This window comes from Vibrio sp. vnigr-6D03, from assembly GCF_002835515.1.
In the GTDB taxonomy this organism is placed as follows: Bacteria; Pseudomonadota; Gammaproteobacteria; order Enterobacterales; family Vibrionaceae; genus Vibrio; species Vibrio penaeicida.
Genome location: NZ_PIZL01000007.1, coordinates 1 through 57,671 on the forward strand (window position 1 = coordinate 1; position 57,671 = coordinate 57,671).

56 protein-coding genes and 1 riboswitch (1 of these 57 running past the window's edge) are annotated in these 57,671 nt (G+C 44.0%); of the genes, 24 read left to right on the forward strand and 32 right to left on the reverse strand.

What is annotated here, in order from left to right:
- Positions 1-351: 351 nt before the first annotated feature.
- The 9 genes from CW749_RS05600 to CW749_RS05640 all read right to left on the reverse strand — a co-directional run bounded on the left by CW749_RS05600 (position 352) and on the right by CW749_RS05640 (position 9,129).
- Positions 352-1,152 carry a helix-turn-helix domain-containing protein gene (locus tag CW749_RS05600; RefSeq protein ID WP_101111068.1) on the reverse strand — a complete coding sequence of 267 codons (801 nt, stop codon included), beginning with the start codon at positions 1,150-1,152 and terminating at the stop codon, positions 352-354.
- Positions 1,153-1,342: 190 nt separating this feature from the next.
- Positions 1,343-2,593, reverse strand: coding sequence for an HD-GYP domain-containing protein (locus CW749_RS05605; protein WP_101111069.1), 1,251 nt, complete (start codon positions 2,591-2,593; stop codon positions 1,343-1,345).
- Positions 2,594-2,858: 265 nt separating this feature from the next.
- Positions 2,859-3,683 (reverse strand): HDOD domain-containing protein, encoded by an 825-nt coding sequence (locus CW749_RS05610; protein ID WP_101111070.1) that lies wholly within the window; start codon positions 3,681-3,683, stop codon positions 2,859-2,861.
- A gap of 115 nt (positions 3,684-3,798) precedes the next feature.
- Positions 3,799-4,800: a LacI family DNA-binding transcriptional regulator gene (locus CW749_RS05615; RefSeq protein ID WP_101111071.1), complete on the reverse strand. Its 1,002-nt coding sequence runs from the start codon at positions 4,798-4,800 to the stop codon at positions 3,799-3,801.
- A gap of 134 nt (positions 4,801-4,934) precedes the next feature.
- Positions 4,935-5,675, reverse strand: a complete 741-nt coding sequence (gene chbG, locus CW749_RS05620; RefSeq protein WP_101111072.1) for a chitin disaccharide deacetylase — start codon at positions 5,673-5,675, stop codon at positions 4,935-4,937.
- A gap of 30 nt (positions 5,676-5,705) precedes the next feature.
- Positions 5,706-7,025, reverse strand: coding sequence for a 6-phospho-beta-glucosidase (locus tag CW749_RS05625; protein WP_101111073.1), 1,320 nt, complete (start codon positions 7,023-7,025; stop codon positions 5,706-5,708).
- A 9-nt stretch (positions 7,026-7,034) separates the two neighbouring features.
- The gene (locus CW749_RS05630) at positions 7,035-7,346 is read right to left on the reverse strand and encodes a PTS lactose/cellobiose transporter subunit IIA (RefSeq protein WP_101111074.1); all 312 of its coding nucleotides are present in this window, start codon (positions 7,344-7,346) and stop codon (positions 7,035-7,037) included.
- Positions 7,347-7,403: 57 nt separating this feature from the next.
- Entirely contained in the window at positions 7,404-8,738 is a 1,335-nt protein-coding gene (locus tag CW749_RS05635; RefSeq protein WP_101111075.1) for a PTS sugar transporter subunit IIC, read from the reverse strand.
- Positions 8,739-8,823: 85 nt separating this feature from the next.
- A complete protein-coding gene (locus CW749_RS05640) occupies positions 8,824-9,129 on the reverse strand; it encodes a PTS sugar transporter subunit IIB (RefSeq protein ID WP_101111076.1) in 306 nt (101 codons plus the stop codon).
- Positions 9,130-9,694: 565 nt separating this feature from the next.
- Between CW749_RS05640 and CW749_RS05645 the strand changes: the two genes are divergently transcribed.
- Positions 9,695-10,093 carry a DUF2170 family protein gene (locus CW749_RS05645; RefSeq protein ID WP_101111077.1) on the forward strand — a complete coding sequence of 133 codons (399 nt, stop codon included), beginning with the start codon at positions 9,695-9,697 and terminating at the stop codon, positions 10,091-10,093.
- A 1-nt stretch (position 10,094) separates the two neighbouring features.
- On the opposite strand, the gene thiQ is transcribed toward CW749_RS05645, so the two are convergent.
- The 5 genes from thiQ to mpl all read right to left on the reverse strand — a co-directional run bounded on the left by thiQ (position 10,095) and on the right by mpl (position 15,711).
- Positions 10,095-10,799 carry a thiamine ABC transporter ATP-binding protein gene (gene thiQ / locus CW749_RS05650; RefSeq protein WP_101111258.1) on the reverse strand — a complete coding sequence of 235 codons (705 nt, stop codon included), beginning with the start codon at positions 10,797-10,799 and terminating at the stop codon, positions 10,095-10,097.
- Positions 10,792-12,387 carry a thiamine/thiamine pyrophosphate ABC transporter permease ThiP gene (gene thiP, locus CW749_RS05655; RefSeq protein ID WP_180958333.1) on the reverse strand — a complete coding sequence of 532 codons (1,596 nt, stop codon included), beginning with the start codon at positions 12,385-12,387 and terminating at the stop codon, positions 10,792-10,794. Before thiP ends, thiQ begins: the two co-directional genes overlap by 8 nt.
- A 67-nt stretch (positions 12,388-12,454) precedes the next feature.
- A complete protein-coding gene (thiB, locus tag CW749_RS05660) occupies positions 12,455-13,447 on the reverse strand; it encodes a thiamine ABC transporter substrate binding subunit (RefSeq protein ID WP_101111078.1) in 993 nt (330 codons plus the stop codon).
- A 45-nt stretch (positions 13,448-13,492) separates the two neighbouring features.
- Positions 13,493-13,624: riboswitch (TPP riboswitch) on the reverse strand.
- A gap of 65 nt (positions 13,625-13,689) precedes the next feature.
- Complete coding sequence (locus CW749_RS05665; protein WP_101111079.1) at positions 13,690-14,313, reverse strand: flavin prenyltransferase UbiX; 624 nt, start codon at positions 14,311-14,313, stop codon at positions 13,690-13,692.
- A gap of 33 nt (positions 14,314-14,346) precedes the next feature.
- Complete coding sequence (gene mpl, locus CW749_RS05670) at positions 14,347-15,711, reverse strand: UDP-N-acetylmuramate:L-alanyl-gamma-D-glutamyl-meso-diaminopimelate ligase (protein WP_101111080.1); 1,365 nt, start codon at positions 15,709-15,711, stop codon at positions 14,347-14,349.
- Positions 15,712-16,060: 349 nt separating this feature from the next.
- Between mpl and fbp the strand changes: the two genes are divergently transcribed.
- Positions 16,061-17,071 (forward strand): class 1 fructose-bisphosphatase, encoded by a 1,011-nt coding sequence (fbp, locus tag CW749_RS05675; protein ID WP_101111081.1) that lies wholly within the window; start codon positions 16,061-16,063, stop codon positions 17,069-17,071.
- A gap of 225 nt (positions 17,072-17,296) precedes the next feature.
- On the forward strand, positions 17,297-17,827 hold the full coding sequence (gene ppa, locus CW749_RS05680) for an inorganic diphosphatase (RefSeq protein WP_101111082.1): 531 nt from the start codon (positions 17,297-17,299) through the stop codon (positions 17,825-17,827).
- Positions 17,828-17,995: 168 nt separating this feature from the next.
- On the opposite strand, the gene CW749_RS05685 is transcribed toward ppa, so the two are convergent.
- The 4 genes from CW749_RS05685 to CW749_RS05700 all read right to left on the reverse strand — a co-directional run bounded on the left by CW749_RS05685 (position 17,996) and on the right by CW749_RS05700 (position 27,668).
- On the reverse strand, positions 17,996-18,343 hold the full coding sequence (locus CW749_RS05685) for a gamma-glutamylcyclotransferase (protein WP_101111083.1): 348 nt from the start codon (positions 18,341-18,343) through the stop codon (positions 17,996-17,998).
- Positions 18,344-18,367: 24 nt separating this feature from the next.
- Positions 18,368-22,135, reverse strand: a complete 3,768-nt coding sequence (locus tag CW749_RS05690) for a translocation/assembly module TamB domain-containing protein (RefSeq protein WP_101111084.1) — start codon at positions 22,133-22,135, stop codon at positions 18,368-18,370.
- Positions 22,132-23,847, reverse strand: coding sequence for an autotransporter assembly complex family protein (locus tag CW749_RS05695; RefSeq protein ID WP_101111085.1), 1,716 nt, complete (start codon positions 23,845-23,847; stop codon positions 22,132-22,134). Before CW749_RS05695 ends, CW749_RS05690 begins: the two co-directional genes overlap by 4 nt.
- A 203-nt stretch (positions 23,848-24,050) precedes the next feature.
- Positions 24,051-27,668: a VCBS repeat-containing protein gene (locus CW749_RS05700; RefSeq protein ID WP_101111086.1), complete on the reverse strand. Its 3,618-nt coding sequence runs from the start codon at positions 27,666-27,668 to the stop codon at positions 24,051-24,053.
- A gap of 268 nt (positions 27,669-27,936) precedes the next feature.
- On the opposite strand from CW749_RS05700, the gene CW749_RS05705 reads away from it, so the two are divergent.
- The 3 genes from CW749_RS05705 to CW749_RS05715 are packed head-to-tail and all read left to right on the forward strand — an operon-like array spanning position 27,937 to position 30,646.
- On the forward strand, positions 27,937-28,827 hold the full coding sequence (locus CW749_RS05705; protein ID WP_101111087.1) for an N-acetylmuramidase family protein: 891 nt from the start codon (positions 27,937-27,939) through the stop codon (positions 28,825-28,827).
- Between the two features lie 59 nt (positions 28,828-28,886).
- Entirely contained in the window at positions 28,887-29,660 is a 774-nt protein-coding gene (locus tag CW749_RS05710) for a lamin tail domain-containing protein (protein ID WP_101111088.1), read from the forward strand.
- A gap of 41 nt (positions 29,661-29,701) precedes the next feature.
- Positions 29,702-30,646 carry a hypothetical protein gene (locus CW749_RS05715; protein WP_101111089.1) on the forward strand — a complete coding sequence of 315 codons (945 nt, stop codon included), beginning with the start codon at positions 29,702-29,704 and terminating at the stop codon, positions 30,644-30,646.
- Here the strand turns inward: CW749_RS05715 and CW749_RS05720 are convergent.
- On the reverse strand, positions 30,612-30,872 hold the full coding sequence (locus CW749_RS05720; protein ID WP_101111090.1) for a hypothetical protein: 261 nt from the start codon (positions 30,870-30,872) through the stop codon (positions 30,612-30,614). The two genes, CW749_RS05715 and CW749_RS05720, sit on opposite strands and share 35 nt — an antisense overlap.
- On the opposite strand from CW749_RS05720, the gene CW749_RS05725 reads away from it, so the two are divergent.
- The 11 genes from CW749_RS05725 to CW749_RS05775 all read left to right on the forward strand — a co-directional run bounded on the left by CW749_RS05725 (position 30,871) and on the right by CW749_RS05775 (position 41,487).
- On the forward strand, positions 30,871-31,440 hold the full coding sequence (locus CW749_RS05725; RefSeq protein ID WP_101111091.1) for a PhoU domain-containing protein: 570 nt from the start codon (positions 30,871-30,873) through the stop codon (positions 31,438-31,440). The genes CW749_RS05720 and CW749_RS05725 overlap by 2 nt on opposite strands.
- A gap of 15 nt (positions 31,441-31,455) precedes the next feature.
- Complete coding sequence (locus CW749_RS05730) at positions 31,456-31,755, forward strand: hypothetical protein (protein WP_101111092.1); 300 nt, start codon at positions 31,456-31,458, stop codon at positions 31,753-31,755.
- A 30-nt stretch (positions 31,756-31,785) separates the two neighbouring features.
- Positions 31,786-32,598: a hypothetical protein gene (locus CW749_RS05735; protein ID WP_101111093.1), complete on the forward strand. Its 813-nt coding sequence runs from the start codon at positions 31,786-31,788 to the stop codon at positions 32,596-32,598.
- Positions 32,599-32,692: 94 nt separating this feature from the next.
- Complete coding sequence (locus CW749_RS05740) at positions 32,693-33,415, forward strand: hypothetical protein (protein ID WP_101111094.1); 723 nt, start codon at positions 32,693-32,695, stop codon at positions 33,413-33,415.
- 4 nt (positions 33,416-33,419) lie between these two features.
- Positions 33,420-34,376: a hypothetical protein gene (locus CW749_RS05745; RefSeq protein ID WP_101111095.1), complete on the forward strand. Its 957-nt coding sequence runs from the start codon at positions 33,420-33,422 to the stop codon at positions 34,374-34,376.
- Positions 34,377-34,580: 204 nt separating this feature from the next.
- Entirely contained in the window at positions 34,581-36,077 is a 1,497-nt protein-coding gene (locus tag CW749_RS05750) for a pyridoxal-dependent decarboxylase (RefSeq protein WP_180958334.1), read from the forward strand.
- Positions 36,074-37,069 carry a gamma-aminobutyric-acid receptor subunit beta gene (locus tag CW749_RS05755; RefSeq protein WP_101111097.1) on the forward strand — a complete coding sequence of 332 codons (996 nt, stop codon included), beginning with the start codon at positions 36,074-36,076 and terminating at the stop codon, positions 37,067-37,069. The genes CW749_RS05750 and CW749_RS05755 overlap by 4 nt, the downstream gene beginning before the upstream one ends.
- Complete coding sequence (locus CW749_RS05760) at positions 37,066-38,403, forward strand: cache domain-containing protein (RefSeq protein WP_101111098.1); 1,338 nt, start codon at positions 37,066-37,068, stop codon at positions 38,401-38,403. The genes CW749_RS05755 and CW749_RS05760 overlap by 4 nt, the downstream gene beginning before the upstream one ends.
- Entirely contained in the window at positions 38,400-39,545 is a 1,146-nt protein-coding gene (locus CW749_RS05765; protein ID WP_101111099.1) for an MFS transporter, read from the forward strand. Before CW749_RS05760 ends, CW749_RS05765 begins: the two co-directional genes overlap by 4 nt.
- Before the next feature lie 206 nt (positions 39,546-39,751).
- A complete protein-coding gene (locus CW749_RS05770) occupies positions 39,752-40,303 on the forward strand; it encodes a GNAT family N-acetyltransferase (RefSeq protein ID WP_101111100.1) in 552 nt (183 codons plus the stop codon).
- Positions 40,304-40,524: 221 nt separating this feature from the next.
- Positions 40,525-41,487: a transposase gene (locus CW749_RS05775; protein ID WP_101111101.1), complete on the forward strand. Its 963-nt coding sequence runs from the start codon at positions 40,525-40,527 to the stop codon at positions 41,485-41,487.
- Between the two features lie 300 nt (positions 41,488-41,787).
- Here the strand turns inward: CW749_RS05775 and CW749_RS05780 are convergent, their stop codons facing one another.
- From CW749_RS05780 to CW749_RS05810, 6 genes are all read right to left on the reverse strand, one after another.
- A complete protein-coding gene (locus CW749_RS05780) occupies positions 41,788-43,038 on the reverse strand; it encodes a hypothetical protein (RefSeq protein ID WP_101111102.1) in 1,251 nt (416 codons plus the stop codon).
- Positions 43,039-43,125: 87 nt separating this feature from the next.
- A complete protein-coding gene (locus tag CW749_RS05785; protein ID WP_101111103.1) occupies positions 43,126-43,488 on the reverse strand; it encodes a hypothetical protein in 363 nt (120 codons plus the stop codon).
- A gap of 458 nt (positions 43,489-43,946) precedes the next feature.
- A complete protein-coding gene (locus CW749_RS05790) occupies positions 43,947-44,762 on the reverse strand; it encodes a cobalamin-binding protein (RefSeq protein WP_101111104.1) in 816 nt (271 codons plus the stop codon).
- A gap of 141 nt (positions 44,763-44,903) precedes the next feature.
- Positions 44,904-45,512: a hypothetical protein gene (locus CW749_RS05795; protein WP_101111105.1), complete on the reverse strand. Its 609-nt coding sequence runs from the start codon at positions 45,510-45,512 to the stop codon at positions 44,904-44,906.
- Positions 45,513-45,951: 439 nt separating this feature from the next.
- Entirely contained in the window at positions 45,952-46,446 is a 495-nt protein-coding gene (locus tag CW749_RS05805) for an outer membrane beta-barrel protein (protein WP_101111106.1), read from the reverse strand.
- 416 nt (positions 46,447-46,862) lie between these two features.
- Positions 46,863-47,930: an L-dopachrome tautomerase-related protein gene (locus CW749_RS05810; protein WP_101111107.1), complete on the reverse strand. Its 1,068-nt coding sequence runs from the start codon at positions 47,928-47,930 to the stop codon at positions 46,863-46,865.
- Between the two features lie 128 nt (positions 47,931-48,058).
- On the opposite strand from CW749_RS05810, the gene CW749_RS05815 reads away from it, so the two are divergent.
- The 4 genes from CW749_RS05815 (at position 48,059) to CW749_RS05830 (ending at position 51,822) form a co-directional block, all read left to right on the forward strand.
- A complete protein-coding gene (locus CW749_RS05815) occupies positions 48,059-48,634 on the forward strand; it encodes a TetR/AcrR family transcriptional regulator (protein WP_101111108.1) in 576 nt (191 codons plus the stop codon).
- Positions 48,635-49,041: 407 nt separating this feature from the next.
- Complete coding sequence (locus tag CW749_RS05820; protein ID WP_101111109.1) at positions 49,042-49,452, forward strand: PAS domain-containing protein; 411 nt, start codon at positions 49,042-49,044, stop codon at positions 49,450-49,452.
- The gene (locus CW749_RS05825; protein WP_101111110.1) at positions 49,452-49,994 is read left to right on the forward strand and encodes a cupin domain-containing protein; all 543 of its coding nucleotides are present in this window, start codon (positions 49,452-49,454) and stop codon (positions 49,992-49,994) included. The genes CW749_RS05820 and CW749_RS05825 overlap by 1 nt, the downstream gene beginning before the upstream one ends.
- A 58-nt stretch (positions 49,995-50,052) precedes the next feature.
- Entirely contained in the window at positions 50,053-51,822 is a 1,770-nt protein-coding gene (locus CW749_RS05830; protein WP_201796994.1) for a GMC oxidoreductase, read from the forward strand.
- Positions 51,823-51,966: 144 nt separating this feature from the next.
- On the opposite strand, the gene CW749_RS05835 is transcribed toward CW749_RS05830, so the two are convergent.
- Positions 51,967-52,521: a hypothetical protein gene (locus tag CW749_RS05835; RefSeq protein ID WP_101111111.1), complete on the reverse strand. Its 555-nt coding sequence runs from the start codon at positions 52,519-52,521 to the stop codon at positions 51,967-51,969.
- 175 nt (positions 52,522-52,696) lie between these two features.
- Here CW749_RS05835 and CW749_RS05840 point away from each other — a divergent pair, with 175 nt between their 5' ends.
- The 3 genes from CW749_RS05840 to CW749_RS05850 all read left to right on the forward strand — a co-directional run bounded on the left by CW749_RS05840 (position 52,697) and on the right by CW749_RS05850 (position 55,464).
- Positions 52,697-53,491 carry a transporter substrate-binding domain-containing protein gene (locus CW749_RS05840; protein ID WP_101111112.1) on the forward strand — a complete coding sequence of 265 codons (795 nt, stop codon included), beginning with the start codon at positions 52,697-52,699 and terminating at the stop codon, positions 53,489-53,491.
- A 212-nt stretch (positions 53,492-53,703) separates the two neighbouring features.
- Entirely contained in the window at positions 53,704-54,273 is a 570-nt protein-coding gene (locus CW749_RS05845; protein ID WP_101111113.1) for a cysteine dioxygenase family protein, read from the forward strand.
- A 294-nt stretch (positions 54,274-54,567) separates the two neighbouring features.
- Positions 54,568-55,464 (forward strand): hypothetical protein, encoded by an 897-nt coding sequence (locus tag CW749_RS05850; RefSeq protein ID WP_101111114.1) that lies wholly within the window; start codon positions 54,568-54,570, stop codon positions 55,462-55,464.
- A 390-nt stretch (positions 55,465-55,854) separates the two neighbouring features.
- Here CW749_RS05850 and CW749_RS05855 read toward each other — a convergent pair whose 3' ends face one another.
- The 6 genes from CW749_RS05855 to CW749_RS05880 form a co-directional block, all read right to left on the reverse strand.
- Positions 55,855-56,121 carry a hypothetical protein gene (locus CW749_RS05855; RefSeq protein ID WP_101111115.1) on the reverse strand — a complete coding sequence of 89 codons (267 nt, stop codon included), beginning with the start codon at positions 56,119-56,121 and terminating at the stop codon, positions 55,855-55,857.
- Between the two features lie 55 nt (positions 56,122-56,176).
- Positions 56,177-56,365, reverse strand: a complete 189-nt coding sequence (locus tag CW749_RS05860; RefSeq protein ID WP_101111116.1) for a RebB family R body protein — start codon at positions 56,363-56,365, stop codon at positions 56,177-56,179.
- A 128-nt stretch (positions 56,366-56,493) separates the two neighbouring features.
- A complete protein-coding gene (locus CW749_RS05865; RefSeq protein WP_101111117.1) occupies positions 56,494-56,772 on the reverse strand; it encodes a RebB family R body protein in 279 nt (92 codons plus the stop codon).
- A gap of 16 nt (positions 56,773-56,788) precedes the next feature.
- Positions 56,789-57,046 (reverse strand): hypothetical protein, encoded by a 258-nt coding sequence (locus tag CW749_RS05870; protein WP_101111118.1) that lies wholly within the window; start codon positions 57,044-57,046, stop codon positions 56,789-56,791.
- Positions 57,036-57,479 carry a RebB family R body protein gene (locus CW749_RS05875; protein ID WP_101111119.1) on the reverse strand — a complete coding sequence of 148 codons (444 nt, stop codon included), beginning with the start codon at positions 57,477-57,479 and terminating at the stop codon, positions 57,036-57,038. The genes CW749_RS05870 and CW749_RS05875 overlap by 11 nt, the downstream gene beginning before the upstream one ends.
- Before the next feature lie 113 nt (positions 57,480-57,592).
- Positions 57,593-57,671 carry the end of a hypothetical protein gene (locus CW749_RS05880; protein ID WP_101111120.1) on the reverse strand. It continues 215 nt past the right edge of the window, so the window shows 79 of its 294 coding nt (coding positions 216-294); its start codon lies off the right edge, out of view; its stop codon occupies positions 57,593-57,595.

The window sequence follows — 57,671 nt, forward strand, 5'->3', positions numbered from 1 at the left end:
AGGTCTATATTGTTAAAGAGCTTTCTTCGTAAGTCGCTAAGCTTCCTTGCGAAGAGGCGGTCATTCTAGCGAGATAATTATCAGTGTCAAACACTTTTTCTTTTTTAATTTCCCTTTTTTCAAAGGAGAAACAAATTATCTATTTTTTAGCTAGAAGCCTAACTGACATTTAACGCTGAAGCCTTGTGGCGTCTGCCGTGTCAGTGAGGCGGCATTATAGGGAGTTATTTGAGGTTGGCAATACTAAAAAGACATTTTTTTGGAAATAAAGAGCCGTATGAACAACTTTTATACGAATCCAATTTTACCCCCTTTATTCACACAATTTACCCACACTTACCTGTGGATAAATCAAAGATTTCCGTCTTCACTGATCATATTTTTGACCCGATTGAGCACGTCATTAGGTAAAGGACCAATTCCATCAGAAAAAAGTACCTTCTTATACTTCGTTTCGAAGAACATCATATTACGTAAATGTTGGGGCTCGGTTCTTCCATGCTCCATGTTTTCATTATGCGTCCGAAGAATCTCTTCATTTAACTTAGTTTCGATGGCTTCAAGCTGCTCATCTGATAAATACATTCGCCCACATATCACTTTCGCAGCGTCTTTGGCTTCCAACGCCTGCTGTTTCAAGCTTTTTAGATATTGCAGACCCAGCTTTGAAGTACTGGACATTTGATAATGATAAGGACCAATAAAAGAGAAACGGTTACTTTCACCTAACTGAATCAGACCTAGGATTTCTAACGCTCTCAAATAAAGATAGGTACACGCGTCATCCAGCCCGTATTCTTCCTGCATAAGATGCAGCTCATTTTCTCTATGACGAAGTTCACGGTAGAAGTCGTATAGCTGAGGAAATTCAAAAAATACGTCATCTTGAATCTCATTGAAGAAGTTCTCGTTCTTGAATTGAAGTTTAAGCGCGACTTGGTGAAGTTCCGAAAGGTTGATACCAGCGCCCACACAGTAGGTCAGTAACTTTTCTAGAGGAATAGAAGAATTGTGAAGATGTCTTTTTAAAGATGAAAGTGGCACACCAAGCTGCTGCGCCAAAGTATTGTAGGTAATGCCTTCATCTTTTATTGTTTGTCGCAAAGCCATGAGCAGGTATTCTGGCTTTGCTGTTTGTGTCGTTGACTGCATAGTTACACTCCAATGTACAAAGGATTCCACAACGTCTCGTTGCTATGAACCCAAGCATCTGTATAGATGGTTATAAAATCAGAGCATCTTTCGTTTGCCAAGTGTCTGCATTTAAAACTAAGGTTGAAGTCAAACACATGACAAACTAGTGACTACAATACATCCATTTTGTAGCCATTTTGAGAAGACATCACGCGTCACTCTCAAAGTAATAAGATATCCGAGTCCTTGGATTTAAGTATTCCCTAACCTTGTCTGGAAGCTTGTTCGGTAAGATAGCCGAAACAATTTTCAGATCGCTGTCTGCAAGATCAAGGATAGGCGCCTGATTTCGAGGCACGTTAGAATCATAAAGTAATACGTTCGGGTAGAGAATATTCTGGGCGTTAACAGAAATGACCAACCCTACCATTTCATTAGACAACTGGACGACGGTTCCTGGTGGATACACTCCCATAAACTTTATGAGAATATTCAGGTTTTCATTATTATATAGATGTTTGCATTTCTTATAGAGATGAGACAGCGCGCTGAATGGAATCTTCTGATCTGCCTCTATTCTTGGGTGACATAAATTATCATAGGCATTAGCAAGTGCTACTATCTGCGCATACGCATCAATTTGGTCGCCCTTTAATCCGTCCGGATAGCCACTACCATCGGTACACTCATGGTGTTGTGTAATGATGCGTTTGGCACTCGAAGGAAAATCTTCAATTTTTTCTGCTATTTCCAGACCATACTTAGTGTGGAGCTTCAGGTAATTCACTTCCGGAGCCAACAATTTGGTTTTCTTGTTGATTATTGCAGATGGCACTCGCACTTTACCCATATCGTGGAACAGGGCGCCAAATGCAATTTCTTTGATTTGCTCGGCTTTGAATCCTTTGCTTTTACTGATCATCATTGCAATAACTGCAACGTTCAGAGAATGAAAGTAAATATCTTGGAACTTACTCTTCCCACTCATTAGATGCAGTGTAACGTTGTTATCCGCCAAGAGTTTGTCGACAATTTCGTCCACCATAATGGTGGCTTCATTAACGGCATCAGCTGGTCGATTGCGGATTTTACTCATCACAGATCGAAGTTGTGATAAAGAACGTTCGAATTCTTTCTCGCATTTACTTACACGCCTACGGTAGGCGTTTAGCTTTTCAATTCGAGCTTGTTTTTCTTCCCACATTTTTTTCTTAGCTAGCTCAAGTTCGCTTTCTTGCTCTACGTTGTCTGAGCTTTCATTTGCAGGTAATGGTTCAGCGTCACTTTGAAGTGGATTGATATAGACGTGCTTAATCCCCAAGTGACGAATGATGTCCACTTGGTCTTGGGATTTGATCTTAAAGCTATTGAGAAGAAACGGGTGATCTTTCCAATTCACAGGCAGTCTGACATGAAGACCTGGCTGAATGCGATCGACCGTAATTTTTATACTGGCCACACTGAATCGATTTATTCCTAAGTTACGTTTTTTTCGCTGCGAATTGAGCAGAATGACAAATCTAACATTATTAGGAACAAAAGCTCTAATGGCGCTTTACATTACGTTCGCTTAGTTTGATTTTGGTAACATTATGAATAATATTCAGTATGTTATTACACATTCAACACTCTTGGTTTAGTTGGAGGGTTTGCGAATACTCTCCAATTGAGCGTTGACATTATAAAGAAAAAAAGGGGTATCCAAACCCCTTTAATACATTTCGTTACACCATTTGAGCGGCAAGATCCCTTCCTTGCCCTCTAACATTTTCTAAAGTGGGTACAAAAGTGGTTGATAAACCCAGTACTTTTGCGTCTTGGTTTGACTCAATATATTCGAGCCGTTCATCTTCCTCTTCAATATCATCCCAATCGAAATTTATTTGCCTCGCCAAATGCAGAGACCACGCAATTTTAGGTTCTTCTTCCGCTTTTTCTGGATTGAGGCAGTGAGCGATAGAGTCCACCAATTGAGGGGCGAACTTCCACGCCGTCGCCAGTTTAGCACCTAGCTCACAGGCTGAAGTTCCAAGAACATCACGCTGCACTATTTCTGCATCTTCACCTTCATTCACCCGCTCTTGAATTTTTTTTGCTTCTTCTGGCGCTAACGCATGAATCATTAGTTCACCTATATTGTGAAGGATACCGGCGGTGAATACTTGGTTAGGTTCTAGACCAATTTCTTTCGCAATGTTACTCGCGATAGTGGCGACCTCAAATGTATTGTTCCAATATTCAGTCACATCCATTGTTTCAAATTTAGGGAAGGCGCTCGTCAATACTGATACCACGACTAATGTTCTGATCGGTTCGGTCCCTAGACGTATAACAGCTTCATCGATTGAAGCAACCGTTCTGCTTCGTCCAAAGTGAACGGAGTTAGCTAACCTTAAAATACGTGCAGAGACTACCTGTTCCATGGCAATTTTTTGTGAAAGCTCCATCAGGTCGACTTCGTCTCGATTCACCATCTCGACAAGTTCCTGTAAGACTTTTCGAATTTTAGGCAATTCATTTATTCTTGATAATAAGTTCGCTTGATCCATTGAATTCTCCCCAAATTAATGAATGTGCAGTTTTAACTATAGTCTAAGAATGGGGTGTTATTGCTTTACCTACTTTTATCGTTTCTTTCTAGAATCAAGCGTCTATTCACAGCCTTTATGCTTGGAGGGAGGAAACACTTTTTCTTCGGATCAATTCAGGCTCAAACTCTTGTGCAGCACTGGTTTCTTTCCCCTGAATTTTGGCTGTTAGAATTTCTACGGCAGAGCGCGCCATTTTACTAATTGGGAATTGAACAGATGAAACGGTTGGGTAAAAGCTTTCGCAAACGTAAACGCTATCAAAGCTGACTATAGAAATGTCTTGAGGTACTCGAATTTCATTTTCATGAAAATACTGCATTGCACCACTTGTCATTTCCTCACTCGTACAAAATACAGCCGTCAGATCTGGGTTTTGAGATACGAGTTTTTTCGCAGCTAAGTAGCCGCTTTCACGCCCGTAATCTCCTTCTGCTATCAAACTATCGCTCCACGGAATAGTTCGAGAATCCATCGCCTTTATAAATCCAGATAATCGTTTCTTAGCACTGACCCGTTCACTTGGTCCAGCAATACAACCTATGCATGTGTGCCCATTTTCGATTAAATGTGATGTGGCAATAAATGCCGCGTTTTCATGATCAAAGGTGATGCACCTGTCTTCTAGCCCTTCAACAAAACGATCAAGCAACACAAATGGTGTGGGTAGGGAAGCGAGCTCTCGCAACTCTTCATCACTCATATAGCGACTGTGAAGCACATATCCTTCACATCTTAAGTCATGAAAGCGTTGTATCGCTTCTCGCTCGCCTTCTGCGCTGTGGTGCCCTTGAGCGGTGATTAAAAACTTCTTGTGCTTATCCAGTTCATTTTGCACTTGGTCCATCATCTCTCCGAAGAAGCCACCAGTGTAAAATGTGACAAGTAGCCCTGTCATGTTGCTTGAGGCGGTCGCCAAAGAGCGTGCTATCGCACTAGGACGATAGTTAAGCTCTGCCATCGCTTGCTCGACTTTCCTTTTTGTTTCTTCTCTGAACTTCCCTTCACCGTTAATAATCCTAGAGACGGTAGAACGGTTTACGCCAGCCAACAAAGCAACGTCTTTGATTCTCGCCATGCTTTCTCGATTTCCTTTTAATACTGGGGTCTGCTGACCTAATGTGACTCAATCTAACTGAGAAAAAAGCAAGCTGCCAGATTCAAACATTGGAATTAAGGTTTAGGGGGTTCCAAAGTGGCAGCTACTTTATTTTACTGGGTGGACTCCACCAACAACGTAAGGGTAGAGTAATCAGAAACCGTTACTCCCATACCTTTTAGTGAAGATATGAGTTGCGGATCGGTCAGAACCGTTCGTTCTTTTTCTCTTGGAATCACATAGCTGGATATCTGTTCGAGATGTTCATCTATCCTTGCTGGGTGACACATCACTTCAAGGACATCACATCGATCTTTATAGGTCGCAATTAAGGAAAGTAATGCATCCATTGAAACGGTGTCATCAAAAAACTTGTCAGTAAATTGATACCGAACTCCATCAATAGACTGTTCCCTCAATGGAACACCTCGTTCAGCAGCGATTCGTTCAACAATAGGCAATATTTGAGGATGTCTATGCGCATGATGATGGCTATCAATATGGCTTAATGTCAGCCCTAATTCATCGAAATATCGAAGCTGAGCCCGCACTTCTGATTCCACCGCATCTGCGCAAAAGTCCCTGCGCGACCAAAAGTCGGGTTGAACCGGAAAGCACTCATCTTCACCTAACAGATTTGGCAAATTTGTTAATGGCTTTCCTGCAGTAAAACGTAGATGAATCCCTACTTTTAAATTCGGTAACGCTTTTGCCAATTCTACCGCTTCTTTGTCGGCACTCATTCCGACCATAAGTGTTGTTGAATTCACGACACCTTTTAAATGAGCGTCTTTGATTCCTTGGTTTACTCCATGAGTTAAACCAAAATCATCTGCATTGAATATTACGTGCATGCTGTCCTCCTACTTCTGCCATCATACGGGCTAAAGTGCCTCCTTAAATTGAGGCAGATACGGTTTGTTAGTTTGTAATATTTCATCCAATATCGCTTTTGCTTTCGCAATATCAGGAACCAGTGGGTTGTTTGCTAATGCCATTAGACTTTTCTCATAACTGCCTGACACAGCCGCTTCGACGGTAAGTTCTTCATACGCTTTTACTTGATGTATCAAACCGCGAATTTCAGCTGGAAACGGACCGACAGTTAGAGGTTTCGCACCAAAGCTTCCCACAACCGCACTGCATTCAATCACCGCATCGTCCGGCAATGTGTGAATCGTCCCATTATTTCGAACATTGACAACATGTACTGCGTTCAAGTTATTGTGAATCGCATCAACAAGATTGAGAGAAGCATCAGAATAATACGCGCCCCCTCGTTGTTCCAATTGCTCTGGTTTATGAGCGAGATTGACATCACGATAAAGTTCAAACAGCTCTTTTTCAGTTTGCATAACTTGTTCTGCACGAGTGCCAATTTCTTGAGCGGATTGCTTTTCTTCTTCTAACATCGCTTCTGTTTGATAAAAATAGCGATGATACGGACAAGGGATTACACCTAGGGCATATAAGAAATCGGGATCCCACGGTTCTTCAAAAATATTTTTCATACTGAAGTTGGCACCATCCCCTACTTTCTCCAATACGGTTTCGGTAATGTCTTCGCCATGTAGCCAAACTTGGTGAACCCAAACAAGGTGGTTTAACCCTGCGAATTCCAATTGAAGATCGTCTGGCTGACAATCCATCATTTCTGCGACCATCATTTTCATGGAGACAGGTACATTGCACAGCCCGATGCTTTTTACGTTGGTATGTCGCTGCACAGCTTCAGTGACCAACCCAGCAGGGTTTGTAAAATTCAACATCCAAGCGTTGGGCGCCAGCTCTTCAATGTCTCGACATATATCCAGTATCACAGGGATAGTTCTTAACGCCTTAGCAAATCCCCCTGGTCCAGTGGTTTCCTGCCCTATAACATCGTATTTCAGTGGAATTCTTTCATCATTCGCCCGAGCTTGAAGCCCACCTACTCGAAATTGAGTCATGACAAAGTCAGCATCTTTAATTGCGCTTCTTCGATCTAATGATGCTTTTATCTCAATGTCTGCACCTACTTTTTCAACCATACGCTTTGAAAGTGCAGCGATGATTTCCAGTTTCTCTTGCCCTTCTTCAACATCAACAAAATGGATTTCTCTCACAGGCAAACGATCGATTCGAGTGAGAACGCCTTCTACCAATTCCGGGGTATAGCTACTCCCCCCACCAATAATCGCAAGTTTCAGAGCCTTTCTAGCCATTATCATTACCTACCTTTTTGCCAACTGTTCGTGAAGTACAACCATTTCTGTTGCCATTTCATGTGCCAATATTGTCGTCATTAAATGGTCTTGGGCATGTACCATGACTAATGTCATCGGCACTTTCCCCTCACCTTGATCCGCTTCGATAAGCTGAGTTTGAGTAAGGTGTGCTTGGTTCAAGCATTCTTTTGCCTGACTTAGGGAAGATTTGGCGTGGCTCAATTCACCCGCTCTCGCTTTTGCAAGCGCTTCAAAACATAAACTTCTGGCTTCACCTGCATTACAGATAATGTCCATTACAACTGCTTCTTGTTCCATTTTTCTCTCCAAATTCTAGAGCCTGACGAGCCGTCGCCAGGCTCCAAATACAATTAGTTAAGCGGTGACACCTTCTCCACGAGCAGGTGTTGCTGATTCTTCTGTTGTTTCAGACTGCTCTTCTTGGGCAAGAAGCTCGCGCTCAAATATTTTGAAGAACGGGTAATAAAGAACGATATCGATAACAAACAACACGGCAACGAGAAGTACAGGTGTTAATGTCCAGCCCGCTCCCCAAGATGCGCCTATGATGGCTGGCGTCGTCCATGGCATTGTCGCCACCCCCATTCCAACAAAACCGGTATGGACAGCAATATACGCAATCGTTGCATTAATGATTGGCACAACAACAAACGGTAAGAACAGTGTTGGGTTCATAACTATTGGGCTACCAAAAATAACCGGCTCGTTGATTTGGAATAGACCCGGAACCGCACTCATTCTTCCCAAACTTTTCAGGTGAGCGGAGCGGCTGAATGACATCAACGCAACTAACGCCAACGTTGCGCCAGAGCCGCCAATAAAGATATAGAAATCCCAGAATGGCTGAGTAAAGACGTTAGGTACTTCTTCACCTGCAACAAATGCTTCAATGTTAACGGTAAGGTTCGTGAGGAAAATAGGGCCAAGTAAACCAACAACTATGGCCGCACCGTGAATACCAGCAAACCACAATAGCTGGCACAACAGCAAAGCGCCGATAATCGCTGGTAGCGTATTTGAGGCACTCACCAATGGTTTGAACGCTTCCATAATCGCTTGAGGAAGCAACATGTCGTGCTGTGTTTGCAACCAAATACTAAGCGGGTACAACGTTAGGAATACAACCAATACTGGCAGTAGCACTTCAAAAGATCGTTGAATAGCAGGCGGAACCTGTTCTGGCATCCGGATCGTAATGTTGTATTTCTTCATTACACGGTAAAGCTCTACAGCAAAGAACCCAGAAAGTACGGCAGTAAACACCCCCGTACCACCAAGGTATTGCATGGATAACATGCCTTCTTTTGCAGGAGCCGCTACCAGTAAAAAACTCATTAATGCGAGAGCGGCACTGGTAATGCCATCCATTCCGTACGATTTCGCTAAGCTGTAAGCTACCCCCATGGATACAAATAATCCCATCAGGGCCATCGACATAAAGTGAGGCATCATAATGGTGTCGAAATGCGTCGAAGCAAAATTAAGCCAAGCACGCCCGAATCCATTCGTGGTATCTTGATCAAATGGTGGAAACGCAAAAATTAAAATAAAGCTTCCGACAATAATAAAAGGCATCGCGACAATAAAACCGTCTCTCATTGCCCTAACATGCCGTTGTGCGCCAACTTTTGCAGCCAAGGGCGCAATATGTTGTTCTACAACTTTCATCATTGCTTCATAAATCTTCATAATTAAAACCCATATTTTGGATATAAGAGCCCCTTCCCGATTAATTAATATAATCAGGTTTTATAAGGCTTAAATTAAATTCGTTTTACTTAATCAGTGAGAGTGCTTGTTTTAAGACTTCATCACCTTTCATCATTCCGTAGGTTTGAGGAGGTATCGCAGCGATGTTAATACCATGCTGATCCGTCACCTTCTTCATTTCCTCCAGCTGGAAACGCACTTGTGGGCCAAGAAGACAAACGTCGTAGTTTTGAATTTCACCTTCAAATGCACTGACAGACAACGCATCTATCTTGCATTCAATCCCTTGTTCCGTTGCGGCTGCTTCCATTTTCTTAACTAGCATACTCGTAGACATACCTGCGCTGCAGCAAAGCAATATCCTTTTCATAACTCACTCCAGTTGATCAATTAATGAACTATAAAAACTCTATCAAAAACTGGATTAACAAAAAAGCGCAACCGGTTGCATTTTGCGTGAAGAATATCCCAATTTAATAAATATTGGATAAGAAAGATCCGGATATTATTTATTTTGTTACCTAAAATAAATTAAATGAGAGAAAAGGTTTCAAATGGTCAGGAATAAAAGTAAATTGATAAACGAGTAAAAAGTTATTCACTAAACTTATAATAAACGGATTTTTAACCTAACGTTTCACGCTTATTTTAATTAGAAATAAACGTGATTCCCTCCCCATAGAATTCGTAAAAAAAGAATAAAGAGTGATGCATATCCCAATAATCATGACTGCTGAAAAAAATATAAATATAAATTGGAAAGCAACATTTATAACTTGCCTAAAAATACGCTTACTATAACAAGTAGATATATTGACACTATTCGTAACAATAGAGGTTTCATTGACAACAAGGCACAATTATCGTGTGTTGCCATAAGTCACTTATTCTCTATACTCCATGACCTTACCAGCTGATTTTAAAGGATTATTATTGTGTCATGGACATTAGGCGGACTGCAGAAACTAATAGACACGAGAAGAGGATGGGAAGTTGATTCCATTGATTCAGGAACGCTAATCATCAACAACAAAGAAGACAGCTTAATTGCCTACTTAAGTATTTCTGAACATCAGATCGTCATAGAAAGTATTCTATTCCCAGAACGTAACGTAAAAGACGTTAACGCCCTCAATAAGGAGATCCTACAAACTCACAAACTGATTCCATTAACCAACGTCGGTATAAACAACGTAGACGAGGTGAGCTACTACACTGCATTTGGATCGCTGTCTTCTCAAGCTAAAGAAGAAAGTGTCATCATTGAAGTGGCAACGCTTTTCACAAACGCCGAAGCTTTTATCGACATGTACAACCATCACCTAGAGTATTGATCTACTCACCGGCTTTAACAAATACCGCTATTTCTTGGTTTGAGTTTGTTGCAACTAACTCCTCTATAGGCAATATCGAACGCACCTCCCCTTTTGACATGTAAGCAAATTGAGTGGCAATGGATTTCGCATCGCTAACGTGGTGCGTCACCATCACGATGGCAATGTTTCTCTCTTTGGCTAACGTTTGTACCAGCGAGAGCATTTCTTCACGAATGACAGGGTCAAGCGCTGAGAAAGGTTCATCCAAAAGCCAAATGGAATGAGGCTGAACAAAACATCTCGCCAATGCCACTCGCTGTTTCTGTCCGCCAGAAAGCTGCTCTGGAAGTCGATCCAAAAAGTCACCGATCCCGACCATTACCGCCGCTTCTTCTACCTGCCCTTTCTGTTTTGAAGAAAGCCTTAAGCTAGGTTCTATACCCAACCCTATGTTTTCACGCACGGTTAAGTGAGCAAATAGGTTGTTTTCTTGGAATAACATAGACAAAGGAATCTGGTGTGGCGGTAACCCTAAAACCGATTGCCCCGCGACAAGGATCTGCCCTGACTGTGGCTGAATAAAACCTGCCACCAGCGACAATAACGTAGATTTTCCTGCGCCACTTGGCCCCATCAATGAAACGATATCGCCTTCACTCACATCTAAGTTAAACCTAAACAGCTCATCGTTATAGCGGTAATGCACATCTTGTAAACTAAGAATGGTCATGGGGAACTCTCTGTTTAAATAGGGCTTCAACAAGTGAAAAGCTCAACACACTCAGAAGTAAAAGGCACAAAGAAACCACTGCTGCCGCTTCCATTTGGTAGCTTCCAAGTAATTGAAATAAATACAAAGGCAGAGTCCTAAACTCTTGGCTACCAAACAGAGCAATCGCGCTAAGATCGCCCATAGATAGCATAAAGCTTATAGCGAAAGCATGGGCAAAGGGTTTTCGCAGTGCTCGCCACTCCATTAGGCGAAAATGATTCCACCCTCGAATACCTAAACTTGCTGTTAGATATTGATACTGTTGAACCAATTGATACATAGGGAGCGACAATGTTTTGATAACGTAAGGCAATGCCATTAAACAGTTCACTGCAACGACAATCCAAAATGCTAGGCTAAATACGTCGGCTATTTCTCTGATCAATAAAAACAACCCGGTACTGATCACTAAGCCCGGTGTGACGAGGATAATGGTACCCGCCAATTCTATTTTATCGGCACGAAAATGTTGTTTTTTGAGTCGCCATACTCGGCTAGTCGACAAAATCGCTGCGCCCAATAGCAACGCAGAAATACTGGCTAATAAGGCGACCTGAAGCGAGGAAAGCACAGCGTTCCAAAAACGACCATCCGATAATACGATAAATACTTTGCTGTTAAGGCCGCTTAACACAACCATCGTTAGAGGCGGCAACACCAACATCATCACTAAACCTATCCAAATGGTGTCCCAAGCTTTGGCTTTACGGCTATCAGAATACATAGGCAATGGTTTCAGGCTTCCCGAAGTCACAGACAAAGGCTTTGATAGCTTTTGAACACTGATGGCGAGTACGCCACACAACAGCATTTGCCACATGGCTAGCAACGCACCCGTTTGAAGATCAAAATCGAATTTTATCGCTTGATAGATAGCTAATTCGATCGTCGTTGATTTCGGTCCCCCGCCGAGTGCCATAACAGTAGCAAAACTCGTAAAGCAAAGCATAAAGACCAAACCACACACTTGAGGGAGCTGCGTTGCCAATCGAGGCCATTCTACCCAACGAAACTTATTCCAGCGGGACATCCCTAAATGGGCACATAATTTATGTTGCTCTGGCGGGATACTCTCTAACGCTTGAAGCAGTAGCCGCGTTGCATACGGCAGGTTAAAAAACACATGGGCGAGCAAAATGCCGTTCAAACCATAAATTGAAAAAGGCAAAGACATCCCATTATCTTTCAGCCAATCGGCAATCAAACCACTATTGCCATATATGGCTAATATTCCGAATACCCCGACTAAGACTGGTAACACCAACGTGCTCGCAAACAGCTTAAGCAGTAAGCTTCTACCGGGAAATTGTCGGTAAGACAGTGCGTGCGCGACAGGAATAGCAAACCCTACGCTGAGTAATGTAGACAGAAATGCTTGATAAAAGCTGAACTGGGTAACATGGCGATAATATGGATCAGACCATATTTGGAGAGGATTCAGAGAAGGCGCATTTGACAATAATGCCCACAAAGCGGAAACAACAAAGATTAAGATAACCGTCGCGAAGACTATCCCGACTTTAGGTACATTTCGAATCACAGCAGAATGAGCCTATGCATATACAAGCAAGCCACGCATTATGCATGGCTTGTCGATAATGTAAAACTTAGAAAGTCAGGGCGTTTTGCCATTCCTTAATCCACGATTTTCTGCTCTCAGCGACTTCATCTGAAGAGAAAGACAAGGCTTTCGCTGGAACGGTTAACGTGTTGTAGCCTTCAGGAAGTTCAACTGCAGTTACTGGGTACATCCAGTTGCCTGTTGGCATCGCAGATTGGAACTCATCGCTTAGAATGAACGCCATAAATTCGTCGGCTAATTTTTGATTCTCACTCGCCTTCACTTTTGCCGCGACTTCAATCTGAGTGTAATGACCTTCAGCAAAATTGGCAGCAGCGTATTTCGCGTCTTTTTCTGCAATTAAGTGATACGCCGGAGATGTTGTATATGAGAGTACAAGATCGGACTCGCCTTCCAAGAACATTGAGTACGCTTCAGACCAGCCTTTCGTTACAGTGACGGTTTTCTTGGCCAGTTGTTTCCATGCATCCGTCGTATTGTCGCCATACACCGATTTCATCCACAGCATTAAACCTTGACCAGGCGTCGAGGTGCGTGGATCTTGGTAAATCACTTTAAGATCATCACGCTTTTCAACCAGCTCTTTTAGGCTCTTGGGTGGGTTAGTGAGTTTTTCTTTGTTGTAAACAAACGCAAAGTAGCCGTAATCGTAAGGGACAAATGTGCTGTCTTTCCAGCCACCAGGGATCGTCACGTTAGTCGTGTCAACGCTATGTTCGGCAAGCAAACCGCTTTTCTTTGCCTCAGCCATTAGATTGTTATCAAGACCAAGAACGATATCCGCTTTGCTGTTTTTACCTTCAAGGCGTAAGCGATTGAGAATGGTCACGCCATCGTCAAGTGCAACAAACTCTAGATTACATCCGCATTGAGCTTCAAACGCTTTTTCGACCGTTGGACCCGGTCCCCAATCCGCAGCAAAAGAGTCGTACGTGTAAACCGTTAGCGTATTTTCTGCGGCGAATGCCGGTGTGGCAGCAAGTGTAGCAAGTGCTACGGTAGTCAGTGCGTATTTCACTGGTCGCTCCTATCCATTGTTGAGCGGCACAGGTGTTGAGAGGGGTAAATTTCCGCGCTCAATTCCTACGCCAGTATTATCTGGTTCAGGTGTACGGGTTCAAACCAAAGGTTTATCTCAGCCATAAGATAGGCGATGCAAACATCGCCTATTCATTTAGCACCCCGATGAGAGTGGCTCTATTTTATCGACTTCTATGAACTTAGCCATATGCAATTACTTCAATCGTTTCTCGATTGTGACTAATTGCGCTGATCATACCCCCAACGAGGGACCAATCCTTGCTCGACACCTAAATGGTCAAGAATGCGTGCAACCATAAAGTCGACTAAGTCATCAATGCTGGTTGGTTGGTGATAAAATCCCGGTGCGGCAGGCATAATGGTGACACCCATTTGCGAGAGCTTGTGCATATTCTCCAAATGCAGAGTAGAAAAAGGCGTTTCACGAACAACCAAAAGTAATTGCCCACGCTCTTTCATGACCACATCGGCAGCACGCTCTATAAGGTTATCCGACATGCCGTGGGCGATGGCAGCCACACTGCCTGCGCTACAAGGGCAAACAACCATTTGTTTCGGTGCTGCCGAACCTGAAGCTACAGGTGAAAACCAATCTTCTTTACCGCAAACGATGAGCTTGTCCGCATCGCATTGAAGGTGTTCAACCAGCTTTTCTTTCGCGCCATCTGGAGAACCAGGAAGTTTCAGCCCGTGTTCCGTTGCCATCACCACTCGCGCGGCGGAAGATATCAACAAATAGACGGTGTAATCTGCGGCGAGTAGGCATTCCAGTAGCCGGAGCCCATAAGGTGCTCCGGATGCCCCAGTAAATGCCAACGTAATGGCTTTATTTTTTTGAGTCATTCTTACTTCTTGCGTTGAAAAATCGATCCACTCTTAGGTTAGCGTATCAGCTGCGAGTGCATTGAGTAACTTATCATGAATCCCACCAAATCCCCCATTGCTCATCACCAATATCTGATCGCCTGGTTTAGCTTCTTCGACGATACGTGTAACCAGCGTATCTATGTCATCGCTGGTCTGTACCGGCTGGTGACATTGACTCGCAACATCGTCGACTGACCATTGAATATTATCTGGCTGAAACAAATAGACGGAATCGGCAGTGCTTAGTGCATTGGCGAGTGTTTCTTTATGGACGCCCATTTTCATCGTGCTGGAGCGAGGTTCTAGCACTGCTAGAATTTTGCCTTCACCAACCTTATTACGTAATCCTTGTAACGTTAGTTCAATGGCGGTTGGATGATGAGCAAAATCATCGTAAACCGTAATACCATTCACTTCGCCTTTCAGCTCTAAGCGTCTTTTTGTATTCACGAATAACGCCAGAGCTTCACATGCTAAGTCAGGCGTAACACCCACGTGCCTCGCCGCCGCTATCGCCATCAGTGCATTATCGACGTTGTGATCACCAATGAGGTTCCAAGAAACCTTGCCAACATGTTTGCCTTGGAAGATAACGTTAAATTCACTGCCGTCTGATTTGATTTTTTCGGATTGCCAGTCGCCATTGAAGCCTGTCTTTTCTTGTTCGCTCCAACAGCCCTGATCAAGCACGCTTTCAAGCGCTTCGTCATTAATTGGGGAAAATATGCGGCCATTTTCAGGCACGGTACGGATCAAATGATGGAACTGTCGCTTAATATCATCCAAGTCGTCGAAGATATCTGCATGATCAAACTCAAGATTATTCATCACCAACGTTCGTGGGTGATAATGAACAAACTTAGAACGTTTATCAAAAAAAGCGCTGTCATACTCATCCGCTTCGACCACGAAAAACATACTTTCACCAAGACGAGACGAAACACCAAAATTGCCTAGCACCCCCCCAACTAAAAATCCGGGCTGATAACCGCAGTGCTCAAGGATCCAAGTTAGCATGCTCGATGTGGTCGTTTTGCCATGCGTTCCGGATACCGCCAACACCCAGCGTTCATGCAACAAAAATTCTTGCAGCCACTGGGGGCCTGATGTGTATTTAAGATTGTGATTCAGTACATATTCTACACAAGGGTTTCCGCGACTCATTGCATTACCAATCACCACCAAGTCTGGCTTCGGCTCCAATTGAGATGGGTCAAACCCCTCTATAATTTCGATACCCTGAGATTCTAATAGCGTGCTCATTGGGGGGTAAACATTGGCATCAGATCCCGTGACTTTATGCCCCATTTGACGAGCTAATACCGCCGCTCCGCCCATAAATGTCCCGCAAATTCCCAAAATATGAATATGCATAAATTACGATTCCTAGTCTGTTTTGACGTCTTTACTGGCTTCTTATCATGCCTGATTTATGTCAGCGAAATGTGAGTATAAAAGTGTGATGTCCAACTAAATTTATTCAAGGATCAGCATGTTACTTCATTACCATTAAAAAGATTCAACTTATACAATAATAAATGAAACCCAGATACCCCTACAATTATCGGGTAGGCAACCCAACTTAGATTGGGACTTTATTGTATCTGAGCTCAACCACACGACCTAGTTTCTTAACTGTGAACCCTTGAGAAACTTGACCTTCCCCAGTCTGCGTCGTCGGTAGCTTAGATCTCAGCCCAGGAAACTGAACAAAGGAACAAACATGTCTGAGATACGCACTCTAGGCGAGTTTATTGTTGAAAAGCAAAACGACTTCGCTCACGCCAGTGGCGATCTATCCTCTCTTCTCGGTTCAATTAAGCTTGCTGCCAAAATTGTAAACCGAGAAATCAACAAAGCGGGTCTTGTCGATATAACGGGTGCCGTCGGCACTGAAAACGTACAGGGCGAAGCTCAGCAAAAGCTTGATGTCTACGCCAACGAAAAATTCAAAGCTGCACTTGAAGCTCGCGATCAGGTTTGTGGTGTCGCCAGTGAAGAAGAAGACGAAGCGGTCGCATTCAATAAAGAACTCAATCAAAATGCGAAGTACGTTGTTTTAATGGATCCACTGGATGGTTCTTCAAACATTGACGTAAACGTTTCCGTCGGCACTATCTTCTCTATTTACAAACGTGTTTCACCTATTGGCACGCCAGCAACAGAAGAAGACTTTTTCCAGCCAGGAGACAAACAAGTCGCGGCTGGTTATATCATTTATGGTTCTTCAACCATGCTGGTATACACCACGGGTAAAGGGGTTCATGGGTTTACTTATGACCCATCACTCGGCGTTTTTTGTCTGTCTCATGAAAATATGATGATCCCTGAAGATGGTTTGATTTACTCCATTAACGAAGGTAACTACATCCGCTTCCCAACAGGTGTGAAAAAGTACATCAAGTACTGTCAGGAAAATTCGCCAGAAGAAGGTCGCCCTTACACGTCCCGCTACATCGGTTCATTGGTGGCTGATTTCCACCGTAACTTGCTTAAAGGCGGTATCTACCTTTACCCAAGTACCCAAAGTCACCCGAATGGAAAACTGCGTTTGTTGTACGAATGCAACCCAATGGCGTTTTTGATTGAACAAGCAGGTGGTGTGGCTTCCGATGGCGTTAACCGCATCATGGAAATCAAACCTACCGAGCTGCACCAGCGCGTGCCTTTCTTTGTGGGTTCTAAAAATATGGTTCGCAAAGTGGAAGAATTTCTTGAATTGAATCAAGACTGAATCCGCCAAGCATAAATACGAGGAATCCCCGCCGGCTTTATTGAGCTGGGCGGGGATTTCTTATTTTTGTTAGTCACACCCCCTCCAAAACCGATGGGCTTACGCTCTAATTTTGGCGCTGACCTAGTCTAAAGTGGATCGTGTTTTGGTCTAAAGTGGAATAGCAGGATACGGTAAATTCGCTTAAGCTATGTACAGTGAAATTCATTAGAAAAGGAAAGCACAATGAGTTTAAACAATGTACCCGCGGGTAAATCGTTGCCTGATGACATTTATGTCGTAATCGAAATTCCAGCAAACGCAGATCCGATCAAATATGAAGTCGATAAAGATTCTGGCGCGGTTTTTGTGGACCGTTTCATGTCTGCCCCCATGTTCTACCCATGCAACTACGGTTATGTAAACCACACCTTATCGCTAGATGGTGACCCAGTGGACGTGCTTGTTCCGACACCGCACCCACTTATTCCCGGCTCTGTTATCCGCTGTCGTCCTGTGGGGGTTTTGAAAATGACCGACGAGTCTGGGGAAGATGCCAAGATTGTAGCCGTACCTCACAGCAAACTCTCAAAAGAGTATGAACATATCCAAGATGTGAATGACATCCCTGAATTACTAAAAGCACAAATTACGCACTTTTTTGAGCGCTACAAAGAGCTTGAATCGGGTAAATGGGTAAAGGTCGATGGCTGGGCAGACGCTGCCGCCGCACGAGAGGAAATCCAGACCTCTTATGATCGAGCGCAGAATAAATAACCTGAACTTGGAACTACTAACCTAAACTTGGAAAAACATACTCTGCTTTGGATAGCATTCCACAAATAAAAAAACAGCCCAGTATCAACTGGGCTGTTTTACTTGAATTGCTTTAACGGTTTTTGGATAAACAAAAAACTCATTCACCGCCAGTACCGTTCTACAGAACTAAAAGCGCTGGCACCAATCGCCCGAGTCGATTGGCTCCGATAACTGGCTGCCATCTTGATAGAGATAGACCCATGCTTCGCCAAATGGAGTCGACATTTTCTCACGGCGGTATTCGTATGGCACATCTTCAAGGTGATCTAACTTTGCCAATATTTGCGCATTGATCCGGTAGATTTCACCGCAGATCTCCTGCTGACCTTGTACCATTCCTGGGTAATGCCCTAAATCGTACAAAGCAAATGCAGGCCCTGTCCGAAACTGGGCAACCAACTCGCACCCTTCCAAAAAGTGATGATTGTCTTCGCCTTGTCGCAACGTCCCATACACAAACACCAGCTGTTCCATCGCACTCTCCATCAGGCTCACGCCTTAATCAAATTCGAACTGGTAAATCAAATCTACCGCACTATCAAGACCAGAAACCGCCTCAACATACAAATCCTGCATCAAGCGATAACGCACGGTAAATTCACCAAGTGAGTTAAAAATACCCACTCCGTAAGTGACTTTCAAGCCGGGTAATATGTACCCGCTCACAGTTACTTGAGAGTCATCACCAGAACCTGCCGTATCCAATTGCAAATCTTGTACACCAAATGCCTGGCCAATCTCTCCGACCACTTTTCCGCTTTTTGCTAAACTCAAGCCGATCAACGTGGTGGTCATTAAGTTTCCACCCGCTTCAGCATCGATGTCTCTACCACGCAATAGGTAAGACAACGCATTGGCTTGCGGCATGGCAGGGTCTGAAAATATCGATACCTGAGGATTATCCGCTGGTCCATCGACACGAATACCCGCGGTGACATCATCTTGGATATTGTCTGGGTTTCGAATGGCGGTGATCACCACATAAGGCTGATCCACAGGACCATTCATCAAAATCTTCCCTTTCTGAATCAGCAAGTCTTGTCCAAATGAGCGATACGAACCATCGAGGATGTTGACTTCCCCAACGACAAAAGGTCCTTTATCACGTTGAGAGACTTTTAAATCCCCTTTTAGGTTACCCAATAGACCAAAAGCACTTAACCGGAAGTCGTCACCAATCTTTACGTTCACATTGGTTTGAATGTTCATTGGCAAAGGCTGCTTTTCTTCTACAGGCTTGAAGTTTTCATCCAGTAATACTTCATCACTGGACACGCCAACCGCACTTGGCGGTAGCTCTTCCACTTCAATGCGCCCCCACGGTAAGTGAATGTCGCCCTCAATTTTAGCGAGCTCAGGCGTCGCTGAAATCTTAAGATCTGGCTTCACTTTAATGTGAACCATTGGCGGTAGCTTCACGTTCAACTCTTCAGCAAAAACGGCTAAGTTGCCACGCCACGCTTTTAGATCTGCCCAGTTTCCATCACCGTCTAAATTGAGCGTGCCATCAGGCGTGTGAATTTGTGCGTTCAGAACTGCATCGTACCCGCTGAAGGCAACGGAGATTTGACCTTCATTGACATCAACAGGAGTAATGTCACCTTTGGCAATCAGTTTCTCGATGACAAAATCACCCTGTAATTTCGGATGAAGCAAGGGGCCACTGAAACTGAGATCAGAATGGATATTGGCATCCGCTTTGCTGAATTCACCCAGCAAAGGCTTGAGCATACCGAGGTGGATATCGCGAATCCCCAACTTGCCATCAATGGTCTGATTGTTGGATTGCACATTTGCAATATTCGCCTGACCATCAATCACACCGTTGTCGACTAAATCCAATGACCAGCGACTTCTTAAGTTATCGTTCTGTAACTCGGCATCTAACGTTATGTTGTTCCACCCAAGTGTGACCGGTGCATCCAACGATTGTGTAACCTGCCCTTCTGGTAAAGAAACAGACACTTTTAGCTCAGGCTTGGCGTTTGGTGCCCAGCTCGCCCACGCTGTCGCATTAACTTCACCTTGAAGGTCGGTTTCCTGTGGGACGAAGCGCTTAATCTGTTCAAAGTTAAACTGCTTAATAGCAATATTCGCCTCACCACTTTCCCCCGCAGAGAGGTCTTTGGTTAAACATAATGACGCATCTTGTTGATTCCAACAATGGGCTTGAACACTTGCCAGATTGGTTGCCATGTTAAAGCCTAATACCGCCTTATCGGCTAATGTCCACGTGCCTTGTTCGGATGTAATTTCTGCGCGTTGTAATTCGCCTTGCCATACCATTTCTGGTTTATCAGTTAACCCACCGACGACCTTCAAACTTGTAGACACCAAATCGGATAACACATCTAACGTAAGCTGATGGGCTTCCTGTGTACCTGAGAATTCTAGATCCACGTTATCGATGTATTGATTTTGCGCTTTCACGTTTTTAACGACTAATGACAAATCGCCTTTCGGAGCAGGTAGAGGTGAGATATCGCCAAATAGAGCAACGGATTCCACCGTCACTTCTTGCTTCCAATCGACTTCGTTAACACTCAATTCTACCTTGATTTGGGGTTCTTCAAATTCACCACGCAAGTTAACTTTGCCGTACATGTGCCCACGAAGTTCCGGAATCGACTTAACAAACTCAGGGAAGTTTAGCTCTACATCCAGCCCCCACTGTTTATCCAATGAGCCCGACACAAATAGGTTATTAGGACCATGAGATAGCTCCAGCCCTTCAGTATGAATGCTAGGTTCACCGCTTTTATTGATGTCCGCAGCATCCAATTGACCATTGATGTACAACGGGTAGTCGCGGATTAAACCCTGGATAGCCAATAGTGGGACACCCACTTTCCAACCACCACTTTCGGTTAAGGAGCCATTGGTCGTGATACTGCCACTGATATTGCCCTCGGCTTCTGGCCATTGTAACCCCGGCTGTATGCTGTCTAAACCGAGCGTAGTGTTCCATTTCACTAACTTGGACCAATCAGCTTCAACCTGACCAGAAACTCGACCACCTAACGTATTGAGAACTAAGCTGTGTACATCGATACTTTCTAATGTGCCGCTCGCTGACGTATCGAGGTCTAAATCCGGAATATCTTTGCCCTGCGCTTTTAACGCAAGGGAGATCTGATACGCATCCAAGTTACCTTTAATATCAATGCTTTCAATGTCTGAACGATAATCGTATTTTCCAGTAAGAGGCCATTGCACTTCCCCTTGTGACAAAGACAGATCGAAAGGCAGAACAGCCTGTAGCGGCTTTAGGTTTCCTTCAAGGTGCGCTTTGATGACGCCCCCAAAATCAGCGTTAAGGTTGAGTTCCGCCACACTACCTTCTGCTTTTAGCGACAAGGTTTGCCCTTTTAACTCAGTCTGATTGAGTTTGGCATTAAGGGTCAATTTCGGAAGGGAGTAATCCCCCTTCAGTTCGATCTCAGTGCTAGCGTCTGCGGTGACTTCTGGCATATCCAAGGCTAGCTTTTCAATGCTGACCAAATGATCGCTCGCTTTCGCTTTTAATCCCAAATGATTCACCTTCACTGGCGATTCACCATGCAAAGCAAAGTTATGAATATCAAACCCTTCTACAACGACATCCAGCGGAATCAATACTTCTGGAAGTTCAATGTCTGCGTTTTTGTCCGTTGCAGCTTTGTCCGTCGACGCTTTTTCGACCGAAGCGTTGGTGTCGGTTGGAGCAAGTGTAATATCGATGCCATCCCACTTTGTTGGGTGCAACGTCAGCACTCGACCTTCCATCGTCGCCGCTGTTGAAAACGACTTCCACTTGATCTCTGTGCCCAACACATCAAGCGCAATATCATTCAACTGAACATGGTTGATTGAGACAGGAATAGGTAACGTGATCTCGGTGAGTGGCTCTGAAGGTGTTGGTTCTTCCTGAGTAGGTACTGTGCCTGTAAGAGCGAAGGATAATGATTCTAGAGCGAGATTATCGATGCACACTCGGGGTTCAAATAAACATTCTGCATCCAGTTCGAGTTGCACTTTCTTAGCGTGTAGTTCGATAAATAAATCGGGATCACTAAAATTGACTTGATGAAGCGTTATACCCGTGAGTATCGCCCCTTCAACTTCGTCTACAGTGAGTTGGGGCAATGCTTTTTGCGCTCCCCACATAGCAAGGTTCAACCCCGCTTGCGTGAACAGTAAGCCACCCAATAGAAGTAACAGAACAAGAACAAAACACGGAATAAAAAGGGCAAAGCGCACTAGCCATTTAGCAACAGTACGGGTCATAGCTCTGGCCCCAACGTAAAGTGAATGGCAAATCTTTCATCAGGTTTTTTATCCAATCCCCAAGCAAAATCTAGCCGGATTGGACCCACAGGCGAAGCCCATCGAATACCCACACCAACACCTTTTTTCCACTCGGGTGTATCTGTCCATGCATCGCCGTAATCAACGAATGTTGCCGCCCACCAATTGCCATAAACTCGATATTGATACTCTAGGCTACTCACAGCTAAGTATTTACCGCCACTGAATTTATCTTCTGGTTGGGTCGTCGGAATATCTTCATACCCATAGCCACGGATGCTGTTATCACCACCAGCGAAGAAACGCAAAGAACGAGGGACTTTGTCAAATTCGCCGGCAAATACACCGCCCGCATCGAAACGCGCTAACCCACGGTGATTTTCACCCACACTGCGAACGATGGCGGTTCGCCCCTGCACTCTTAAAATGCCAGTGTCAGAGAGCAGGCTTTCATTGCCGGCTTCAACGGTAAGCAGGTGCTTGTCTCCCCACATGGGCATTGCGCCACCACGAACACGGGCACGGCTGAAGCTAAATCCCGGCAAAACGAATTTAGAGATACGAGATTGGCCGCGCTCTTCTGAGTCGTCGTATAGGAATCTTACGGAAGCGGTTCTTTGCCAACCCGAATCTAATTTCCAGTGTCGTTTCACCGCTAGGTTATGCTCTAGGCTCTTGGTTTCATATTTATCAGTACGCTTCATTCCGTATTGAATTTCATAATATTCACGTAACACATCTTCTAGCGGAATTTTGTAGCTAGCGGTGATGGCTTGTTCAGGCACAGAAAGAGACATACTGCTGTCTAAGCTATGCCCACGATTATTGAGCCACGGTTTTTTCCAGCTGAGTTTGCCTCGAATACCAATGTCTGTCGAATAGCCTAAGCCTGTTTCTATCTGGTTTTCAGCCTGCGGAGCGAGGTTGATATTCATCGGTAATTCACGCTGTTTTCCGATGTAACTAAGATCGGGTTCAACGTGCACAGAAGAAAACCACTCAGTATTAGATAAGCTCTGATTAAGCTCACCAATATTAGATGCCAGATAAGGATCACCCGCTTCAAAAGGCACGAGTGATCGCACTCGGCTTTCGCGGATTTGACTACCAAAAATTCGAGTCTCACCAAAGTAATAGCGCTGACCACTGGTGAATTCTATGGTGATAAAGGCTTGTTTATGCTCGGGAGAGACCTCTAAACGAGTCTGACCAAACTCGCCATCAAAATAACCTTTTCTTAATGCTAAATTTCGTAAGTTTGATTTGTAAGATTCGTAAGCACTGTGGTTCAACGGCTCACCAACCCCAAGCTTGGCATCATTGCGAAGCTGAATGAAATCAGGATCCGTTGCTGCTTCCCCTGAAATGATCAAATCGCTGGTGCGAATCACCACCACTGGTCCTGGATCAACCAATACCGTAAGGGATTGAGAATCCTCCCCAACTTGAAAAGCAATCTCAGGCTGGTAATGACCTAGTGCCTTCAATGCCTTCTGAATATTATCTTCCACTCGGGATTGAAAACGAAGTGACGTTGAGTATTCGCTAGGATCGATAGCAGATAGATAAGCAGACACGTTGGTGTCCAGCTCTCCTTGTAGCCCTTCTACTTCAAAATCGAAAGCGATTACGGGGAATCCAATAGTAAGTAACCCACACCCTAACAGGCGCGAAATTTGTTTCTTATTCATATCTGACAGCGCAATGTACAACCTTTTTCTCAAGACCGCTCAAAGCTATCAGAAATTGCGTGCGCCACATAGTGTTAAACAGTGGAAACTGATATTGGCTCTAATTACAGAGAAAAGTATGGTGAGTATGATGTAAGTAGTAAGTAAACGATGGGCAGTTAAAAAAGGCGAACCCTTCGGTTCGCCTTTAAGCTTGGTAAATTCTATGGGTTGATTTGGTACATAGCTTGATCGGTAGAGAGGAGCGCTTGCAGCCCTTTTTCAGGATGATTTCGTAGCTTAATACCGTGACTGCTCGGTTCTCCGATTAAGGGAGGACTTTTCCAAATCGTATTGCCTTTGTTATCCGTTTTTCGAACATGGTAAAGACCTGCCCCCCACGGATCAGAATTCGTGCTTTCTTTACTTGTGATTATCAAGTTTTGCTCACTAGCACTAGATGGGTCAACAGCAACGCCTTTTGCGTAGAATTTCATATTATTGCTTTCTTTCAGAGTAATCTCATTGTCAGCAACTTCGAAAATTGAAAACAACGTACCGAAGCTATTAAAGCACCCGATCTCATTACGTATATCTGAGTCATAGTTAAATACAAAAATTCTATTACAGTCTGGGCTTGGGAAGTCGCCTGTGAATTTTGAGGTCAAAGAGTTACCTACTATTTCCAAAATCGACATGTTATATCCATCAGTAGCAATGATGACTCCGGAAGATTCGTCGTATACCTCAAGATCCTGAATATATCTGTGTTCTGATGGTGCTTGGAGGGTGGCTATTGATGTGTTATTGGCAACATCGTACACGGTTATTTGAGAACCATGAGCAATTACAATGTCTTTCTTACCGTCCTTATTAAAATCAGCAGCCTTAACGATTTGCGATCCGGTACCAGCTGATAACTCATGAGTGCTTGTAACAAGCTCATCAGAGATTTGAACCAAATCCATTTTAGAGTTTTGATAGCCAACTTCCGGCAATACAATTTCTGAATAACCATCCTCATTAGAATCAATATGAACTGTATCAACTATTGGATTATGTGTAGAGCTTGTACCACTAGATATTTTAACACTACCATCAGAGCTTACTGTTACAAATCTATTTCTGACACCATCGTCGTCGTATGTTCCAACTAAAAATAGAGCATCTTCCTTCTCTGGTGTTGTATTCCCCCATCCAATCGCTTTGAATGAAGAAGAACTTTTGGTAACAGTGGAATGATTCATGATCGCACTTATGTTAGAAATATCAGCACTAGCAAATCCAGACTTTGAATAGTGACCACTTGTGCCCCATAACAGCTCAAATTGGTTGTCATTATCAATATCTCCGGTAGTCAAGGAGCTCACTCTTCCTGAGAAGCTGAATGACAAATGCCACCTTTGGGTAAGAGCATCACCTTCTATTTTGAATGCTTTAATTCCACTATATGGACAACTCATTAGCAGCAAGTCATCAGTATCGATAGATAGTTGGGACTTCTCCAATACACATGAAGATAAATATTGAGTAGATGATATTTCAGTCGCAGTCTTTGCAACGACAGAATATCTATATAAATCACCGTTATGGTACATGCCGAAGATTTCATTTACGCCGTCTTGGTTGAAATCTCCAATAACCATTCCACGTTGGGAGAATTGTTCACCGTAGTCCCACTGTACTTCCCAAGTAGAGGTATCAATAACCAAGCCGCCTTTCAGGATAAGTTCAAGTGGCTGATCATTATCAACATTGGAAAACGACAGTAGAGAAGACCCGTTAGCATCAAGCTCGTTTAAAACTGGAGATGAAAAATCATTCCATCTATAAACAGAAAGAGTAGAGCGAGAAACATCATCTTCATACTGCAATATTGCAACTTCTGGTGCTCCATCCTTGTTAACATCTTCTATCGCAACTCTCAAAATATGTTTCGGAGTATCAAATACAACTTTAGGGCTACTGGATAGGTCTTCAAGGGTAAGAATATTTTTAGATGTAACGAGGATGATTTCTTTTTTTAGATCATTATCAATGTCTAAATAATGCAACTGCTCAATGCTACCATTAATAGGTAAGGTATACGGATACATCCATTTTTGGTTGTATTGCCCATTTTCAAAATTGTAAAGATAAAGACCATTACCATTATCTGTTGTTAGGAACTCTTTTAAGCCGTCACCATCAAAGTCATCGATAACAATAGAATCATTTGCTAACGGACTGATCTCTCCCGAGCGTACTATTGGTGACGTCCTGTTACTCTTTACTTCAACACCTAAAGTCGCTTCTTGATAATCGTCATCTAAGGTTTTAAAGGTAAATTCAAAAACTTGAACTGGTATTAGGAAATCGGATTCAGAAGGTGCCGTCCAAGAAATAACCCCATCACTGCTCATGGAGGCCCCTTCAGGTCCAGACACCATGCGAACTTTTTCCAGCCGGTTAACATCTAAGTCAAACCAAGAGACACTAAATTTCAGTTCATCTCCAGCCAAAATTTGATCAGGTAAGTTTTCTGTTTTGATTACTGGTTTAATGTCATTAAGGTAAATATATGCCCATTCACTGGTTATTGAACTAGTTCCATCAAAAACGACCGATTGAACTTTAACTTCATCGCCATAAGCCGCCGTATAGGCAGGAAGAGTATTAGTTGTTTCCCCTGTAACTATTTCACCATTGATATACCATCGATAGCTCAATTGTAAGTTTTCTGAACGCGTATCTGGGTCCGAAAATTCCGAGCTTTCAACTACGATTGGAGTTTCTGTGTTTACATCATAAGACGATTGTGTGGGTGTACTATTAAAAGCAGGTGGCTGCGACAATAAGGCAAGTGGGTAAAGATCAACGGGTTGCGTCAAAGCGAACTGGAAACCACTCACTTTAGATAAGTGCGTACCTAATTCAAAAGAGCCATCGCCGTCTAAATCTTTTTTATAGGTAAAGAATTTATCCGAAAACGAAAGCTGGATTTCAGTATCTGCTTTAAAGCTCAGAGAGCCAGTATAGAAGCCGTTGTACGAAGATTTTAGTCCTTGGGATGAAATCTTAACTTTTCCAGATTCGCTTAACCATACTGTACCTTTAACGCCAACAGTTGCTTGTGTATCGCGATTAGGTGCACTTGACGACTCTTCAAGTTCTACCTTGATATTTCTTCCGTCTTTATAAGAATACAAAAGATGACTTTTTGTCACATCTTCATGTCCACCACTATCAAACTCAGAGGAATATTCTTGGGTGTAACCCGTTACTTTCATTCCATCAATATCTAGCTCGTCGAAATAATAGCTTTTTTGCTTATAACTCTCAGAGGATAATGCCAGCACTCCTGAAATAGTCATCCAATGTACTGATGAAGTCACACAATTATTGAAATCTAATGACATAACTCTTATGCCTTGCTCATTCCATTTTGAGTGAATATCGACTGAGCCAGAGACACCACAGGTAAATGACTTTCCAGCGACATCGTTTAAAGAAAGAAAATTACGAATTTGGTCATCACTAAAAATATGACGATATTCCGGCAATAGAGTCGTAACTGAAGCCTGCCCTACAACAGTTTCATTTAGTTGCACCACATTTGATTTTCCGGCATACCCATGCTCAACCAAGCTGTACGCGGCTTTTATAAGCTCTTCGGGGGTATGTTGAATTGCGTTTGTTAGGATTTTAGAGGCCTGTGAAGACTCTTCTGTTTTTTTCTGCTCTGAAGTTGACGAACCTGAATCGTTTGAGCCAGTATCGTTTGAGCCAGATCCACCACCTCCACAAGCAGAAAGTAAGATAACCATCCCTAGCACTGACGACGCTTTTAATTGACGAAGCATACAATTCCTTTGATTTGTTATTGAGGCTTTAGCCCGCTGTTTTTTTTTGAATGAACATATCATATTTATTCATTCTGATTATCACTAAGAATTTGCACTAAGTCGTATTTATAGAATTATTATAATCTACTCTAAAGCCATGGTTCCAATAACGTCCTTAAAGCTGATTTCACTGTTCTGACGGTTTTCCCCCTCAATTCCACCAAGTTTTACTCACTGGCTCTCAGATACCGTAATGAAGACAAAATTACGCAATCAGGAGCCAACTATGAAAGACATACCACTCACTTCCTCTGTCGGAAGCCACGCTGAAAACCAAAAAGAAGACGTACTGGCGATTCAGAAAGCGTTAAATGAAGCGGCAAAATCCATCGGGCTGGATGGGCCATTAGAAGAAGATGGCGTTATTGAGGGTGATGTTGAGCACTCAAAAACATGCCAAGCGATCTGCAAGATGCAGGCAACATTATTGGGGTTCAAAAACCCTGATGGTCGTATCGACCGTGATGGGAAAAGCCACAGAGCTCTGGCAGAAGCGGCTTCAGATGAATTAGGTGTTGCGCCAAGCCTATTTTTGCCTCGAATCGAACCGGAAGTAGGCTTATCAGATGAAGATTTTGAAAAAGCTGCCGAGTCACTGGATTGTGAGGTTGCTGCTGTAAAAGCGGTGTCGGAAGTGGAATCGGCAGGCAGCGGTTTCTTTGCCAGTGGCCCACCTTGCATTCTGTTTGAAGCGCATATTTTCTCCAAATACAGCGACCGAAAGTTTGATGAGTCTCACCCAGAGATATCCTCGAGCAAATGGGATCGCTCGCTCTATGTTGGCGGAGAAAAAGAATACGAGCGCTTGCAAGAAGCAATGACGCTAGACCGAAGAGCCGCCTTAAAATCGGCGTCTTATGGTCGCTATCAAATCATGGGGTTCAACCACGCTGCAGCGGGCTATGACGATGTTGAAACCTTTGTTCGTGACATGTTCTTCGCTGAACGCTTTCATTTGTTTGCGTTTGTCAGTTTCATCAAATCGAATCCAAAAATGCACAACGCGATTCAAGAGTTAGATTGGGCGACGTTCGCTCGCTACTACAACGGCCCAGCTTACGCTGAAAATCGATACGATGAAAAACTGCTTTCCGCTTACCAGAAATACGCTGGGTAACGGCGAAACAGACTTTTAAATACTTCACCATCTGCATTTTGCACATCAAGGAGAACAACGTGGCTCTTACACTGAAAACTATCCAAAACACATTAAAAAACATAACAGACGAAATACTTACCGTGCCAGCATCCAAAAACGATCTCGACAATTACTGGGAGAAGCTAAACCAGCTGCAGTGGCTATGTCAGATTGAGATTGGCGAGCTGAACTTTAGAGGGCAAACAGACCATTTGGATGAATCCATTACGCTGAATAACCGTGGTGGGCTCGCCATTGATTTGAGCAATTGGACAATTCAAGCAGGCTCCCCCGATCAAGAATTCACGTTTTCTGAAGGCGCGGTTTTGGCACCGTATGGACAACTAAAAGTTGCCACGGCTGGTGAAGGTGAATTCAGTTTCCAATCAAAAACGCCGATTTGGAATAACCACGGGGATACCGCAACGCTGCTGGACCCAAACGGGCAAGTCGTCGCTAGATTGGTTTATGGTGGCGATGCCTATGCCGATGTACTGATCAGTAATGTGCACTTCGACGGTGAAGAAAAACACACTGAAGGTGACGAGTATGTCGAAATATCCAATATTTCAGACAACACCGTAGACATTAGCCTTTGGCGGCTTGAATCCATTCGCAACCAAAGTGTCTTTACTTTCCCTGAAGGCACACGGTTGGATGCTCAGTCCACGCTAAAGGTCTTCACAAACAAGAGTAACCTTGGTGACAACGAGTTCAGCTTTGATAGCCCTCGTGCTATTTGGAACAACGAAAGGGGTGGGTGCAAACTGTTTGATTACCTCGACCATGAAGTAGCAAGTTATCAGTATTAACTCCAGCCATTAGGTATCTCACTAACAATTAGGTTTTCCCCGTGTCGAATAAACCAGTGAAGACATTAGCGAACGACTCCCGCCCCCAATCAGGCAAGGATTTACAACGCCTCGCCAATGATGGGGGTCTTCTACTGCACTATGTGGCGCGGCACGGGGACCTTTCTATCGATGCCGATATCGCTATGGGCATTGCTCGTGCAAACGAGAAAATGGGCACCAAATACTGGAGCACGGAAGACGAAATTCAATTACTGCACTGTTTTGATCGACTCGCCAAACAGGTGTATCCCGTCACCGTTGAAAGCATCAAAGCCGTGGTGCCTAACGTAACAGATGGAAAAGCGTCGTTTAACGGGGCGGCTCGCGTCATTACATGGTATCGACGCTACACTGTGCTCACACTGATATGTTTGCTCGCCTTTCAAATGTTCTACCTATTTGGTCACTCCCTGACTCAAACATTGGTCAAATCGTTGCCGCAAGCCGAATTTCCTCTTAGCCAAGATTTAGAAGCCAATTATCAGCTTTTAAAGAAATGGAACGGCATATGGATGTTCGGGCAAGAATTTCAATTCAATACCCAGACCAACACTGAATCGGAGCTCGAATACCAAGCCAACCTCATTTCGGCACAGTCGGTTCTCCAAATGCTACAGAATTACGTTTTACCCTTAATGTACGGATTGCTTGGGGCTTTTATATTTGTATTACGGAGTTTGCTCCAGCAAGTTCGAAACCTCACCTATACCGCCAGCCGCGAAGTGGGGTATCGGCTCAGGCTAACTCTGGGTTGTTTGGCTGGGATGATCACCGGTTGGCTGTTGAAACCCGAAATGGGCGATATGACCCTTTCCCCCATGGCATTAGCTTTTTTGGCGGGTTACAGCATTGAAGTCATGTTTACCCTTCTAGATCGGTTAATTGATGGGATTCGCCGCAACACCGATACTACGGTTTCTTCTCAACCGAAGACACGCTCTTAGTCGCTTTCTCTGGCGCTTGTTCAATAAAGGTTTTGGTGAGTTTAACCAGCATTTCATTCGTCTCATTGGACAGTTCTACAATCGATTGCTTCCCCATTAAAATGCTCTCTATTTCCTTTTTTACTTTTGCCAATTGATTGAATTGCTCAGGGGTTAATTTAGGTTTCTGAGGGCGTTTCTTCAGCGCTTTTATCGCCAACTCTAAAGCTTTGAGTAGATCTTCCATGGCGTTACCTCCTCCCCAAACGTTACCTCACTGTCTCTTTGAACACTTGGCAAAAACAACGAACAAATTCGTCCATTTCCCTGAGCCTTCCTCCCCTTTATTGAGCCAAGATGAGAGCACTTCCCCAACTCTGGATTTAGCCATGAAAAACAAACTGCTCATCATCAGCTGGTTGACACTTATACTCGCGCTGTCTGGCTGTGCACTTCAGTTTATTGCCAGTTACGACAACGAAACCTTAAAACAAATAGAGATGATCGATCGTGAAGTCGATCGGTTGTATATGGATTTGTCTTTTACCCCTATGGAAGAAAGGCATTACCGCTTATTCGCGAAACGTTACCAAGAGGTTTTGCTACAAATTCGAAGCTTAGAAAGACGACAAAAACGAAGAGAGAAAAACACAGAATCTCTAAAACAAACCCAAACTCTTTTGGGGTTCTGGATACAAGACGACGCCACTCATAAGAAAAACAACACCCTCTCCGATTTCATTATCAGCCGCCGCACTAGCCAATACCGAAGACTTTTTGATGCCTTGATCGAAGGCGAACTAGCCAAAAAATAACGTAAGGATATTGTCATGCAAGAAAGTATTAATTCCGTGATCGATACCGTCACCTCGCAGTTAGACGACTCACCAATGAAAGATTTGCTTAGCAGCGCACTAAAATCGTGCGCGGACGAGCGAATGAGCGAACTTGAGATGTTGCTTATGGCAAAAAAACAAGGGCAACTCAGTGAAGATGAATTCCAGTTAGAACTGGATAGAGAAAGGCTGCTAGTAGAAGCAGAGATGCTGACTTGGCAAATCGCGGCCAAGGCTGACGTCCAAAAAGTGGTGAATAAGACCTTTCATGCACTCGCGAAAACCATTCTTTAGCCACACGTACCAATACCACGGAGAGGCATTATGAAGCAGCGAACACGCATCATTTGGGTTCCGTATGGCTATCGGCTGAAACCACGAGCCAAACTGAAAAAAGCAGTCATCCGTCAGCGTGTTCCTGCCGAGCCCTTAAAAGCGACACCTCTCCGCCCTTCGGCTCAAACGCACCATAAAGAACAAAAGGTGATGGAAGAGACAACAATATCTCAAAGTGCCAATACGAGTACGCCAATGGACGCCGTTATCGCAGAAACCGACTGCAGTGCCATGGAGGAGCAATCTCATGCTTCACCCAAGGACAGCCTCTCAATCAAGGGGAATGACAACGCGAGCATAGAGAAAAAAGCGGCTCGTGAAGCACAAACGGAAACCGTTGAAGAAAGCCAAGTCGCCACCTTTGATGATGCGTTTAACCCATACAAACATTACCTCCAAGACATGTCACACTCACTGGTTGGCATGCCTGATGAAACGTTTACCCGCCAAGAAGTTCAGCTGGGCGACTTTACCACGCAGGTCTCACAGCCAATAAAACCTGCGGAGGTAGGAACAAACACTACAGAGCTCACTCATCAAAAAGCAGCCCAGCTGGAAGCGTGCCGAACGGAGCTAATGTTAACTGATGAACTCCCCCGTATTTCCAGAGCTCCTGACAATGAAATAAATACGGGACGACAAGAGCACACTTTTTCCTCTGAGCCATCAGCTACGAACAATGATGAATCAGAAAAATCGGAAGAATCAGGCAATCAGAAAGCAAAAAGAAAACCCGTGGGACCACACCTTAGAAAACTATTGGGTATCGCGCCAAGCTTAATGTCGGAGAAGTATCCGTAACCCTTATCTTTTCATCCATTACGCCAAGAACCTGATTCTAAGTTTCATTATTCTGTGGAGGTTACTTGGGTATATCACTCAACAGGAGATCACTATGAGACAACTACTTTTTCGCTTATGTGAAGCGTCTGACGGACGCCAATTCGCTTTTTTAACAGACCAGCCGGATGTCGAAGACATGTTCGACAGCGGGTACAAAGTCGCCTACAAATACAGAGATAGCGGTAACGGGCAAGAATTGCTCGCCAAATGGCGCGCTTCTTACTCTGTCACTTCGCAGGAGTTTGAACAGCTCCCCGACGATGACGAACTACCAGAAGGGCTACAATCCGCATTCGACACCATGATTTCAAGCTTGATCCCGGGAGTGGACGTATTCTTCTGCGACTACAACCTTGCCATAGAAGCTGACCTGCCCATTTGTAATGACATGATGGATCGCTATCGCTCTACCGATTTCGTCCTATTTTCTTGCGAAGAGCTCATCGGTAATGATCCGAGTACCCAACCCTATATGGTGTCTTACGCCTCTGCACGTTACCCAGAAAGTGGCAACACGGGCAGCCAGCATCGTATTTATTGCAAAACCGACCCGTTTGCGTTTTGCCAAGCGGTCCACGCGATTGTGATCCAAAGAGAAAAAGACGCACTGACTGGCGGACACATCCGCACGGAAGTCGATACTTACATCAATGAAAAACCCATCGAAGCGGCTACAGCAGAACAAGTTATCAATCGCTTCGTTGAAGCATTGCCTCAATTTAATAGCAGCATCAAAGCGTTAAACGCGCCGGACTCTCTCTCCAACAAGGAGTAACGCCATGAGTTCAGACGAAATGTACTATGCGGCGTTTAGCGCCGCATTAATGGCAGGGGCAGAGCCTGGAATTGCACAGCAGTTGGCTTATCAGCTAGCGTATATCCACCTTTCGGGTCCGCAAGTTGATCTAGGTTCAGCGTCCAATTCAGAGCCAGCTGCCTTTACACCAGAATCCGAACCAATAAAAAACCATACTATGCGCTCAAGCGTGGTTGCAGAGCCTAAACCACGTGATACAAACACGTTCGTTCGCCCAATCAATCCACTGAATCACGTCGACTGGTTGAGTGGAGGTACATTAAACGAAAGAGGTTTACGGCTTGGCTTGCGCCGATCATCTCCGTTTTCAACTAAATCTGCTCGCAACACATCATCATTCACAACGAAGCCACCATTTACAACAAAGCCATCGCTCACGAAAAAGGCATCAAGCGATAAAGGTACATCGAAAGTGGCTAAAGCAATCCCACGACCACATAAAATCAACCAAGCCATTATGTTGGCTATGATGGACACCGACAGCCAAGCACAAAACAAATTCATTGCTGCGCTCTATTTCTATTGGAAAAGCCACCAAAAACACGTTGGTGGAAACATCAAATCAACCTACTGGTTACTGATGCATGCCATTCGCTGTTATTTGTTTGGCACTACCTTTCAATGGGAGCAAAACTTTGCACAAAATACAGAGGACAGACAGCAGAACAAACCCATGTACCCAACGGTAAAAGAACTGTTAGAGCATCTCAATTTCAATAGAGAGGAATTACACCACCTCCATTCGTTGAGCGAACAAATCAGCTATTACCCATGTAATCAGCAAATTCAATGTATTGAACTGGGCTTGGCATTTCGTTCCGAAATCATTTCCGATTTTGAATTAGCCAGCGCTACTCACCAACACACGCTCAATCTCCACAAAATGGAAGACGCAGCCCAGTGGGCTATGGCGTCTTAAATCGGTTCGCCTCATCACCAGACCTGTCGGTATCGAAATGCCGACAGCCCATCTCTAGCGCAATGAACACCAGATAATCACACAACAATTCACAATTGTGGCAGTTCCTTTTTAAACCCCGATTTAAAGGCAGTATTGCCCACGTTTGAACCGATGAGCCTCGCTACATTAACGAGACATTCGTTCAAATATTTTGGGGCATCTATGAGCTTTCCTCACTATTTATCCATCTGTGAAAGTGGAATACCAACATCCGAAAAAGCCAATATTCTAGGGAACTACTTGGATGAAATGCGCCTAAAAAAAACACACTTTTTAGGCTATCAAACGAACCAAGAGGTAAACTTCCCCCCTGAGCTTCATCCTTTTCTGTCGTTGAATTTACTCAACCTTGGCGACGGGTATGAAGATGGATCTTATCAAATCAATGCCAAGCAATTTGAGCGTGCCGTACTCGATTTTTACGCCCGCTTGTGGGGCATGACGATGCCCAACTCGCAGCGAAATTATTGGGGGTATGTCACCGCAATGGGCTCCACAGAAGGCAACTTATATGCCTTATGGAATGCAAGGGATTACTTAAGCGGTAGCGCCGTAGAAGGGTATGAAAAATCGGTGCATGTGCCCAACCCACCAGTGTTAATCAGCTCATCCTGTACCCATTACTCGATTTACAAAGCTTGCCAAATGTTGGGAATCCCCACCTTCAATCAAGCGGGAAAAAAGCTCGGTGCTTGCCCAATTAACCAAGGGGATTGGCAAAAAAGCCTCTCAGTGGATGAATACGGGTCGGTGGTCGAGCAAGACCTATATCGCCTCACCGAATTTTTCGTAGAGCGGCAGCATCCGGTTATTTTATTTTTAAATCACGGCACCACCTTCAGTGGTGGTAGTGACGCCATTTTTCGCATATTGACCACGTTAAAGCCCTTACTGGGCGTCAACACAGAACGCAATCGACGTTACTGGGTACACGTGGATGGTGCCCTCTCGGCCAATTTCTCTCCGTTTCTACAGTCGGATCCTTTTTCTGTTTCTTCCGAGCCCTATGAGTTTCGTCATCGAGAAGTGATGTCGATGTGTACCAGCCCATATAAATGGCTCGGTGCACCTTGGAGCTGCGGTATTTACCTGATGCAGGAAAGGTACAAAGTCGGATCATCCAATCGCCCAACCTACATAGCTGGGCGTGATTCCACCATTGCGGGGTCTCGACAAGGACTTTACTCCCTTTACCTTTGGGAACGTCTCTCCTCTCTTGGTACTCAAGGGCTAAAACAGATCGCTCAGCAAAACGAAAGTAATACCGAATACTTGCAAGCCGCACTGCGACAGCTCGCCAATTCAAAACGCCTGCAGCAACAGAAGTTCATCGTTTTACCTCGAATGCCTGGCGCCAACATTGTTCGGTTCTCGTCGCCTTCTAGCCACATCAATAAAAAATATTCGCTCGCACAAGAAAACATATCGATAAATGGCAAGCCACAGCGCTTTAGCCATGCCGTGTTACTGAGCCACGTTCAGCGTCCTTTGATTGATCAATTTTTGTCTGAACTCTCCGCCTCTAATGCGTTTGAACCCCATACATTATCGACGCTCAACCCCTTGGTTAGCCAGCCGAACTTTTATCGACCTCAATCTCGCTCGGTTCACCTTCAACCCAGCCCTATTCACCCAAACACTCTAAAGGAGAGCCCATGAAAACGTTATTTCCATTGCTGTGTGTCCTGATCTTTTTGTCTTTTTCAACAAAGGCACAGCACGTTATCCACACCTCGTTTTCGATCAATAAGATTTACGGCGTTAACACCATTGATCAAACCTACAAAATCGATGGTTACCTCGTAGCCACTTGGCAAGATGTTAAGCACCCTCTTAAGCCAAAATCGGGGGTTCGATTGATAGAAAATCAGCACCTAGACAAACTGCTTGAAGAAGGATCGTGGGTGCCTGCGTTTGAATTCATCAACATCATAGGGCAACGCCTCACCCCTAATAAGCGCTTGGTGATCACCAGCAATGGCGACATTACCTACAACGAACGATTTCAAGGCACCTTCACCACAGAAATGGACTTTCGCCGCTTCCCGTTTGATCGCCAATCTTTTGAAATCATCATGGAGCCCTTTTCGTTCGATCAAGAACGCTTAAAGTTTGGTGACGCCAGTGTGTATGTGGAGGAACTAACCAACAAAATCATCAGCGAATGGGATATGGAAAGTACCCCCACTGCGAAAGTGAGCCAACACAGCTACCACCATTTGGATGACGCCGAAAGCACCTACTACTCCCGCTTAACCGTGACCATTGATGCCAACAGAAAACCGAACTATTACCTTTGGCAGTTTATTCTTCCGCTGTCGTTAATATTGGTCGCGAGCTGGGCGGTATTTTGGATTGAAGGGTTTTCCGAACGCCTGATGACGTCATTTACCATGATGCTGACGGTCGTGGCGTATACCTTCTACACCAGTAGCCTGCTGCCACGGCTGCCCTACACCACATTCATTGAGCGCATGATCATCATGGGGTACGTCAGTATATTCGCTGCCATTTTGATCATCGTGTTCGTCAAAATCCGTGAAGAAAAAGGCAAAACCACCCACGCTTTAATTCCATATTGTCGAACCGCATTCCCGACCTTTTTCCTTGCCGCGATAGCCATCTTGATCGGAGTAAACAGCCAGCTATGAAACCATCCAAATCTTTACAGACCATCATTGAAGCGGTGATCTGTTCATCCATCTTCATCTTACTGCTCGGGGTCACCACCTACTTGCTCTATTCCAAATCGCTCAATGCATTGGAAGACCAAATTAAAATAGGGCTAATTTCGACAGTGAAAACCTCGGCTTCAACGCTTGATGGCGCAATGCACCTTACCTTTGATGAAAGCACCAAAGCGTCCGATGCAAATTATCAAGCCATGGCTGAGAAAATGGAGAAAATCCGCCGTTCCGCCGCGGATGTTCGCTACATTTACACCAGCGTGCTCAAAGATGGCAACGTCTACTTTATGGTGAACCCAAGCCCACAAAATGACGCTGACGGCGATGGTTTGCCTGACCCTACCCCCGCCCTGATGACCCTGTATGACGATGCGCCAGTCGAGTTAAAACGCTCACTCGAGCGATACAGCATTGAGATAAGCACCTACAGCGACCAATGGGGCAGTTTCATCAGTGCGTATGCACCGTTTTATAGTAACGAAGGGGACTTTGCCGGTGTATTGGCCATGGATTTGGAAGTGAGCGCTTTCCAAGAAAGGCTAGAGAGCATTGAACGAGTGTTCGATAAAGCCAAGATCATCATTCTATTCTTGGGGCTGATTGTGGGGATGATCATCTGGTGGATACGCCGTTCGCAAGTCAATCACCTCAATATCATTCGCCATCGAGAAGCCAACGCTAAAGAAAAGCTCTCTCGCGCTCATCACCTGAACGTGTTGCTTTCTGGATTACTCACCTATTTTTATCAGCGCATCCCAAGGGATTTAGTTAAGCACACACCACGTGTTCGAGCTCTTTATCATTACTCGCAAAGCTTGAGACCATTAGCTTTTCAATCAGACAAGCAATCGATTCAGGATTGGTTCCATTCATTGGATCAGCACACCTACAAACGTTGCAAAGGCTTTCATGACTGGCACATTCCAATGCAAACAGAAGCGGTGTTCACCAGCGATAAAATCACGGAAGAGTTAACACAATTACACGCCCAACTGGCGAGAGCACAATCGGAACTTCTCAGAGCCGAGACCAGTTTATTAAAAGAGCACCTCGATTGCTGGGCATTTTCAACTCATTTTTATTTGGATACATCTTCTAAACTCAGCGCCCTACATTCCTTGATAGCCAACGAGTTTGAACACATTACGGGCAGCGCCTATATGGCACAACAATCCCCAGACGAGCTAGGCATCATGAGCACCATCAATCGCCTAAGGCAAATGGGCTTCGACTTGGTCTCGGGTGAAAAAAACCGAATCGAACTGATTTGGAAAGTGTATAAGGAGAATACGGAATGACGAAAATCGCCCCTTTTTTACTGATCATCGCGACCTTGTTTGTTCAGCTTTCCTCTGGCATTAACTACGTCACCATACCGCTCACCATGAGTGAGCAAGGCTATGGCAATACCTTAATCGGGTTTGCCATGAGTTTTGAGATCATCGGTATCCTTTTGCTTTATCGTCCCCTTTCTCGTTGTGTGGAAAGATGGGGCCTGTCTCCCTCCATACTTCTGATGTCGGCACTTCGGGCATCGAGCCTTATTTTGCTCTCTCACAGCCAACACTACCCGTTATGGTTGGTGGGTATTTTTTGCTATGGGGCATCCACAGGTATGATGTTGGTGATCATCCAGACCTCTTTAAACACTTGCATTCAGGGCAAGCTAAAAGGTTTGGTAATGGGGCTGTTTTCAGCGGCATTATCCGGCGGGCTTGCACTAGGGCCATTGCTGCTTCAACTGCCGTATATCGACCCCGAATGGCAACTGGAAACCAGCGCCATCATCACCAGCTTGCCCTTTGTGTTTTTGCTGATTGCGGGGCAAAAAACGCAGTCTTCCGACAATGCGGGAACCGTTCGGGTAAGGTTTGCGCTGCGCCACGCCAAAGTTATTTTAGTTTCAGCGTTTGTTGGCGGCATCAGCTTCTTTGGGCTGCCCTCTTTTCTCACCTTATATGGCATGGAAAACGCGCTCACCGAATCGCAATCGCAACTTCTGCTGACCATGTTTATGTTTGGTAGCGTCACCCTTGGCATTTTCGTTAGCACTGGGGCGTCTTTTCTCAACCGCAGCATTGTGGTGTTGGGCTGCATTTTTACCTCAGTAGTGTGCGCGGTGTACCTTTCACTGGCGGTATACACCGAATACTGGCTGGCACTGACGCTGCTGTTTTTCTGGGGAGGCTCGATGGGAGGCATCTACGCCATTGGCTTAACGGCGGTAGGCGAACGTTTCTGTCAGCAGGATCAGATGAGCGCCAACATGAGCTACACCATTATGGATTCGTTAGGCGGCATGACGGGCTTACTGGTGATCGGCTTTATGCTCGACTGGATGGGATCGGAAGGAATGACCACAGTGCTGATCACCTTTGGTTGTGCGCTGTTGGTATTCTTTGTGTATGAGCTGTTAGCCCCAAGGCAGACGTTTGAGTAATTAGGGTCTGTTGACCCTAGCGGAAGTACAGTTCAAACGACACAAAATGGGCGACAAACCTATTCAATAGGTCTTTCTGTCGCCCTTTACATGCAAGCACATATACGGCGACAGGTGGGTATAAAAACCCTTTTCGTCGCCCATTTTGTGTATTTCTTTATGCTCATAAGAAGCCATTGAGTACTTCACCTTAACTAACCTTAACTATGCCATTCAGCCCTTTAAAACAATTCAACAATCACAACGTTAAAAAGCAGACCGCCAAAACAGATGTGATTCCACAACCAAATTCGATTCAGCTGGCACCCATTCATCTTAAGCATGCCCCGATCATACTAAAGCGCATAAGCAAAGACATTTGCCAAGCGTTGAACTGCTCACCGATAAGCTCCATTGAAAGTGCGCAGAATTACATCTTAGAAAACAGTGGCAAGCCACATACTCGGCAAGGGGTATTTCATCACGAGTTTGGTCTCATCGGCTGTGTGGGTTACTACCTACACACTGACCAGCGACAACCTCATGCCTTTATTTATTACTGGATATCCGCTCCCTACCAACGTAAAGGCTTTGCTTCATTAGCCATCGAACAGCTTATCCACCAACTCAAGAAGCAAGGCATAACCCAGCTGTATGCCGATGTGTTCGACAACAATTATGCTTCTCAAAACTTACTGCATAGCTTTGGTTTTAAGCGGCAAGAAAAGCCGGTTCACCTTGAACCTAGAATGATTTTTCGGTTTGAGAGGAGAATGTGAAATGAACAAAGGAATGAATAACTGAATAACTGAATAACTGAATAACTGAATAACTGAATAACAAGTAAGAATAACAAGGACACTCACTCTAAGAAAACATGAATCCTATCATTTTCATGAGGTCGCGCCTTAAGCCACAAAGGTAATCTTTGCTTATTTTTAGCTCTAAGGGTTTCGGGTATGGTGTGCTTCATTCTTTCTAAAAGAGAGCCTTGTTAATCATGACCAAAGCACGCGCTCAGCTAATCAGCTTAGAAGCGACGCCCTATTACCACTGTGTATCTCGCTGCGTTCGACGCTCCTTTCTCTGCGGTTACGATTCGGAGCGAAACCAATGCTTTGAACACCGCCGTGGCTGGGTTGAAGAGAGATTGCTCAATCTTAGCCAAGTGTTTTGTATTGATGTCTGTGCTTACGCCATCATGAGTAACCACTACCACGTGGTGCTGCATATCAATCAAGAAGAAATGCAATCCCTGTCTGACCAAGACGTTTGTGAAAGATGGTTGAGCTTTCACACCCCACCATTGCTGATTCAAAAGTGGTTAAAGCAAGAAGCCCTCACGGAAGCCGAAGCGCTGAAAATTCACGATATGATTAACACTTGGCGAGAAAGATTAGCCAGCATCAGTTGGTTTATGCGCATGCTGAACCAATACATCGCCACCCTAGCCAACAAAGAAGACGGTTGTACTGGGCACTTTTGGGAAGGGAGGTTTAAAAGCCAAGCACTGCTCGACGAGCAAGCCCTTGCCGCCGCGATGACTTATGTGGACTTAAATCCAATTCGAGCGAACATGGCAGACAGCCCCGAAACATCGGAATACACTTCAGTTAAAGCCAGAGTGGACACACTCAGAGAGAGCAAAGCCACAGCGCCTTGTCTGCATCCCTTCGTCGGTTATCCTAGAACATACCAGCCAACCGGAATCCCGTTCAGGCTGATGGATTACTTAGAATTAGTTGACTGGACTGGCAGACATATTCGTGATGATAAACGAGGGCACATCAATCATATTCTTCCCCCTATCCTGAGTCGGTTAGGCATTAGCAAAGAAACCTGGCTTCACGCCTGTACAGAACTGGAAAGAGGGAATGTAGTTGGTAAAGAAGAGTCGGTAAAGCGTGCTCTACCGACACTCAAAAGAAAGCGAGTCTCAGGACTTCGGCTTCCAGATAGCTAAACCTCCGCCCCCACTTCACTTCCCTCTCAACCTCTCTCAAAGCACGCTTTGCTGATGTCACTCGCCTTAAAAAGCGTAAAACTGCTTAAAATCACGCCTAAACACCGAGAATTTATCTAATAACTCACTGGGTTTGATACAGATATGGATTTGAATGTGCATTGTTAATGTTTTTTTGGAGAGCTCTTTAAAGTGACTGTCCCTTCTAAATAACAGTAAGGCCCAAGTTAAAGGTAGCTTATAAGGCTATTAGATCAAAACTTTACCACTTTTCAATATCACCCCTTAAAATCTAAATACTCATTTTATTTTAGGTAGCTTTAAGCCATCAGCACTTTCAACTTTCTTTGCCAATAGTGTTATTTGATTACCAAAGCTGTTACTCCAACGTCCATGAAACGATCCATCTCCTGAGGTCTGATACATAAACATATTCCAATCACGATTGATCGACGCTTGACTCGCCCCGTTCTTAGCCCACGACTCAAGAGAAACCCAATAATTGTAGCCTCTTAATATACATCCGGCAAAATGATACGGAGCACCTTCTTGCTGAACAGCATCCATTGTAACAATCCCTTGCCCAACATCGGGGGCAACCTGATTGTAATCACCGGCATAGCCGTCATTCATAGCGTCGTGGGCATGCAGTAAAGCAGCCCGAACCCTAGTTCCGATATCTCCCTTTTTATTTCTGTCTAAAATTTCCTTAAGTCGACAGTACCCTCCGTTGTGATGAATATTTATATAATTGCAAGTGACATCGGGCGTGCCCATAACTGTATGGGCCGTAATTGTACAATCTGCGTACAATTTAAATGCATCATATAAGTCGTATGAGCTCATATTGATAAGAATCGAATCTTTCATTTCCTTAGAAATTACAGCTTTATCTCTAGTTAATCTATTCTTCCCAATAGTATCGATAGTTAAGTGTCGTTTATACTCACTGTACTCATAAGCATTTAATGAAAAGCGCCTGACAGGCCAGGGAAGTTTAGTAGCTGCAAGCAATTTGTCCGGCTTGTTCTCATAGGCAGCTACTTTGTTACCTCTATTGAGCATTTCATTTTCTCGTATCGTTTTCACATGAGAAGGCACCGAAGTACTCAATCTTGTGTCAATTTCGGGAATGACAAGTACGTGCTCATTGTGAGACAGGATTGGCCGCAATCTTATCCAGGATTTACTCTTTAGCAATGATTGATTATTGCTTTCCAGAGTCTCAGCCGTCGTGATGATAAATTTACCACTATCATGACACAATACATCATAGTCTGGACTCGCCTCCCACTCCCCCTCAACCAGCCACTCACACCCCAACATTTCATTCAAATTGGCAATATAGTAAGCATGCGCTGCAATAACATACCAATGGCGGTAAACCTGCTCGTGTTCATAAGTAAAATCGTACAGCTTTATGATTTCGTCCCGAGATAATGAATCGGCAATTTTTAGTTTCAACTGAACCAGATCGTACGGCTCAGGTCCAGGATCAAACCCTAACAATTTAAGCAGCTCTTTATTACCCAGTTGTTGTATTCTATCCATAATAATGCTCCAGTATTGCAATCAATTGTGCTATCAAAAAAATATATAAGACACCCACTCAAACCAGCAGGCATCTCCCCCAACCCCTCAGCCCCTATAAAACCCCTTAAGGCCAAACTGGGTGTCTAATCTCTTACCTAGCGTGCTGTTAAATACCTGCGTGACTACTTGCTCTAATGCGATGGTGACGCCGCTGTTTACCCACCTAAGCCACCGTGTTACATAACCCGCAATGCACTCAGGTGAGGCACCTTGCTCGTAAAGCCGCTGGATTTTTGTAAGATGGTTAGCAATGGTTTTCCACGCTAGGTTTAATGTGTTTTTGGGTTTATCTTCTGCTTTGCCACCGATGCAATAGCCGAGGAAGTCAACACCCTGCTTAGGGATTTTCCCTTGATAAGTTTTACAAGGGTGAATGGTTTGCTTTACCTCGTCTAAACAGCGATACATCCGCTTTTTTAGTTTTTTTAATTGGTAGCGGGTACGGCATAAAATTAACCAGTCATCCACATAGCTAAATTTTTCAAACTATGTATTTTCACAAAAGCAGGCAAACCTTAACTGCGTTATCTATAGGGTTACCTTAGTGACCTGTCGGCATGATTAATTGGGCTGTTTTGTGAGAAATCTGGGGGAAGTGATGGTTAGGATAAAATCAGTTATTGGCGGAGAATGAAGTAGTGGTAAATCTGTATTCCATTTGGTGCCTATTACTTAACGATTTAGTGGCTTACAAAAAAAGTGGAATGATGCCGAATCAACACCTAAATCGTACAACTTGGTTGTCATCTGTCGCTTTTCAGAACCGACCACTATGACAACCACCAAATACAGATAAATCGTGGAGCACTTAACCAAATAGATGGCGGTGTTGAAGGGACAGTCTCCATGATATTGGCTATTCGATATTATCGTTCCTGCCGTTTACTCCAGCCTTTAATAATCTGGTGAAGTTGTTTTACCCCGTCTGTCAGCGCGGCTGGTCCGGGTTGCAAGATGTCACTTGAGTTGATTTCATACACTTCATCATTTTGAATGGCGGGAATGTTCTGCCAGCCCTCTCGCTGAGTCAGTTTGTCTTTTTGGAAACGGCGACCACACCAGGAAGCGATGATAATGTCGGGCTGTTTTTCTATCACCTGTTCAGGGTGTTCGATAATTCTGTTTTTGGCTAACGACTCTTTGGCAAACTCCTGATAACAGTCGATGCCACCAGCGAGTTCCACTAACTCACTCACCCAGGTGATACCGGTTATTAATGGATCGAACCACTCTTCAAAATACACTCTCGGCTTGTGAGTCAGCGAATCGGCGCTTGCCTTAATTCCAGCCAGCCCTTGGGTAAGTTCCTGTACTAACTTTTCGCCTTTTTGAGGTTCGCCGATAAGTGCGCTAAGCGTCCGTATCATTTGCAGCGTGTCACTTAAAGTTCGGTGATTAAAGCAGTGAACATCGACGCCCTGCTTAACCAAATCGCGAACGATGTCTGCCTGAATGTCTGAAAATGCCAGAACCAAATCCGGTTTGAGGTCCATGATTTTCTCGATACGTGCATTCACAAACGCCGAGACTTTGGGCTTTTCGCGTTTGGCTCTTTCGGGGCGTACTGTGTAGGCAGAAACACCGACAATTCTGTCTTCTTCTCCCATCAGGTAAAGCGCTTCGGTGGTTTCTTCTGTCAGGCATATGATTCGTTTTGGCCATTGCGGCGCGGGGATTGGCATCGGGTCCGCCTACTCGTGTTAGTGGATGTTAGGTAATTGAATTATAGAGAAGTTTTGAACGAGTTAAACCCAAGCTTTGATAAGGAAATTTAGCGGATAACCGTAAGCACTAAACCTGCAGGTTATTCCGCTGCATACTATTTAGGATGACTTGCTATTTTTCTGACCTTTTTCGTCTTGCGCTACTTTCGTACTGCCATCGGCCACCTTGATTCTTGTGTCTCCAACGACCAGTTCGGTTTCTTTTTTCATTATTTCTGCCAACTGACTGTTCATCTCTCTCGCTAACCCGACAAACTCGCTTGTCGACACTGAGTTGGCATCGAACTGTCTGGCTTTTTCTGCCATTTCTTGTTGATGCCTTTTGTCTTCAAATTCCATTTGAGCCAGTTTGACTTCTTTTTCCATCTGATACTGTTTTATTCGCTCTTCTCGCTCACGCTCTCTGTCTTTGTAGGTTTCGTCTTCCTCTTTACCCACAGAAGCCTCACGAATAACCATAATAAGAGCCATCACGACCGGAGCAATCATACCCACCACTGGCGTAAACGCTTCCACCTCAAGGAAATAGCCAGACATACAGGTAATAAGTACTAACACCACTGTTGTAGGCATTGCCCATCTTCCAACAAGCACCATAACCACTTCCTGGGGCTTTGATCGGTCTTTTGCTTTGGTATGTTCCTCCTCTTCTAAGTCTTTAAGTTCTTGCTCTATCTGTTCTAACTCATCAAGATCTTTGTCTGACATGCACCCTCCTACAATTGAAAGGACTGATTTAACTAGCCACTGTTATTGTTTGCGACGCTATAAATTGCACCGGTCGGCGACACGTATTGCATAATTTGAAACTACTACTAACCCTAAAAGCCACCGATACCACTCTGGAAACTCAGAGATAAGGGTGAACCCAGGAAGGATGTAGTCCCTGACTACAGGTATAAAACTTAAGATAAAAGGCAGGCAGAAAATCATCGTCAACCATTCGCTTTGCCAGCCGAAACCTACGCTCGTCTGGTCGATTAGCCGAATTTTTGCTTCTGCCCGAGCACGCTGTATTTTTTTGTGGCTGACCAACCGTTCCAGTAAAGTTGCTTTGCATACTTTGTATACGCTCCAAGCCATAATACTCCTCACTTATTCTGAACACATTTAGCTGGCAATGTGCCCGTATACGAGCACTGCTGTTTTAGAACGAGACTTTCAAACCCACCTGAAAGAGATCAAACTCATCAAATTCTTCAATTGAACCATCAATTAGAATACTGTCACCAATTTGATAGCCTACGCCGAAACCAACCCCAAAATGGGAAGTGCTCCTTGTGAGTAGGCGTGTAGAGGAAGATGAATTGACCTTAAAATTTGCAAAAGTAGGCGATAGGTAGACAAACAACTGTTCTGTTACATCATGTTGTAGCCTGACACCAGAAGATGCATAGTGTTCAAGCCTCGTGACTTTATCACCACTACGACTGTCTCTTATACCAGTACCTAGCTTGATTTCTGGAATGATTGAAAAGTTGTTCTTCAGTTTACTTTCGTGCCCAACAGACACTACAAATGTATCGAGTTTGGCATCACCTAGCGAGATTTTGGAGATAGAACTTCCCAAAATAAAATTAGATTCTGTTGCATTAGATGCCAGTGCGACAACTGACAAAAGTAAGGCATAGATTAAGCGCATTGTTCACTCCTTTGTTGATAGTCATTGATAGAAAGCTTCAATTTGAAGTGGCGAAATGCGACTTCAATTTCTTTCTACCTTGAATCTAAATCAACGCAGGTGTGCCTTACTCGGCTTGAGGAATGCAATAGTCTGCGAAATCATCTGGATTTCATAAAATATTGGGCGTAAGGAAGAGGGGGTCATGTTACAGCTTCCACTTTTAGCTTCAAAAATTGAAACTAAACACTTGATGAAAAAATTGGTGGGCAATATGAGTTTTGGCCATTGCGGCGCAGGGATTGGCATCGGGTTCGCCCATTCATTAAGGATTAGATGATTGAATTATAGAGATATTTCAAACCGAATAAACCTCAAGATTTGTGACTATACCTAAGGGTAGGCAGAAGAAGTTCCATCTTCCCCTACCTCTATCTTTATCGACCCACTTGTGTTTTTCCTAGGGCATCAAATTCAACGATGTAATAGCGATCGCCACTTTCATCTTTGTTCTGATTTAGCACCGGTGATTTGTGAAGCTTATTGACCGTGGCCAGAATCTTCCCATTGGCTTTTGTTGCAAAGCCATCGCTCCAGCTCAGTAATTCAGAATCGGAATGTAACACTCGATACTGGCGATCTTGACCGATATATCCAACTGCATCGTTGGTGATATCGGTGATGTAGACATTGTCGTCCATATCAATGGCGATACCGTCGCTGATCGGCTTGTCGGCGTATGTTTCTACCCGCTGTTCTAACTGCTTCGCCGACAGTGTTGGATTACGCAAATCAGACGTATTAACTCGATACAGTTTGGTACCGCTCATTGCGCCAAAATAGAGCCATTCATTTTTTGTGTCCAGTGTAATGGGGTTTGCGCCAATGCGTGCTGGCGCCCCACCAAGCGTAACGACTTTATCGTCAATCACCATGTCGATGTCTTCTGGCTGCGTAAAAGGAGAACCGTCTAGCACGCGTCGAGTCACACCGGTCTTCAAATCAATCACGATTAATGCGGAATTATGCCCAGCAGCAGTATCGGTGATGTAAACCACTTCATTGTCTCTATCGACGGCCAGATCGTTTAGAAAGGAGTCTTGTGGAATCGTAGGCGCTGCGATGTAAACCACTTTGTGCAGTGCGTTTTTTTCTGTATCCCAACCAACAAGACGCCCGACACGCGTGTCAGAATCTGCCGTTTCTAGCATCCATAGCACGTTTTTCTTATCCAAAATCACTCCCAAAACAGGGTTAAGGCTTTGGCTAAATGCTTCATTTGGGTAAGCGACGGCTTTGCCTTCAGCGGTGATTTCGACAATCTTGTTTTTCGCACCGTAGAAGTGATGATTGCTCATAAATATTCGACCAGACGAAGAAGCGGCAATATTCCCCGGAGGTGCTTTATGATCCAGTTGATGAACAACATTCAGGTCGCTCGCTGAAGCGTTGAATGAAACCATTATGGCGAGAGTGCTAAGCGAAATTAAAAGTGATTTTTTCATGAATTATCCTTTTCAAAACATTTTGAACGCTCATTCAAAATATATACCCAAAGTTTGCCTGTCAAATACTTTTTGAGTGATCATTCAAAACTGCTATTATGTCCTCAGCAGTAGGAGATTAAGAGCGCATGGCAAAAAAGAAGTATTCAATCGAAGAGGTTATTTCACAGGCAACGGACTTGTTCTGGAGCCAAGGGTACTCTGCGACGAGTATTCAACATATCTCGAAAAAAACAGGTCTTAAGCCCGGTAGTTTGTACAACGAGTTTGGCAGTAAGGAAGGGGTGTTTCGCATGGCATTAGAAAGCTATGCCAATCATTCTGTTGAAGAAATTCATACCGCTGTCCAAAAAACGGGGAGTGCCATCAAAGGAATACAACACATTCTCACAGAGCTTATTGAGCAAACGGAAGAATCCCCCTACTGCGGCTGTTTTTTGGTTAAATCGCAGCTAGAGTTGTCCGCTTTGGATGATGATTTGCAGTTCTTAGCCACAGACAAACTGCAACTGATAGAGCAGACATACTGCCACCATCTAGAAAGCACATTTTCAAAGTCGGAGGCACACAATTATGCGCATCAGCTCATGATGGTGATTTTTGGTATTCGAGTATATGGGTATCAGAAAAATGCGAGTGAAGTGCTGACCGATAGTATTCAACGTTTTTTACCTTGGCTAACGGAAGCTAAGAGTGGAATGTAATAAGAAACCAATACTCCTTATAGCCCACAATAGTATTTAACCCGTATAGTTTTATTTGGTTTTAATAAAAGTTCAGATTAGATTATTTCTGACTTTTTTATTTATAATTAACTTTAATATATTTAAGTTATTAAAATTTAAAGAAAATAAAAAATAAAATTAATATTCCGTATAAAATAAAGCCCTATCCCTACCTTTGCCTCAAAATATAAAAATACAAATAACACTTAACAATCAATAATTAAGGGCACCATAAAGGCAGAGAATTCCAATTTATACTTATTGAGAAATCAATAAACACAATAAATTATTCAGCAATCACAACTAAATTTAATAACCTTTTACACACAAATAGAAACCGCTCTACTCTAAATAAGTAATTTTGCACCAATAATAAGGATCAAAATATGCTTAAAAATGTTATAGAGCCCCCTATTAGTCCTGAGGAATTTAACTCGGAAATTTTAATGGACGTTTTAGATACGCAAGATGGTATTTATTATGTTATCAAGAATACAGATTCTGTTTTTATTTGGGTCAACCAAAACTTTTCCGATTTAATTGGCGTCCCAAAAAGTGACTTAATTGGACAAAAAGACCAGTTTGCTGCTCATGTTGCCCACGACAAACTGGTTATCGCATCTGGAAAACCTATCCTCAACTTACATGAAACCATCCCCGTTCCTGATGGTTCTGGCGGTCACAAAGACGAACCCATCGTGACTCAGAAAGGGCTTTGGCGAGACACCAAAAACCCAGACCTGATCAAAGGCATCACCGTGTGCTTTTCACTGGTCAACCCACCAGAGGAGGCGTGATGAAAGGCGCAGAATACTGGCTTGATCACCTAAAGCTAGAAGCGATTGAGCTAGGCGGATTTTTTGGTGAAGGTGAAGCCTCCAACGAGATCATTCCCCAGCAAGCACTACCAGATAGATTCCATTCAGACAGACGATTTTATTCAAACAATTATTACATGCTTGCGCGTGACTTGGCGTCTCCTACTCCCTCTTCTCGTTTGGCTTTGCATCAATTAAATCAAGATGAGCAGTGGTTCTTTTTACAAGGCTCGGCGCTCAAACTCTATCTGTTTTTATCAAATGGTGAGTTCAAAGAAATTACCGTCGGAGACAAGCTGGAGCTGGATCAGGTTTTACTGTGCTCCGCCCCTCATAGCACTTGGTTCGGGGCTGAACTCCAAGACGATTCCGACTTTGCTTTGTGTGCATGCAGTTTAGCACCTGAGTGGGATCCGGAAGATTCAATCACTCCTACCGAGTCCGATATTCAGCAACTTATCTCAGATTATCCAGAACAAGCAGACATCATTAAGCGCTTGGCATTCGGTGCTAAGAGCTAATAGCTAAGAACTAATTACTACGTAACCAGCCACCTCTAATTTATAAAAGGAATAAATAATGGGAACAGCGGCATCAAGTAACAAACTGCAGTATGGCTACCCAACTCCGGGACCACAAAGCCCAACAGCTCAAAAAGTCATGGATCACGTGTTTTTCCTATCTAATGGCGAATGGAAGAAAGCGCGTGAAGAAAATGATTACGATTACATCGTGGTCGGTACTGGCTTTTGTGCCTTGGCATTTGCAGAACGAATTCTAGAAAAAGAAAATTCCAATGCTCGAATTCTATTGATTGAACGAGGCACGTTCTTTTTGCCTGAGCACTTCCAAAACCTCCCTCTCCCCTTTAAAGATACATTAGGTGGGCTATCGGAAACCTTCCCGTGGACAATGTCGATTGAAAATCAGCAGCCAGAATCCCTTATAAAATGGCAACACGGCATGGTGCCTTTCTTTGGAGGAAGATCAACGCTTTGGAGCGCGTGGTGCCCAATACCGAATAGCGAAGAATTTGCAGGTTGGCCAACGCATACCATTGAAGCGGCAAGAAAGAATTTCGAATCAGCAAAAACCTTACTTAGGGTGCAAAATGCAGACGAGATCGATAATTTCCCGAATCAAGAAATTGCGAATTTTGTCTCTGGCACTCGTCCTGTTTATGGTGCGCTGCAAAGACAAGTACAAGGATTATTGCAAGAGCTCGGTACAGGCGTGAATGGCATTTATCGTACCGACCCTGCCCCACTGGCTTCAGCCTCTATGCAGGAAAATGGCATTGATTTCCAAAAATTTGCAACGCCAGGTGAATTACTTGAACTGGCAGAGAAATTTAATAAAGTCGACGAAAATGGCGAACGCGTTGGACCTCAGCTCGATATTGTCAGCGCATGTACTGTCGAAGAGATCCACCAGCAAGAGCTGAATGGAGAAAGAAAAGCCACCGCACTGCAAACCTCTCGTGGTGTATTGCCACTGGGCAATGCTGAACTCGTATTAGCAATGGGGACCTTGCCACCGACTACGTTGGTGCGTAACTCGTTCCCAACGATTCCGAATTTAGGGTCGCGTTTTTCCGCTCACTTCATTAGCTCGATTGTGGCTCGTGTGCCTAAATCCGATTTAGATCCTGATGGGCAATTTGGTCAGTTAGAGTTAGGGGCAAACTACGTGGCGGGGGTTGCCAACGATAGCTTTGATCAACAGTTCCACATCCAGCTTTCTTCCTTGTGGGATTCCGACCCAGAGAAAAACGCAGAACTCGCACTAAGATACATGCCGGATGTGGTTGCAACGGCTTCAATGGAACAGTTGCAATCCTCACCTGACCACGTCGTTTTTGTATGTGCAGTATTGGGTGAGCTTGACTATAAGAACTTCAATAACTGGTTTAAGCAAAACGCAGCAGACGATAATGTTACAACTAATTCGTTACTGCAAATTACCACCAACGAACTTGATATTGAAACGTGGGATAAGATGGATCTGTCCACTTTTGATATTTTGGAAACCGTGCTTTCACCGAATGGTTCGGGTGTGGTGGAATATTGGCACTCACGCATTGAAAATGGGCAAGATCATGGGGAATGGGTAGGCTCGCGACCAGCAGCCAAAGATATCCGTGTTGATGCCCCCGTTCATGAAAGCTCCACACTTCACATTGGTGAAGAAGAATCCGCACCTGTTGATTTAAATTATAAACTCAAAGGCACAGCCAACGTTTATATCACTGGTGGCGCGTTATGGCCACAAGGCGGATCATGGAACCCAACGTTAACGATGGTGGCACTAGCGCAAGACTTGGCTGACAATCTGCACAGTAAGAAATAGCCATTATGAAACTGGCAAATTGCTCGCGTTTTGTTTGGAGCATCCTGCCTTAGATAAAATCAGCGGTGTGAGCTATGAAAAATAGGCACCGCTGATCAATTCTGAGCTGGTCTATTCTGAATGGTTAGCTAGGGGCAATAAACTCTACAGTACTCTCAAGCATTTTTCAGGCGGTAAACTTAATAGGGTATTGGCAAAATTGATTTTTTCATCTCGCCATTTCATTGCAGCTTCGTGGCTGTCTTTCGATCGTCTGTCTGCTTCAAAATAACTGTGTTGAGGCATACCATCAGCCGGAGTCATCACCATAGATTGCTCATTCACACGCATGGTAAACAAAAACTGCCCTCTTTGACCGGATTGCGCGCCAGGGTGATGCAATGTGGTATCGCAACAGTAACGTTTATCGCGAAGTGCGCGGCAAGTATATTCAAACGCATCTTGCGTCCCCCTACCAGGGAAAGACGTATAAATACTGATGCCATCTCGCTGTAACGGCATTTTTCCAGCCGTTAATTCTACAGCGTACTGCACCAGTCGAAAGCCTAAAACAACCCCACCGACACTGTTAATGCCGCTAAATTGAATGGCTGACGCTAAATCAAGGCGTAATTGATCTTCATTTTCGTAAAGAAAAAGCTCGGGAGATGCCCAGTCACTTTGAGGAATAAGTAGCTTAGTAATATCAGTTTGTTCCATTTTCGTCTCCGCAGTGATTTCGTTTGTTCTAAATCTCAAACACAATATACGAATGATAACCATTATCAACATTGTTTTGGTAAAAATCTGATCAACCTGACCACAATAGAGGCCACCTATAATTTGGCTTAACGACTATACTTTTCAAAAGAGAAAATAAGGCAATTTGGGGACGATGATGAAGCTTTTACTTATCATGAGCTTATTGCTTTGGGGAATCAGTGCATCACAATCTTTAGCCCAAGAGCGAGAACGACTCCCGCTTGCAACGGGTGAATGGCCCCCTTATACCTCCACCGAGCTGGAAGGCTACGGCATCGTCACTGAGATCACCACTGCCGTTGTCATTGAGATGGGTATGACGCCTGACTATAAATTTGTACCGTGGAAAAGAGCAGAACACATGGTTAAAAATGGCGACGCTTTTGCTGCGTTTCCTTACTCTATTACTCATGCGCGTACCAAGAATTTCAGCTTCTCCGATCGAGTACTCATCAATCCAAACGGTCGATTCTTCTACCGAAAAGCCAGATTTGATATACCGAAAGATCCTAAGCAACTCTCCGATCTTAAATCTTACAAATTTGGCAGTTTAGCTGGCGAGGCTTCTATTGCTACTTTGGAGGAAGCTGGCATACGACTTGAGCTAGTTTCAAAAGATAGCCAAAACATTATGCGGCTGCATGCCGGGCGAGTTGATCTGATATTGATGGACGAACTGTTGGGTTGGTATCTGATTCGCAAGCTTTACCCAAATGAGCAACACCTATTTGCCACTCTCGACACAACCTTTGAAGAAATGATCAATCAAAGCGGGAACCCAAATTGGGATTCATATTTAATGGTTTCTCCTGAATACCCCAACGCAAAAGCACTAACAAAACGTTTTAATGAAGCGCTTAAGCGGATTAAAGAAAATGGCGTTTATGATGACATTTTGGATAAGTACGGGCTCGATTTATCTCTGTAAGCGATAGCATTGCGTCGACACTAAACACTCGCTTTTGAATTAAATTTGCGATTATTTTCTCAAATATCAAGATTCAGTAATCCTTTCTCAGATAAGCCCGTTTATGAGAAAAACATTGCGCAAAAATTAACAATTCAGAAACAAATTAAAAACTAATTCTCCTTAGCCGACTTTAAGATAAAACTACCTTCCTCGAATCGGACTCAACGAATATGAACGTGCTAACGGAACTGCTATCCACCACCCCGTCGTCGGTACAGCCTATATGTGTAAAAGAGCTTATTTCTCATTTAGATCAATCTTCCCAGCCGCTTTCGCTGCCGGTGATCCGTTTCTTGCTAGAGCATGTTCGGGTAGATCAAGCAACGATAGAGGAACTGTCTGTTTTTGATCGTAACCAATACCATCGACGCTACTTGTATCAAAGTGACAATGTGGAAGTCCTCATTCTTGGGTGGCTAAACGGTCAGAGAAGCCGAATTCACGATCATGAAGGTTCTAATTGCGGGGTAAAAGTGCTGAAAGGAGAGGCCACAGAAACCTATTTTAAGCGTGTAGAAAACGGGCACATTTTCGCGCTTGGTTCAACCAAACTGGAAAGAGATCAAGTCACCTCCAGTTGTGATAACCAAATCCATCAAATCTCCAACTTGCAATCCAACGGGCAAGACTTAGTCACTCTTCACATCTACTCTCCCCCATTAAATGCAGCCAAGCTCTATTCACTGGAGTCCAATCAGATTGAAAAGATGACTCAGGAGCAGTGGGCTTATGAGATATAACGAAGAAATAAGATATATACCCATGAAGCATAAAACAGCCAATGAAAATCGCTAAGTCTCAAAAGGTTAAAACTCATTTATTAAATAAAACTAATTTTATAGTATTAGATTTATTAAATTAATTTCACTGCAACTAAACCCATCAAATGAATTGGAAAAACATACGGTAACCTATTCGTCATACGTTGCGCCCTATATTGAGGTGAATGTCTCCTTCACACATTTCCTAACGCAAATTTAACAAATAGACTCCAAATCGAAACATGTCGTTTCAATTAAATGGAGGTTATTGTTATGAAAGATGTACTGTTAGTAGGCACTACAAACTTAGATAGCACTGGAACAGCCGGAAATTTAACAGTTGAAAATGCTACACAAGCAATCATTGGTACAGGTTGGTCTTTCGGGTTAGACGAAGGGGTTGATTTGATCAATTGCGACTGGGGCCATGGCGGTAAAATTTACGCCAGAACGGAAGAGTGGGATAAAGGAAATTATAAGGAGGTCAAGGTAGAGGGCGACTCTAGCTGGGTTTACTTAGATAACTTCGTTGACGTAAACGTAACACTTAACAATTACTGTGGCTCAAAAGTACTGATCAACAACTCAAAGCGTGGTGATATTGAAACGGGATGCGGTCACGACAAAATCTATATCTCTGTTCAATCCAATAACAGCCTTTGGGAAAACGATTTTGATATAAGCACTGGTGCAGGCAGTGATGTTATCACCATGGTGGACAGTAAAAATTCGCACCTAACTGATGTGACCATCGATGCTGGTTCAGGGCATGATTATGTCGATATATCCAAACTGAAAAACGCAGCAGATGGCATTGTTCGAGACGTCGATGGGGGATCGGGTTTTGACAAGTTTGTGTTTGGGTCCGATGATTCTGTCGATTTCAGAAACTTTGAAGTGATTGTGGGCACGGCTCAAACGTCCAACTTCAATCTAACGTCTGAACACCTAAGAAACAATGGCTTTGAACCTCACGGTCTGATTGTTACTGGTTCAAACTTTGCTTTAACGGATGTAGATTCTGTTTCTCATTCCAACCTGAGTCATACTCAAGAAGCGTATCTCAATTGGCTTGGCTACAACGATGATGACTATTCCGCTTTAACGGTAATTGATGGTAATGACACATTCACCATTCTTACTGATAGCTGCTGTGACGTAGTGGTTTGATGAACAAATAACAAACTTCTGCTTTTCTCGAAGCAGACGTTCACTTTCAAAACCCTACGTGGGTCTGAGACCCAGATAATCAATCCAAGTTGAGTGACGTCATTCAACTTGGATTTTCCTATTAGATTACGTTCTTTCCAATGAGCTGGAAATTACGAAACCAATAGCCAAGCGTCCACCATGGCTTTAAAAGCGGAATTGAATAAATAAAGAGAGATAAAAGTTAGCCAGGCTATGATCAGTATTTCAAGAATTCGCATTGTGTGTCCTTATTAAAACATCTGCAACAAAACCAGGATTGTAATGAGGATTGAGGGTTAGAAACCCAGTAAGAACAGGGGGTTTTTAGGCGAAATCACGCATTCGGATAAATATGCCCCATACGGCTACTCAATCAAATTTCTTTGCAACATCGGCAGCTTTACTGCCCAACTCAGCAAAATTAGCAGTGCCTTTCTCCATGATTTTTTGCGCTTGTTCTATGACTTGGACATATTTAGGATCACCGGTGGCCAAAAGCTCCGAAAGGGCGACACCAATGGCTGTGGTGCTCATGGTATTTAGGTTACGGAGGTTATCTGCGGCATCTTGAATAGCGATAGCTGTAGATTGGGCAACGGATTGTTTCGCTTTGTCAGTCGTGCTCTCACCCGCCATAACGTTCCTCTACACTAGCTTTCTTCTACACATAGCTTTTCTCTACCCAAAAAAACTAACCACCCTTTTTCAAAATCAAAGCACAAGCAGTAGACGTTGAGGCGTTCGCGACCGTTTGCATGCCTTGCTGAGTCGTGACCGCATTTTGCATGTGTAAGCCCATGGTGTCGGACATAGCTGAATCTGCGAGTTGAACGATCATCTCTGAAACCTGTTCCAGATCTTTTTTTCCATCGTCACTCATATTTCCTTCTTAAGATCATCGCTTTCACTAAAAAAAAGGCCAATTAAGAGGGTTGGCCTAAATGGGGTATCAGGATTTTTTCTACAACGTTGTTCGGAATGACAGGTGCTAAGAATCGACTTTACGGCTTATTCACTGTCTTTCTCAACGATTTCTTCTGTTGCTCTGCTTAGAGCAGCGGTACCAATTGCTGTTAATGCATTCACACCTTGTACCGTTGCAGCTTGCATCCCAATATTGGCTTGCTGCTGAGCATTGGTTGCGTTGTTGTTCAAGTTAGACATCGCAAGTCCCATGGATGTGTACAGGTTCCCCATCGCATTCGAGGGAGCGCTGGCCAATACTTGGGTGTTAGTTTGGGTTACGGAATCCGTAATTTGCTCATTCACTTTTAGTGGCTTTGGCATACTCTTTCCTTATCTGCTATTCAGTTGGAAGCAACTGCTGAAGCTGCTCGTTGATTTTTCCCATCTCCTGTTCAAGCAAGCCCTCTATATTACTGAGCATGCCATTCACTTCAGATTCAATCTTATCGACGGATTCTTCGGGATCAGAAACGTTAAATTGCTCTTGAGACTTTGCAATCATCTCTTGCACTTCTTGCTGTTGATCTCGAGTAAAGGCTTCGATTTGTTCGAGCTGTTTTTTTACATCAAAATTCAACACGTTTTCACTGCTCACTGCTGCTATCCCCTTTATCTTTCTTCAAAAAACCCAGTAAGCTAAATTTGCCTTTTTTGGCTTCTTCCGCTTCAGCCTGCTCTTCCACAATAGGCGTTGAAGACTCTTCATCATGCCCCATTCTTTGAGCCTTAGTGCGCGCGAGTGCTGGCTCTTCTATGGGCGCATTCACTTGCACAAGTGGCGCTGGCTTAATCTGAGTTTGAAGTAACCTTGCACACGCATTGGTGACAGAGGCTGCGGTGGTCATTTGAGACTGCTGCTGACTGGTCACAGCATTATGCATCGAGAGACCAAGCGTGTCTGCTAGAGTGGTTTCCAGCAGGCTGGTCGGCTGAACAGAAAAAGCCTGAAGCGTATTAAATTCATCAATCGTTTTGCTTGAGACTTCGTGCTCAAATTCGTTTTCAAAGCGCGTATCCTGCTTATCCATGTTCGCTCCTCTTTGATCTCTGGATAATGATGTGTTGTGACCTATCACCGCTGTTTCGCGAGAATGAAAGTTGCCTATCTAAAAAGACCGTCTAGCAGAAAAGTTGCTGAGAATTATTGAGCTTGGTCTTGCAATACTGTCGCGACTTTCTCACCGACCACCCCAAAGTTCTCCGCGCCATTCGTGACGACT

Bases quoted from the DNA above. Each gene is read 5' to 3' on its own strand.
- CW749_RS05665 (WP_101111079.1), bottom strand. From the start codon at position 14,313: ATGACTCAAAAAAATAAAGCCATTACGTTGGCATTTACTGGGGCATCC.
- chbG (WP_101111072.1), bottom strand. From the start codon at position 5,675: ATGCACGTAATATTCAATGCAGATGATTTTGGTTTAACTCATGGAGTA.
- CW749_RS05730 (WP_101111092.1), top strand. From the start codon at position 31,456: ATGCAAGAAAGTATTAATTCCGTGATCGATACCGTCACCTCGCAGTTA.
- CW749_RS05630 (WP_101111074.1), bottom strand. From the start codon at position 7,346: ATGGAACAAGAAGCAGTTGTAATGGACATTATCTGTAATGCAGGTGAA.
- CW749_RS05845 (WP_101111113.1), top strand. From the start codon at position 53,704: ATGAACGTGCTAACGGAACTGCTATCCACCACCCCGTCGTCGGTACAG.
- CW749_RS05635 (WP_101111075.1), bottom strand. From the start codon at position 8,738: ATGAAGATTTATGAAGCAATGATGAAAGTTGTAGAACAACATATTGCG.
- CW749_RS05700 (WP_101111086.1), bottom strand. From the start codon at position 27,668: ATGCTTCGTCAATTAAAAGCGTCGTCAGTGCTAGGGATGGTTATCTTA.
- CW749_RS05760 (WP_101111098.1), top strand. From the start codon at position 37,066: ATGAAACCATCCAAATCTTTACAGACCATCATTGAAGCGGTGATCTGT.
- CW749_RS05770 (WP_101111100.1), top strand. From the start codon at position 39,752: ATGCCATTCAGCCCTTTAAAACAATTCAACAATCACAACGTTAAAAAG.
- CW749_RS05840 (WP_101111112.1), top strand. From the start codon at position 52,697: ATGATGAAGCTTTTACTTATCATGAGCTTATTGCTTTGGGGAATCAGT.
- CW749_RS05795 (WP_101111105.1), bottom strand. From the start codon at position 45,512: ATGTCAGACAAAGATCTTGATGAGTTAGAACAGATAGAGCAAGAACTT.
- CW749_RS05775 (WP_101111101.1), top strand. From the start codon at position 40,525: ATGACCAAAGCACGCGCTCAGCTAATCAGCTTAGAAGCGACGCCCTAT.
- CW749_RS05785 (WP_101111103.1), bottom strand. From the start codon at position 43,488: ATGTATCGCTGTTTAGACGAGGTAAAGCAAACCATTCACCCTTGTAAA.
- CW749_RS05790 (WP_101111104.1), bottom strand. From the start codon at position 44,762: ATGCCAATCCCCGCGCCGCAATGGCCAAAACGAATCATATGCCTGACA.
- CW749_RS05615 (WP_101111071.1), bottom strand. From the start codon at position 4,800: ATGGCGAGAATCAAAGACGTTGCTTTGTTGGCTGGCGTAAACCGTTCT.
- CW749_RS05695 (WP_101111085.1), bottom strand. From the start codon at position 23,847: ATGAATAAGAAACAAATTTCGCGCCTGTTAGGGTGTGGGTTACTTACT.
- CW749_RS05860 (WP_101111116.1), bottom strand. From the start codon at position 56,365: ATGAGTGACGATGGAAAAAAAGATCTGGAACAGGTTTCAGAGATGATC.
- CW749_RS05625 (WP_101111073.1), bottom strand. From the start codon at position 7,025: ATGGCTAGAAAGGCTCTGAAACTTGCGATTATTGGTGGGGGGAGTAGC.
- CW749_RS05600 (WP_101111068.1), bottom strand. From the start codon at position 1,152: ATGCAGTCAACGACACAAACAGCAAAGCCAGAATACCTGCTCATGGCT.
- CW749_RS05735 (WP_101111093.1), top strand. From the start codon at position 31,786: ATGAAGCAGCGAACACGCATCATTTGGGTTCCGTATGGCTATCGGCTG.
- CW749_RS05745 (WP_101111095.1), top strand. From the start codon at position 33,420: ATGAGTTCAGACGAAATGTACTATGCGGCGTTTAGCGCCGCATTAATG.
- CW749_RS05825 (WP_101111110.1), top strand. From the start codon at position 49,452: ATGAAAGGCGCAGAATACTGGCTTGATCACCTAAAGCTAGAAGCGATT.
- CW749_RS05755 (WP_101111097.1), top strand. From the start codon at position 36,074: ATGAAAACGTTATTTCCATTGCTGTGTGTCCTGATCTTTTTGTCTTTT.
- CW749_RS05740 (WP_101111094.1), top strand. From the start codon at position 32,693: ATGAGACAACTACTTTTTCGCTTATGTGAAGCGTCTGACGGACGCCAA.
- CW749_RS05855 (WP_101111115.1), bottom strand. From the start codon at position 56,121: ATGGCGGGTGAGAGCACGACTGACAAAGCGAAACAATCCGTTGCCCAA.
- CW749_RS05720 (WP_101111090.1), bottom strand. From the start codon at position 30,872: ATGGAAGATCTACTCAAAGCTTTAGAGTTGGCGATAAAAGCGCTGAAG.
- CW749_RS05765 (WP_101111099.1), top strand. From the start codon at position 38,400: ATGACGAAAATCGCCCCTTTTTTACTGATCATCGCGACCTTGTTTGTT.
- CW749_RS05780 (WP_101111102.1), bottom strand. From the start codon at position 43,038: ATGGATAGAATACAACAACTGGGTAATAAAGAGCTGCTTAAATTGTTA.
- CW749_RS05685 (WP_101111083.1), bottom strand. From the start codon at position 18,343: ATGGAACAGCTGGTGTTTGTGTATGGGACGTTGCGACAAGGCGAAGAC.
- CW749_RS05830 (WP_201796994.1), top strand. From the start codon at position 50,053: ATGGGAACAGCGGCATCAAGTAACAAACTGCAGTATGGCTACCCAACT.
- CW749_RS05805 (WP_101111106.1), bottom strand. From the start codon at position 46,446: ATGCGCTTAATCTATGCCTTACTTTTGTCAGTTGTCGCACTGGCATCT.
- CW749_RS05815 (WP_101111108.1), top strand. From the start codon at position 48,059: ATGGCAAAAAAGAAGTATTCAATCGAAGAGGTTATTTCACAGGCAACG.
- CW749_RS05705 (WP_101111087.1), top strand. From the start codon at position 27,937: ATGAAAGACATACCACTCACTTCCTCTGTCGGAAGCCACGCTGAAAAC.
- ppa (WP_101111082.1), top strand. From the start codon at position 17,297: ATGAGTTTAAACAATGTACCCGCGGGTAAATCGTTGCCTGATGACATT.
- fbp (WP_101111081.1), top strand. From the start codon at position 16,061: ATGTCTGAGATACGCACTCTAGGCGAGTTTATTGTTGAAAAGCAAAAC.
- CW749_RS05835 (WP_101111111.1), bottom strand. From the start codon at position 52,521: ATGGAACAAACTGATATTACTAAGCTACTTATTCCTCAAAGTGACTGG.
- CW749_RS05690 (WP_101111084.1), bottom strand. From the start codon at position 22,135: ATGACCCGTACTGTTGCTAAATGGCTAGTGCGCTTTGCCCTTTTTATT.
- CW749_RS05640 (WP_101111076.1), bottom strand. From the start codon at position 9,129: ATGAAAAGGATATTGCTTTGCTGCAGCGCAGGTATGTCTACGAGTATG.
- CW749_RS05875 (WP_101111119.1), bottom strand. From the start codon at position 57,479: ATGGATAAGCAGGATACGCGCTTTGAAAACGAATTTGAGCACGAAGTC.
- CW749_RS05810 (WP_101111107.1), bottom strand. From the start codon at position 47,930: ATGAAAAAATCACTTTTAATTTCGCTTAGCACTCTCGCCATAATGGTT.
- CW749_RS05850 (WP_101111114.1), top strand. From the start codon at position 54,568: ATGAAAGATGTACTGTTAGTAGGCACTACAAACTTAGATAGCACTGGA.
- CW749_RS05865 (WP_101111117.1), bottom strand. From the start codon at position 56,772: ATGCCAAAGCCACTAAAAGTGAATGAGCAAATTACGGATTCCGTAACC.
- CW749_RS05725 (WP_101111091.1), top strand. From the start codon at position 30,871: ATGGCGTTACCTCCTCCCCAAACGTTACCTCACTGTCTCTTTGAACAC.
- CW749_RS05610 (WP_101111070.1), bottom strand. From the start codon at position 3,683: ATGGATCAAGCGAACTTATTATCAAGAATAAATGAATTGCCTAAAATT.
- mpl (WP_101111080.1), bottom strand. From the start codon at position 15,711: ATGCATATTCATATTTTGGGAATTTGCGGGACATTTATGGGCGGAGCG.
- CW749_RS05750 (WP_180958334.1), top strand. From the start codon at position 34,581: ATGAGCTTTCCTCACTATTTATCCATCTGTGAAAGTGGAATACCAACA.
- CW749_RS05820 (WP_101111109.1), top strand. From the start codon at position 49,042: ATGCTTAAAAATGTTATAGAGCCCCCTATTAGTCCTGAGGAATTTAAC.